General features: G+C 71.8%; 48 protein-coding genes (1 of these 48 cut by a window edge). 27 read left to right on the plus strand and 21 right to left on the minus strand.

Going from position 1 to position 57,671, the window contains the following annotated elements:
• Positions 1-103: 103 nt before the first annotated feature.
• Positions 104-1,417 carry an ABC transporter substrate-binding protein gene (locus tag I6A60_RS09055; protein WP_238435075.1) on the minus strand — a complete coding sequence of 438 codons (1,314 nt, stop codon included), beginning with the start codon at positions 1,415-1,417 and terminating at the stop codon, positions 104-106.
• A gap of 139 nt (positions 1,418-1,556) precedes the next feature.
• Between I6A60_RS09055 and I6A60_RS09060 the strand changes: the two genes are divergently transcribed.
• The gene (locus tag I6A60_RS09060) at positions 1,557-2,330 is read left to right on the plus strand and encodes a DeoR/GlpR family DNA-binding transcription regulator (protein WP_203014482.1); all 774 of its coding nucleotides are present in this window, start codon (positions 1,557-1,559) and stop codon (positions 2,328-2,330) included.
• Positions 2,331-2,342: 12 nt separating this feature from the next.
• On the opposite strand, the gene melA is transcribed toward I6A60_RS09060, so the two are convergent.
• Positions 2,343-3,704, minus strand: a complete 1,362-nt coding sequence (gene melA, locus I6A60_RS09065; RefSeq protein ID WP_203014480.1) for an alpha-galactosidase — start codon at positions 3,702-3,704, stop codon at positions 2,343-2,345.
• Positions 3,705-3,877: 173 nt separating this feature from the next.
• Here melA and I6A60_RS09070 point away from each other — a divergent pair, with 173 nt between their 5' ends.
• From I6A60_RS09070 to I6A60_RS09090, 5 genes are all read left to right on the plus strand, one after another.
• Positions 3,878-4,828, plus strand: a complete 951-nt coding sequence (locus tag I6A60_RS09070) for a PfkB family carbohydrate kinase (RefSeq protein WP_203014537.1) — start codon at positions 3,878-3,880, stop codon at positions 4,826-4,828.
• Positions 4,825-5,727, plus strand: coding sequence for an SIS domain-containing protein (locus I6A60_RS43415; RefSeq protein ID WP_203014478.1), 903 nt, complete (start codon positions 4,825-4,827; stop codon positions 5,725-5,727). Before I6A60_RS09070 ends, I6A60_RS43415 begins: the two co-directional genes overlap by 4 nt.
• Entirely contained in the window at positions 5,724-6,644 is a 921-nt protein-coding gene (locus tag I6A60_RS09080) for a PfkB family carbohydrate kinase (RefSeq protein ID WP_203014476.1), read from the plus strand. Before I6A60_RS43415 ends, I6A60_RS09080 begins: the two co-directional genes overlap by 4 nt.
• Complete coding sequence (locus I6A60_RS09085) at positions 6,641-7,498, plus strand: class II fructose-bisphosphate aldolase (protein ID WP_203014474.1); 858 nt, start codon at positions 6,641-6,643, stop codon at positions 7,496-7,498. The genes I6A60_RS09080 and I6A60_RS09085 overlap by 4 nt, the downstream gene beginning before the upstream one ends.
• Positions 7,499-7,684: 186 nt before the next feature.
• Positions 7,685-9,418, plus strand: coding sequence for a protein kinase (locus tag I6A60_RS09090; protein ID WP_307873598.1), 1,734 nt, complete (start codon positions 7,685-7,687; stop codon positions 9,416-9,418).
• Positions 9,419-9,462: 44 nt separating this feature from the next.
• Here I6A60_RS09090 and I6A60_RS09095 read toward each other — a convergent pair whose 3' ends face one another.
• Both I6A60_RS09095 and I6A60_RS09100 read right to left on the minus strand, forming a co-directional pair.
• Positions 9,463-10,284, minus strand: a complete 822-nt coding sequence (locus I6A60_RS09095; RefSeq protein ID WP_307873599.1) for a DUF2127 domain-containing protein — start codon at positions 10,282-10,284, stop codon at positions 9,463-9,465.
• 81 nt (positions 10,285-10,365) lie between these two features.
• Complete coding sequence (locus I6A60_RS09100) at positions 10,366-11,250, minus strand: SDR family NAD(P)-dependent oxidoreductase (protein WP_203014472.1); 885 nt, start codon at positions 11,248-11,250, stop codon at positions 10,366-10,368.
• A gap of 203 nt (positions 11,251-11,453) precedes the next feature.
• Here I6A60_RS09100 and I6A60_RS09105 point away from each other — a divergent pair, with 203 nt between their 5' ends.
• Positions 11,454-13,037, plus strand: coding sequence for a class I adenylate-forming enzyme family protein (locus tag I6A60_RS09105; RefSeq protein ID WP_203014469.1), 1,584 nt, complete (start codon positions 11,454-11,456; stop codon positions 13,035-13,037).
• Positions 13,038-13,113: 76 nt separating this feature from the next.
• Here the strand turns inward: I6A60_RS09105 and I6A60_RS09110 are convergent, their stop codons facing one another.
• Positions 13,114-14,139 (minus strand): hypothetical protein, encoded by a 1,026-nt coding sequence (locus I6A60_RS09110; protein WP_203014466.1) that lies wholly within the window; start codon positions 14,137-14,139, stop codon positions 13,114-13,116.
• 326 nt (positions 14,140-14,465) lie between these two features.
• On the opposite strand from I6A60_RS09110, the gene purL reads away from it, so the two are divergent.
• The 3 genes from purL (at position 14,466) to I6A60_RS09125 (ending at position 20,911) form a co-directional block, all read left to right on the plus strand.
• A complete protein-coding gene (gene purL, locus I6A60_RS09115; RefSeq protein WP_203014463.1) occupies positions 14,466-18,332 on the plus strand; it encodes a phosphoribosylformylglycinamidine synthase in 3,867 nt (1,288 codons plus the stop codon).
• A 478-nt stretch (positions 18,333-18,810) separates the two neighbouring features.
• Positions 18,811-19,914, plus strand: a complete 1,104-nt coding sequence (locus I6A60_RS09120; RefSeq protein ID WP_203014461.1) for a hypothetical protein — start codon at positions 18,811-18,813, stop codon at positions 19,912-19,914.
• Between the two features lie 121 nt (positions 19,915-20,035).
• Positions 20,036-20,911, plus strand: a complete 876-nt coding sequence (locus I6A60_RS09125) for a GNAT family N-acetyltransferase (RefSeq protein WP_203014459.1) — start codon at positions 20,036-20,038, stop codon at positions 20,909-20,911.
• 27 nt (positions 20,912-20,938) lie between these two features.
• On the opposite strand, the gene I6A60_RS09130 is transcribed toward I6A60_RS09125, so the two are convergent.
• The gene (locus tag I6A60_RS09130) at positions 20,939-22,045 is read right to left on the minus strand and encodes a cell wall metabolism sensor histidine kinase WalK (protein WP_203014457.1); all 1,107 of its coding nucleotides are present in this window, start codon (positions 22,043-22,045) and stop codon (positions 20,939-20,941) included.
• Positions 22,042-22,698, minus strand: a complete 657-nt coding sequence (locus tag I6A60_RS09135) for a response regulator transcription factor (RefSeq protein WP_203014455.1) — start codon at positions 22,696-22,698, stop codon at positions 22,042-22,044. Before I6A60_RS09135 ends, I6A60_RS09130 begins: the two co-directional genes overlap by 4 nt.
• A 118-nt stretch (positions 22,699-22,816) precedes the next feature.
• Between I6A60_RS09135 and I6A60_RS09140 the strand changes: the two genes are divergently transcribed.
• The 3 genes from I6A60_RS09140 to I6A60_RS09150 all read left to right on the plus strand — a co-directional run bounded on the left by I6A60_RS09140 (position 22,817) and on the right by I6A60_RS09150 (position 26,394).
• The gene (locus I6A60_RS09140; RefSeq protein ID WP_203014453.1) at positions 22,817-24,085 is read left to right on the plus strand and encodes a serine hydrolase; all 1,269 of its coding nucleotides are present in this window, start codon (positions 22,817-22,819) and stop codon (positions 24,083-24,085) included.
• 231 nt (positions 24,086-24,316) lie between these two features.
• Entirely contained in the window at positions 24,317-24,880 is a 564-nt protein-coding gene (locus tag I6A60_RS09145) for a gluconokinase (RefSeq protein WP_203014531.1), read from the plus strand.
• The gene (locus I6A60_RS09150; protein WP_203014451.1) at positions 24,877-26,394 is read left to right on the plus strand and encodes an SLC13 family permease; all 1,518 of its coding nucleotides are present in this window, start codon (positions 24,877-24,879) and stop codon (positions 26,392-26,394) included. Before I6A60_RS09145 ends, I6A60_RS09150 begins: the two co-directional genes overlap by 4 nt.
• A 62-nt stretch (positions 26,395-26,456) precedes the next feature.
• On the opposite strand, the gene I6A60_RS09155 is transcribed toward I6A60_RS09150, so the two are convergent.
• The gene (locus I6A60_RS09155; RefSeq protein WP_203014449.1) at positions 26,457-26,918 is read right to left on the minus strand and encodes an FHA domain-containing protein; all 462 of its coding nucleotides are present in this window, start codon (positions 26,916-26,918) and stop codon (positions 26,457-26,459) included.
• A 171-nt stretch (positions 26,919-27,089) separates the two neighbouring features.
• Between I6A60_RS09155 and I6A60_RS09160 the strand changes: the two genes are divergently transcribed.
• Positions 27,090-29,117 (plus strand): SpoIIE family protein phosphatase, encoded by a 2,028-nt coding sequence (locus I6A60_RS09160; protein WP_203014446.1) that lies wholly within the window; start codon positions 27,090-27,092, stop codon positions 29,115-29,117.
• Between the two features lie 11 nt (positions 29,118-29,128).
• Here the strand turns inward: I6A60_RS09160 and I6A60_RS09165 are convergent, their stop codons facing one another.
• Positions 29,129-29,989, minus strand: a complete 861-nt coding sequence (locus tag I6A60_RS09165; protein ID WP_203014443.1) for an enoyl-CoA hydratase/isomerase family protein — start codon at positions 29,987-29,989, stop codon at positions 29,129-29,131.
• A 146-nt stretch (positions 29,990-30,135) separates the two neighbouring features.
• On the minus strand, positions 30,136-30,966 hold the full coding sequence (locus I6A60_RS09170; RefSeq protein WP_203014441.1) for an NAD(P)-dependent oxidoreductase: 831 nt from the start codon (positions 30,964-30,966) through the stop codon (positions 30,136-30,138).
• Between the two features lie 362 nt (positions 30,967-31,328).
• On the opposite strand from I6A60_RS09170, the gene I6A60_RS09175 reads away from it, so the two are divergent.
• Positions 31,329-32,423 (plus strand): hypothetical protein, encoded by a 1,095-nt coding sequence (locus tag I6A60_RS09175; RefSeq protein WP_203014438.1) that lies wholly within the window; start codon positions 31,329-31,331, stop codon positions 32,421-32,423.
• A 19-nt stretch (positions 32,424-32,442) separates the two neighbouring features.
• On the opposite strand, the gene I6A60_RS09180 is transcribed toward I6A60_RS09175, so the two are convergent.
• Both I6A60_RS09180 and I6A60_RS09185 read right to left on the minus strand, forming a co-directional pair.
• A complete protein-coding gene (locus I6A60_RS09180) occupies positions 32,443-33,072 on the minus strand; it encodes a M50 family metallopeptidase (RefSeq protein WP_238435077.1) in 630 nt (209 codons plus the stop codon).
• 404 nt (positions 33,073-33,476) lie between these two features.
• Positions 33,477-33,917: a GNAT family N-acetyltransferase gene (locus I6A60_RS09185; protein WP_203014432.1), complete on the minus strand. Its 441-nt coding sequence runs from the start codon at positions 33,915-33,917 to the stop codon at positions 33,477-33,479.
• A 450-nt stretch (positions 33,918-34,367) separates the two neighbouring features.
• Between I6A60_RS09185 and I6A60_RS09190 the strand changes: the two genes are divergently transcribed.
• A complete protein-coding gene (locus I6A60_RS09190) occupies positions 34,368-35,939 on the plus strand; it encodes an acyl-CoA synthetase (RefSeq protein ID WP_203014430.1) in 1,572 nt (523 codons plus the stop codon).
• Between the two features lie 179 nt (positions 35,940-36,118).
• Here the strand turns inward: I6A60_RS09190 and I6A60_RS09195 are convergent, their stop codons facing one another.
• Positions 36,119-36,523, minus strand: a complete 405-nt coding sequence (locus I6A60_RS09195; protein WP_203014428.1) for a hypothetical protein — start codon at positions 36,521-36,523, stop codon at positions 36,119-36,121.
• A gap of 11 nt (positions 36,524-36,534) precedes the next feature.
• Complete coding sequence (locus tag I6A60_RS09200) at positions 36,535-36,816, minus strand: CopG family transcriptional regulator (RefSeq protein WP_203014427.1); 282 nt, start codon at positions 36,814-36,816, stop codon at positions 36,535-36,537.
• A 459-nt stretch (positions 36,817-37,275) separates the two neighbouring features.
• Between I6A60_RS09200 and I6A60_RS09205 the strand changes: the two genes are divergently transcribed.
• Genes I6A60_RS09205 through I6A60_RS09215 form a run of 3 tightly spaced genes read left to right on the plus strand, consistent with a single transcriptional unit; the run spans position 37,276 to position 40,624 of the window.
• Positions 37,276-38,787, plus strand: a complete 1,512-nt coding sequence (locus I6A60_RS09205) for a carboxyl transferase domain-containing protein (protein WP_307873601.1) — start codon at positions 37,276-37,278, stop codon at positions 38,785-38,787.
• On the plus strand, positions 38,784-39,812 hold the full coding sequence (locus tag I6A60_RS09210; RefSeq protein WP_203014423.1) for an LLM class F420-dependent oxidoreductase: 1,029 nt from the start codon (positions 38,784-38,786) through the stop codon (positions 39,810-39,812). The genes I6A60_RS09205 and I6A60_RS09210 overlap by 4 nt, the downstream gene beginning before the upstream one ends.
• On the plus strand, positions 39,809-40,624 hold the full coding sequence (locus tag I6A60_RS09215) for an enoyl-CoA hydratase/isomerase family protein (RefSeq protein ID WP_203014421.1): 816 nt from the start codon (positions 39,809-39,811) through the stop codon (positions 40,622-40,624). The genes I6A60_RS09210 and I6A60_RS09215 overlap by 4 nt, the downstream gene beginning before the upstream one ends.
• Here the strand turns inward: I6A60_RS09215 and I6A60_RS09220 are convergent.
• The 6 genes from I6A60_RS09220 to I6A60_RS09245 form a co-directional block, all read right to left on the minus strand.
• Positions 40,612-41,133, minus strand: a complete 522-nt coding sequence (locus tag I6A60_RS09220) for a MarR family winged helix-turn-helix transcriptional regulator (RefSeq protein ID WP_203014419.1) — start codon at positions 41,131-41,133, stop codon at positions 40,612-40,614. The genes I6A60_RS09215 and I6A60_RS09220 overlap by 13 nt on opposite strands.
• Before the next feature lie 140 nt (positions 41,134-41,273).
• A complete protein-coding gene (locus I6A60_RS09225) occupies positions 41,274-42,431 on the minus strand; it encodes a lipid-transfer protein (protein ID WP_203014417.1) in 1,158 nt (385 codons plus the stop codon).
• Positions 42,431-42,844 carry a Zn-ribbon domain-containing OB-fold protein gene (locus I6A60_RS09230; RefSeq protein ID WP_203014414.1) on the minus strand — a complete coding sequence of 138 codons (414 nt, stop codon included), beginning with the start codon at positions 42,842-42,844 and terminating at the stop codon, positions 42,431-42,433. The genes I6A60_RS09225 and I6A60_RS09230 overlap by 1 nt, the downstream gene beginning before the upstream one ends.
• A gap of 63 nt (positions 42,845-42,907) precedes the next feature.
• A complete protein-coding gene (locus tag I6A60_RS09235; RefSeq protein WP_203014412.1) occupies positions 42,908-43,420 on the minus strand; it encodes a nuclear transport factor 2 family protein in 513 nt (170 codons plus the stop codon).
• The gene (locus I6A60_RS09240; RefSeq protein ID WP_203014410.1) at positions 43,411-44,334 is read right to left on the minus strand and encodes a TIGR03619 family F420-dependent LLM class oxidoreductase; all 924 of its coding nucleotides are present in this window, start codon (positions 44,332-44,334) and stop codon (positions 43,411-43,413) included. Before I6A60_RS09240 ends, I6A60_RS09235 begins: the two co-directional genes overlap by 10 nt.
• 74 nt (positions 44,335-44,408) lie before the next feature.
• A complete protein-coding gene (locus I6A60_RS09245; protein WP_203014408.1) occupies positions 44,409-45,395 on the minus strand; it encodes an alpha/beta hydrolase in 987 nt (328 codons plus the stop codon).
• Positions 45,396-45,635: 240 nt separating this feature from the next.
• On the opposite strand from I6A60_RS09245, the gene I6A60_RS43420 reads away from it, so the two are divergent.
• The 8 genes from I6A60_RS43420 (at position 45,636) to I6A60_RS09285 (ending at position 57,164) form a co-directional block, all read left to right on the plus strand.
• Positions 45,636-48,104, plus strand: a complete 2,469-nt coding sequence (locus I6A60_RS43420) for a CaiB/BaiF CoA-transferase family protein (RefSeq protein ID WP_203014406.1) — start codon at positions 45,636-45,638, stop codon at positions 48,102-48,104.
• A gap of 83 nt (positions 48,105-48,187) precedes the next feature.
• Positions 48,188-49,261, plus strand: a complete 1,074-nt coding sequence (locus tag I6A60_RS09255; protein ID WP_203014404.1) for an amidohydrolase family protein — start codon at positions 48,188-48,190, stop codon at positions 49,259-49,261.
• A 57-nt stretch (positions 49,262-49,318) separates the two neighbouring features.
• Positions 49,319-49,636 (plus strand): hypothetical protein, encoded by a 318-nt coding sequence (locus I6A60_RS09260; RefSeq protein ID WP_203014402.1) that lies wholly within the window; start codon positions 49,319-49,321, stop codon positions 49,634-49,636.
• A gap of 779 nt (positions 49,637-50,415) precedes the next feature.
• Positions 50,416-52,464 carry an ABC transporter permease gene (locus I6A60_RS09265; RefSeq protein ID WP_203014400.1) on the plus strand — a complete coding sequence of 683 codons (2,049 nt, stop codon included), beginning with the start codon at positions 50,416-50,418 and terminating at the stop codon, positions 52,462-52,464.
• Positions 52,461-54,107 carry an ATP-binding cassette domain-containing protein gene (locus I6A60_RS09270; RefSeq protein ID WP_203014398.1) on the plus strand — a complete coding sequence of 549 codons (1,647 nt, stop codon included), beginning with the start codon at positions 52,461-52,463 and terminating at the stop codon, positions 54,105-54,107. The genes I6A60_RS09265 and I6A60_RS09270 overlap by 4 nt, the downstream gene beginning before the upstream one ends.
• A 322-nt stretch (positions 54,108-54,429) precedes the next feature.
• The gene (locus I6A60_RS09275) at positions 54,430-55,293 is read left to right on the plus strand and encodes a mycofactocin-coupled SDR family oxidoreductase (RefSeq protein ID WP_203014389.1); all 864 of its coding nucleotides are present in this window, start codon (positions 54,430-54,432) and stop codon (positions 55,291-55,293) included.
• Positions 55,294-55,512: 219 nt separating this feature from the next.
• Complete coding sequence (locus tag I6A60_RS09280; protein WP_203014388.1) at positions 55,513-56,346, plus strand: SDR family NAD(P)-dependent oxidoreductase; 834 nt, start codon at positions 55,513-55,515, stop codon at positions 56,344-56,346.
• Positions 56,347-56,348: 2 nt separating this feature from the next.
• Positions 56,349-57,164, plus strand: a complete 816-nt coding sequence (locus I6A60_RS09285; protein WP_203014386.1) for an enoyl-CoA hydratase-related protein — start codon at positions 56,349-56,351, stop codon at positions 57,162-57,164.
• Positions 57,165-57,210: 46 nt separating this feature from the next.
• On the opposite strand, the gene I6A60_RS09290 is transcribed toward I6A60_RS09285, so the two are convergent.
• A protein-coding gene (locus I6A60_RS09290) for an acyl-CoA dehydrogenase family protein (RefSeq protein WP_203055593.1) crosses the window boundary here: on the minus strand, positions 57,211-57,671 show its 3' end. It continues 646 nt past the right edge of the window; 461 of the gene's 1,107 nt are visible here — the last part of the coding sequence; its start codon lies off the right edge, out of view; the stop codon is at positions 57,211-57,213.

The following is a 57,671-nucleotide window of genomic DNA, read 5'->3' on the forward strand; positions in this document are numbered from 1 at the left end:
GGGGGGGCGGGGCCGGGGGCGGCCCGCGGGGCCGGGTGGGGGCGGGGGGCCCCGGGGGGGGGGGGCCCGGGGCCCCCGCGCCCCCGAAGCCAGCCGGCGGAGCTCACGAGTGACCGGCCAAGGCGGCCGCCACCTGCTTGTTCGCGGTGTCGAGCGCTGCCTGCGGCTGCGCCTGCCCGAGCAGCACGGACTGCACCATCTGCCCGATCGCGGTCGACACCTGCGCGTACGTGGGAATGTTCGGGCGCACGTGCTTGACGTTGTCGAGGTTCTCGACGAACACCTTGTCGCCCGGGTACTTCTGCAGATACGTCTGGTACTCGGGGAGCGTCGTCTCCGACTTGCGCAGCGGCAGGTCGCCCGTCGCGATGGCGAACTGGAGATGCACCTTCGGCGAGGTCAGCCAGGTGATGAAGTCGATCGCCGCCTGCTGGCGCGGCGCGGAGTGGTCGAACAGCATGTAGATGTCAGGCCCGGAGATCGTCTCGTGGTTGCCGTTGTAACCCGGCAGGAGCGTCACGCCGTAGCTGACGTCGGACGTGATGCTGGACAGGTCCCAGGGCCCGGTCCACAGCATCGCGATCTTTCCGCTGTTGAACAGGTTGAGGTAGTTCTGGTTGCCGGTGTCCAGGTACACGGACTTGTCGGTGACGGTCATGTCCCGCAGCTGTGTCAGCGCGGCGAGCCCGGCGGGGGAGTCGAACGCGGCCTTGCTGTTGTCGCTGGTGAGCAGGTCGCCACCGGCCTGCCAGAGCATCGCCAGGTACCGCCAGACGGTGTCCTCGCTGCCGTCGTTCACGTAGGACCAGCCGTAGGTGCCGCTGCCCGCGTCGGTGAGCTTCTTCGCCGCCGCGCGGAAGTCCTGCCAGGTCCAGGAGTCGGTGGGCGGCGCGACGCCGGCCTGGTCGAACAGCTTCTTGTTGTAGACGAGGCTGAGGTTGTCGACCAGGGCGGGGATGCCCACGATCTTCCCGTTGACCGTCGTGGCGTCCCGCTCGGACGGGTAGAAGTCGTTCCAGTCGACGCCGGGGGCCGTCACCTTGGAGGTCAGGTCGACCAGCTTCGGCTGCTTGGCCAGCTGGGCGGCCGAGGAGCCGTACTGGTACGCGATGTCGGGATAGTTGCCCGCGGTGAAGCCGGCGACGGTCTTCTGGAGCGCGTTGTCGTTCCCGCCGTTGAACGAGAGCTTCACCTTGCTCGTCGGGTGGTCGGTGTTCCACTGGGCGGCCAGCGTGTTCAGCTCCGTCGCCTCGGCGTCGGTGTAGCCGTGCGTCAGCGTGATGGTGGTGCCGCTGTCGCTCCCGCCCCCGCCGCAGGCGCCGACCACCGCGGCCACGAGCAGGGAACTCGCAGCCAGTGCGCCTATTCGCCGCCCTCGCGCGCTGATCCAGGTATTGGCTGCGGTGCGGGAAGCCATCATCCGGCGCTCCTCGGTCGACATGCTGGATGAAAAACGCGCAAGATCGATCAAACTTGGTGCGCAGTGTTGCACTTCGGCGCTAAACGGGTCAAGACGTGTGAGCAAACGTGCACCGAGCTGCGCGTATCGTGCATGCATGCGCCGCGAAGACCGACTCGGGATCATCCTCCAGCGGCTCAACGAGGCCGGCTCGGTGGGCGTCGACGAGCTCGCGGAGCGCCTCAACCTGTCGCGCGCCTCGATCCGCCGTGACCTGCACCTGCTGGAGCAGCAGCAGCTCCTGACCAGGACCCACGGAGGAGCCGTCGCCTCCGGCGTGCTGTACGAGCTGCCGATGCGCTACCGGGGCGGGCAGCGTCACGAGGCGAAGCGCGCAATCGCGCAGCGCGTCGCGAGCCTGCTCGGCGACGACGTCACCTCGTTGGGCATCAACGGCGGCTCGACCACGACCGAGGTCGCCCGGATGGTCGCGTCACGGGCTGGCCTGCGGGTGGTGACGAGCGCGCTCAACATCGCCTCGGAGCTCGCCGTCCGCTCGAACATCGAGCTCGTGGTGTGCGGCGGCAGCGTGCGCGGTGAGTCCTACGAGCTCGTCGGCCCGCTGGCCGACCTGACGCTGTCCAACATCAACGTCGACGTCGCCGTGGTGGGTGTCGACGGTGTCGACGCGCACGCCGGGTTCACCACCCACCACGAGGTCGAGGCCTACACGAACCGGGCCCTGCTGCGCTCGGCCGAGCGCGTCATCGTGGTGGCCGACTCCAGCAAGATCGGCAAGCGCGGCTTCGCGAAGATCAGCGAGGTCTCCGCCGCCGCGGACCTGGTCACCGACTCGGGCATCAGCGCCGAGGACCTCGCCGCCCTCGAACGCCTCGGGCCAACCGTCCACGTCGTCGAGGTCGCCCCTTAACCGCGGGGCCGGTCAGGAGGACGGGTCGCCGAGGCGTTCGCGCAGGGGGGCTGGCAGGCGGTCGCCATGCGCGGCCACCATCTCGTCGGCCAGCCGCCAGATCTCGGCGACGGTCAGGCTCGCCGCGGTGTTGGGGTCGGCCATCAGCGCGTGGCGGATGTGGTCGGGCCGTCCGAGCATCGCGGCCCGCACGGTCAGGTCGACCACCGACAGGAACGTCCGGTTGAGCGCGGCGCACTGCGCGGGCAGGTCCCCGACCGGGATCGGAACCGCGCCGGCCGCGTCGATGCGGCAGGGAACCTCGACCGCCGCCCCGCGCGGCAGGTTGTCGATGAGCAGCCCTGCCGGCGCCGGGAGTACCGGATCCCCGGCGTTCCCAGGAGCCTCGTTGCGGACCGTCGCCTGGATCGTGCGGGCGGTTCCGGTGACCATGCTGTGGATCACCTGCGGGGCGTACTCGGCTGCCTCCTCCTCCGGCTCGACGTACTGGCCGGCCGCCACCGCGGGCATCAGCGCCTCGACGTCGGCCAGGTTGCGGGCGCTGATCCCGACGTAGTCGTCGATCGGGATGCGCAGCCGCTCGATCTCGCCGGGCTCGTGCAGGTACCAGGGGACGTACTCGGCCGAGTGCTCGCTGGTCTCGGTCGGGTAGAACCCCAGGCGGCGGTACATGTCGACCCGGACCCGGCGGGCCAGCTCGGGGTCCGCCGCGATGCGGCGGTCGAGCTCCGGGTAGAGGTCCACCCCGTCCCGCTCCCAGCGCAGCACCCAGGCCTGGTGGTTGACCCCGGCACTGTGGAACGACACGTCGTCGAACGGCACGTCGATCAGCTCGCAGAGGTCGTGCACCGTCCAGTAGACGGAGTGGCACAGCCCGAGGACCTTCAGCTCCGGATGGCGGGTCGCGGCGAACTGGATGTTCATCGCCATCGGGTTGGTGTAGTTCAGCAGCCAGGCGTCCGGTGCCTCGGCGAGGATGTCCGTCGCCAGCTCGTCGAGGAACCCGAAGGTCCGTAGCCCGCGGAAGATCCCGCCGGCGCCGAGCGTGTCGGCGATCGTCTGGCGCAGCCCGAACCGGGCTGGGACCTCGAAGTCGGTCAGGGTCGCCGCGTGGCCGCCGATGTTGACCGCGTTGATGACGAAGTCGGCGCCGCTCACCGCAGCCGCGCGGTCCTCGGTAGCCCGGATCGTGGCGGTGCGCCCGTGCCGCTCGACCGCGACGCGCGCCAGGCCCTCCGCGAGCTCCAGCCGTCGCGGGTCGACGTCGTGCAGGACGAGCGTCAGTGGCCCGAGATCGTCGTAGGTCAACAGGTCGCGCAGCAGCTGCCGGGTGAACTCGGCCGATCCGGCGCCGACGAAGCAGACGGTGGTCACGCGGCGAGCATTGCATGCCCGAACGTCAAAAGGACAGGATCAATCATCTTTTCTGAGCGTTTGTGGACACAGTGGACCGCTTGGGACAGACTGGCGCCATGTCCGACGACGGCCCTGGCGCACAACGCGTGGGGGCCCGACGTGTAGGGGCACAGCGTGTGGGGGCACAGCGCGTGCTCGTCGTCGGAGACCTGAACCCCGACCTGATCCTGCAGGGCGACGTCGTCCCCCGGTTCGGCCAGGCCGAGCAGCTGCTCGACACCGCGGCGCTGGTCGTCGGTGGCTCCGCCGGGATCACCGCCCACGGCCTGGCCCGGCTCGGGCGCCCGGTGGCGCTCGCCGCGGCGATCGGCGCGGACGGCTTCGGCGCGACGATGACGAGCACGCTGGCGAAGGCCGGGGTGGACACGAGCGCGCTGGTCATCCGGCCCGACCAGCCGACCGGCCTGACCGTCGTCCTGTCGACCGGCCCCGACCGCGCCATCCTCACGCTGCCCGGCACGATCCCGACGCTGACGGCCGCCGAGGTCCTGGCCGTCGCGCGCCGGCTGGTGCCGGCCGGCCTGGGTCACGTCCACGTCTGCTCGCTGTTCCTGCAGCCGGGGCTTGCCGACGGGCTCGCCGACCTGCTCGCCGAGCTGCGGTCGGCCGGCGTGACCACCTCGCTGGACACCAACGACGACCCGACGGGGGCCTGGGCCGGGGTCGGGCGGCTGCTCGGTCACCTCGACCTGCTGCTGCCGAACCGGCGGGAGGCGCTCGCCCTCGCGCGCGCCGCCGGGGCGGCCGGGCCGGACCTCGACCTCACCACCGCCTGCCGCCTGCTCGCCGGCCACGGCCCGCTCGTCGTCGTGAAGGACGGCGACCAGGGCGCCCGTGCGATCGGCGCCGCCGGCGAGCTCGCCAGCGCGCCGGCCGTACCGACGGTGCCGGTGGACGCCACCGGCGCCGGCGACACCTTCAACGCCGCGTTCCTCGACGCCTGGATGCGGTCGTTGCCGATCCCCGAATGCCTGCGACGCGGGGTCGTCGCCGGCTCCCGCTCGGTCCGCGCCGTGGGCGGCACAGCGGCCCAACCCACCCTCGACCAGCTGGTCGACGACCGAAGGGCACTACGACCGTGACCACCTCACACGCCGGCCGCGAGATCGCCCGACAGCCCCTCGCGTGGGCGCAGGCCCGCGAGCGGCTCCCCGAGGTCGCCGGACTGCTGCCCCAGCCCGGCGAGCGCGTCGCCGTCCTCGGGTGCGGCACCTCGTGGTTCATGGCCGCCGCCTACGCCGCGCTGCGCGAGGCGGCCGGCGCCGGCGAGACCGACGCGTTCGCCGCCGGGCAGTGGCCCGCCGGCCGTGCCTACGACCGGGTCGTCGCCATCACCCGGTCCGGCACGACCACCGAGGTCGTGCGCGCGATCGGGGCGGCGGAGGCATCCGTCACCGTCCTCACCGCCGTCGCGGACTCGCCAGCCGCGGCCGGGGCCGGCGCCGCGATCGTGCTCGACTTCGCCGACGAGGTGTCCGTCGTGCAGACCCTGTTCGCCACCACGACGCTGACGCTGCTGCGCGCGTCGCTCGGCCAGCCCGCCGAGCCCGCTGCCACGCAGGCACAGCGCATCCTCGACGGTGAGAACAGCCTGCCCCCGGCGGTCGACGCGGCCCCGCAGTTCACCTTCGTCGGCGCCGGGTGGTGCGCCGCGATCGCGAACGAGGCGGCGCTGAAGCTGCGCGAGACCACCCGGCTCTGGACGGAGAGCTACCCCCAGCTGGAGTACCGGCACGGGCCGATCTCGATCGCCGAGCCCGGACGGGTGGTCTGGATCTTCGGCGAGCCGGTGCCGGGCCTGGTCCGCGAGATCGAGGCCACCGGCGCGACGGTCGTCAACGACGACCTCGACCCCCTCGCCGACCTCGTCCGGGTCCAGCTGCTCGGTGTGCGCCTGGCGCAGGGGCAGGGGTTCGACCCGGACCAGCCGCGTCACCTGACCCGTTCGGTCATCCTCGCCCCGGCCGGCGCCGCGCCGTGATCCTCTGCGTCTCGGCCAGCCCGGCGCTCGACGTCACCTACCGGGTCGAGCGCCTGACCGTGGGCGCCACCAACCGGATTCGGGAGACGGCGCGCAGACCGGGCGGCAAGGCCACCAACGTCGCGCGGCTGTTGGTCCTGCTCGGTCAGGACGCCCGGCTGCTCACCACGGCCGGTGGCGAGACCGGGGCCGAGCTGGCCGCCGGCCTGAGCAGGCTCGGGGTCGCCCACGACCTGGTGCCCACCACCAGCGTGACCCGGCGGACCTTCGCCCTCGTCGACGAGACCACCGACACGGTCACGCTGCTCAACGAGCCGGCCCTGGTGGACGACTGGCCGCGGTTCGTCGCCCGGGCGGCCGAGCTGATCCCGAGCGCCGAGGTCGTCGTGCTCAGCGGATCGCTGCCCGCCGACGCGCCGGTCGACGGCCTCGCTCAGCTGGTCAGCCTCGCCAGGGCCCACGGCCGGCCGGTCGTGCTCGACGCCAGCGGTCCCGCGCTGCTCGCCGCGCTCGCGGCGGGGCCGACCGTCGTCAAGCCGAACGCCGACGAGCTGCGCGACTGCGCCGACGAGGCCGATCCGGTCTTCGCGGCCCGCTCGGTGGCAAACCGCTTCGGCGTCCTGGTCGTCGCCTCGCTCGGCGCCGACGGCCTGGTCGCGGTCGCGGGCGACACGGAATGGCGGGCCAGGCCGCGGCGACGGCTGACCGGCAATCCCACCGGCGCCGGTGACGCGGTCGTTGCCGCGCTCGCCCGCGGCCTGCGCGCCGGCACGGAGCTCGGGCCGCTGCTGGCCGACTGCGTCGCGCTCGCCGCGGCCGCCGTGCTCTCACCGACCGCCGGCGAGTTCGAGGCGGCCGACTACCAGCGGGAGTCCGTCGACGTGATCTCCGAGACCCTTGGCCGGGCCGGCCGATGACCATCGCCAGCACGGGCGACCTGGTCGCCGCCGCCGCCGCGCGCGGCAGTGGTGTGGCCGCCTTCAACGTCATCACGCTGGAGCACGCGGAGGCCATCGCTCGCGCCGCCGAGATCCACGAGACCCCGGTGATCCTCCAGATCAGCCAGAACGCGGTCGCCTTCCACGGCGGGCAGGTCGTCCCGATCGCCGCCGCCGCCGGCGCGGTCGCCGGGCTCGCGGCCGTTCCGATCGCCCTGCACCTGGACCACGTCACCGAGGACCGGCTCGTCGACGCGGCAGCCTGGGCCGGGTTCAGCTCCCTGATGTACGACGGCGGCCCGCTGCCCTATGGGGAAAACGTCGAACGCACCCGCCGGGCCAGGCAGGTCGCGCAGGCTGCCGGGCTCTGGGTCGAGGCGGAGCTCGGCTACGTCGGCGGCAAGCCGGACGCCCCGCGCAGTGCCCACGAGCCGGGCGTGCGGACCGACCCGGACGAGGCACTCGAGTTCGTCGAGGAGACGGGCGTCGACGCGCTGGCCGTCGCGGTCGGCAGCTCGCACGCCATGACGTCGCGGTCCGCGGTCCTGGACCTGCCACTGATCGAGAAGCTGCGGGCCCGGCTGCCCGTTCCGCTGGTGCTGCACGGCTCGTCCGGTGTGCCGGGCGAGACGCTGCGCGCCGCGGTGTCAGCCGGGATCAGCAAGGTCAACATCGGCACCGCGCTGAACGTCGCCATGACGGGCGCCATCCGGCGGGCGCTCGCAGACAACCCCGCGGGCGTCGATCCGCGGCCCTACCTGGCGACCGCCCGCGACGAGATCACGACGACCGTGCTGGAGCTGCTGTCCGTCGTCTCGGGAGCCGCTCGCTGATGGCCGGGCGGTCGACGGCGGCCGGCTCGGCCGACGGCCGGTAGCCGGGACCGCCGCGCCCCACCCCAAGGGCTGTCCGATCGACGTCAGCGGGTTCGGCGCGGGACCGGCTGCGGTAGCGTGCGGGCGCGAAGGGGTACGTCCTCCTTCGGGCGGATTGCCCAGTGCTGGTCGGAATGGTGGTCGGTGGCGACTTCCGTGGGACATCTGCGTTCCCTCGGCCCGGGGGACCCCGCGACGGTCGGCCCGTACGTCCTTCGGGCGCTGATCGGCGAGGGCGGGATGGGCCGGGTCTTCCTGGCGCGCTCGCCGGCGGGCCGGTCGGTCGCGGTCAAGGTGGTGCACCCGGAGCTGGCCGACGACCCGCTGTTCCGCCGGCGGTTCAGCCGGGAGGTGACGGTGGCCCGCCGGGTCGCCGGCGCCTACACCGCGCCCGTCGTGGACGCCGACCCGGACGGCGTACTGCCCTGGCTCGCCACCCTGTACGTCCCTGGCCCCTCGCTGCGCGAGACGGTCGAACAGGCCGGCCCGCTGTCTCCCGACGCCTGCCTGACGTTGGGCGCGGGGATGCTGGAGGCGATGGGCGCGGTGCATCGGGCCGGCATCGCGCACCGGGATCTCAAGCCCAGCAACGTGCTGCTCGCCGTCGACGGCCCCAGGCTGATCGACTTCGGGATCGCCCGGGCGGCCGGCCAGACGGCGCTGACCCGGTCCGGCCAGGTGTTCGGCACGGCCGCGTACATGGCGCCCGAGCAGGCCGCGGGCGAGGAGGTCGGGCCACCGGCCGACGTCTTCTCGTTCGCCGCGGTTCTGATCTTCGCGGCGACCGGACGGGACCCGTTCGGCCCCGGCGACCCGGCCGCCGTGCTGTTCCGGGTAGTGCACGACGAGCCCGACCTCGACGGCGTGCCCGGCCGGCTGGTCGACCTGATCCGGCCCTGCCTCGCGAAGGACCCGGCCGCCCGCCCCGCCGTGGGCCGGCTGCTGGCCGGGTTCGCCGCCCACCGTGGCCAGGCGCCCATGGCCTGGCCGCCGGGTGTCGTCCGGCTCGTCCGGGAGCGGGAGGCCGAGGTCGCGTCCTGGCCCCTCCCGCCCGCGGGCGCCGGCCCGTCCGCCGCCGGCCAGCCGGCCGGCGCGCCCGGCCAGGGCGTGCTCGTCGCGACCCGGGTCGAGCCCGAGCGCCCGGCACTGCCCGCTCCCGTGCTCCCTGCTCCCGTGCTGCCCGCCGCCGTGCTGCCCGCTCCCGTGGTCGGCTCGGCCGTGGCGGTCCCGAGCTTCCCGCGGGCCCCGGCGCCGGGGCCTCGTCCGCCCGGCCTGGCGCGGACGCGGATCGGCCCGCCCGACGACGACGAGTCGTTCGTGTTCGTCGGCCGGCGCTGGTCCCACCTCGTCACCGGGATTCCGGTGCTCCTGCTCGCGCTCGTCGCGCTGCTCGGGACGTTCGCCTGCCTCGCCGGCAGCGTGAACCCGGTCCAGACACCCTCGGCCCGGACGGGCAGCTTCTGCGTCGGGGTCGCACTCGCGTTCGTCGTCGCCGCCTGCCTACGGCGCGGGCTGTGGCGGCTGCGGCTCGGGATCGCCCCGCCGCGGCTCGCGGTCACGCCCGGCGGGCTGCGCGCCGACGCGGGTGGGCGCAGCTACGACATCCCGTGGGCGCAGCTGCGTGGCGCCCAGATCGTCCGGCTGGGTGAGCGAGACGTCGTCGCGGCCTGGCCGACCGCGCAGTGGACGGTGCGCACGCCGCACGTCGACCGGCAGACCTGGTGGCTGCCCAACGACCGGTACCGCTGCATCTGGCGGAACCCGGCGATCCGCTGCGACGTCCTGTTCGACACCCGGATGCTCTACCCGACGAGCCCGCACCAGGTCGCCACGGCGATCGGCCTGCAGGCGCACCGTTACGCCGGCCGCCGGCGCTGACCGTCGCGGTGGCTGAGCCCCTGAGACCGTGAGGCAGCCGGGAGTTACGAGGCGGGGCCTGACTTGGCCGCGGGCGCCAGGTCCTGGTCCTCGTCGGCGGCCGGGTCAGCCGGCGGGACGGCCGCCGCCTCGTCGACCTCCAGCAGCGACGCGCTGTGTCGTTCGGCCTCGAAGGCGGCGTGGCCGCCGCGGACCCCGAACAGCCGCTTGGACACCACCAGGTAGACCACAGCGCCGATGTTGATGGCCAGCGCCGCGATCCGCAGCCAGGTGATGTGCTCGGTGAGCTCGTAGACCTCGAGCGGCAGGAAGATCGAGGTCGCGACGACGGCGAAGTACTCGCCCCACCGCTTGAGCAGCCACAGCCCGACGCCCTCGGCGACCTGGATCGCCGCGTACCCGAACATCAGCACCGCGACGAGCAGCAGCGTCTTCGGCTGCGTGTAGATGAGGTGGCGCAGATGCGTCACGGTCGGGCTGCTGTCGAGGTCCAGGTGCAGCACGTCGGCCAGCGGCTTCGCGGCCGGGAGCGCCCGGTCGAAGAGGTCCTCGGCCTGCGCCTGGGAGTGGCGGAACTGGAGGATCGCGTACCCGATCAGGACCAGCAGCACCGCGCGGACCAGCCGTTCGAGCGCGAGCAGCCGCAGCACCATCGCGTCCCGCAGGGCCCGGCCGCGCAGCAGTACCGGCGCCTCGTCCGCCGGCCCGGCACCCAGCGGGTCCCCGATGGTGAAGTCGCCGCAGCGCAGGCAGCGCCAGGCGACGCCGGCCGCCGTCTCGACCCGCAGCCGCGCGGCGAGCTCGGTCTCATCGGGCCGGTAGGTCACATGGCCCTTACGCGCGCACGTCCGCAGGTTCCATTCCACGGCTCCCGATGCTAGGGAGACGCGGTAACCAGCGCTATCGGCCAGCGTGTCGGCTTGGAGTCAAGCGCATCGCCGCGGGACTCAGCCCGGCAGACCGACCAGCTTGGCCGAGAGGTCCCACAGCTCGCGGGCCAGGTCGGGGTCGCGGGCCTGCGCCGGGGTGAAGAACCGGTCCCGTGGCCGGAAACGGTGGAGATAGGCACCGTTCACGGTTTCCGGGTCCGGACGCGTCGCGACGGCGACCAGCGGCTCGGCGCCGTTCGCCACCGTGGTGGCCTTGCCGACCAGACCGAGCGGCCGGCGGTAGCAGTTGCGCATGATCCAGGCGTCCCGCCCGAACTCGCTGTTGATCAGCCCCGGATGGACCGCCGTGGCCGTCGGGCCGCCAGGTGGCACCCGGCGGGCGAGTTCGCGGGCGAACAGGATGTTCATCAGCTTGCTGTCGGCATAGGCCCGAAACTGGCCGAAAATGCGGGGGAATCGGTACAGGTTGGTCAGGTCGACCCGGCCTGCGATGTTCGCGACGCTGCTCGTGATGACGATCCGCGATCCCGGGGTCTCGGTCAGCCGGGGCATCAGCAGACCGGTCAGCAGGAACGGCGCCAGGTGATTCACCTGAACCGTCGTCCCATGACCGTCGTCCGTCCTGGTGTTTCCGGGAAACAGGCCGCCCGCGTTGTTGATCAGCACGTCGATCCGTGGACAGAGCTCCGTCACCTCGGCCGCCGCGCGGCGCACGTCCGAGAACCGGGCGAAGTCCGCGACGACACCGGTCGCGCCGATCTGCTCCGCCACCGCCGCGGTCTTCACCGGCGACCGGCCCAGGACGATGACCCGCGCGCCGAGCGCGGCGAGCTGGCTGGCCGCCGCCGTCCCGATCCCGGCGCTCGCGCCGGTGATGACGACCGTCTTACCGGCCATCGGCTGACCGGTCGTCGTCGGATCGGCATTCGGCGTGTCCGCCATCGTTCTCCCTGTCCGGTCACCCGCGGCCCGGGCTCGGCGTGCAGCATCCCACGGTTGCGGGTGGCGATTCCGGGCGATCCAGGCAGTGTCGACCGCCGGCCCGCGGGGCCGGCTTCTGCGACGATGCGACGGGTTCGCCGGACTGCGTCGTCGGACGGCGGGTGGGCGCGGGACTCGGGTGGGCGTGGGATGGAGTGTGGGGCATGGTGTCGTCGGATTCTGAGTCACCGGCCGGCGCGGAGCCGCTGACCATCGGTGCGTTGCTGCGCCGGGCCGTCCGAGAGAACGGGACCGGCGAGTACGTCGTCACCCCGACCGACCGGCTCACCTACGCCGAGGCGGACGAACGCTCGGCGCGGGCGGCCCGCTGGCTGCTGGCGGCCGGGGTCGGCAAGGGCAGCCGGGTCGGGCTGTTCTTCACCAACGACACCGACTGGGTCACCTGGTGGCTGGCCACCTCCCGGATCGGCGCGCTGGCCGTGCCGCTCAGCACGCTGTACACGCCGGCGGAGATCGCGAAGGTGCTGCGGCTGGCCGACGTCGGCCTGCTGGTCGCTCCGCCCCGCGTGCTGAGGATCGACGTCGAAGAGCGTCTCGAGGCGGCGCTGCCGGGCCTCGCGGACCAGGCCGCCGGGCGGCTGCGCCTGCCGACCGCTCCCTACCTGCGTTCCCTCGTGCTGACCGGCGACACCGACCGCGGCTGGGCGACCCGCTGGGATCCGGCGGGCGACAGTGTGGCCGATGACGTGGTGCCGGCGGACGTGCTCGCCGCCGTCGAGAACGAGGTCACCCCGGCCGACCTCGCGATCATGATTCACACCTCCGGCACCACCGCCGACCCGAAGGGCGTGCTGCACACGCACGGCACGATCGTCCGGCAGACGGCCACCTGGCCGACGGCGGTCCGAAGCCTCACCGGGGTGCAGGCGGCGCCGCGCGTCCTGTGCGCGATGCCGTTCTTCTGGATCGGCGGCGTGCTCGCCGCGATGGGCGCGCTGCACGCCCCCGCGACGCTGCTCGTGCTGCCCCGGCTGGAGGCCGGTGCCGCGCTCGACCTGGCCGAACGCGAACGCGCGAACGGCATCGTCGGCTGGCCCGCGTTCACGCAACAGCTGCGGGAGCACAGCACGTTCCCCGACCGCGACCTGAGCAGCGGGCCAATGATCGCGGGCGGACCGCTCGACCTGGCGATGAGCAACGTCCCCGACGGGTTCCCCACCCACCGGTCGCTGTCGGAGAGCGGTGGCAGCTTCGCGGCCACCGACATCGCGATCGTCGACGAGGCCGGCGGTCCCGTCGCGGCCGGGGCCGTCGGTGAGCTGCTCATCCGCGGCGTCGGCGTGATGGCCGGCTACAACAAGCGCGAACGCGCCGACGTGTTCGACGCCGACGGCTGGTACCACACCGGCGACCAGGTCTACCGGCGGGAGGACGACCCCCGGCTGTTCTACGTGGGGCGGGCCACCGACCTGATCAAGGCGGCCGGGGCCAACGTCTCCCCGCTCGAGGTCGCCGCCGTCGTCGAGGAGTTCCCGGACGTCGCCCAGTGCGTCGTCCTCGGCGTCACGCACCCCGTCCGTGGCGAGGAGGTCTGCGCGATCGTCGTCCCCGCGGCCGAGTCGGTGGACGTCGCCTCGCTCACGGCCCGGTCCCGTGCCCAGCTGTCCAGCTACAAGGTGCCCACCCGCTGGATTGTCGCCACCAGCGCCCAGATCCCGACGCTGCCGTCGGGCAAGCTCGACCGCCGCCGCCTGAGCGCCCAGATCGCCGACGGCACGCTGAAGTAGCCGCCCCGCCGCCAATCGGCCCGGCGTCGTGGGTCCCTGCTCAGCGTTTTTCCGGTGCTCGGTCCTCTTCCAGTGCTCAGTGCAGATGCCCGGGGTCGAGCCCGTCGTGGTCGGTTCCGGGCGCCGGCCAGTCGTCGACCCGGCCGTGAAGGTGCGGGTCGTCGTCCAGGACGGGGTCCGGATGGTCGTGCTGCCCGTAGCCGTACGGCTCGTCGAGCCAGTGATAGCCGGCCTCGTCGAACTCCAATGTGTATTCCGTGCCGAGATGCGTGTATTCCGTGCCCAGCTGGTCGAGCGTCCAGGTCTCGTGGGGCAGGTCGACCGGATGCACCGGCAGGTCGCTCGGCTCGGCTGGAGGAGCCGGGGTGCTCGGGGCCGGGACATCACCGGGATTCGCGCCGGGGTGGGCCGTGTGCTGATCGTCCTGGCGCTGGTCGTCGTGGTCGTGATGGTCCCAGTACTGCTCCGCCGCCTGCCCGAACTGGACCGCGGACAGGGCACCCTCCGCCACCGTGAGCATTCGTCCCCAGTCCGGCCCGCGCCCGTCGGGCGACGGCACCGCGGCGTCTGGGACAAGAATCCACACGTCGGCGGAGAAAGCCCGGTCCGGAATGTCGATGCGCGTCTGCGTCGCCTCGGTCCCGACCGTCGGGGTGTATCCGTCCGCGATCACGTCGCTGTAAAGCTCGGCCGTGACCGCGAAAGCCAGGTCCCGTTCGGGATGGCGGTCCAGGGCGGCCCTGACCTCGACCGCGCCGACAATCCGGGCCGCGGCGACGACCGCGTTGGCCACATATCCGGTCGCGCCGCGTCGGACGACGCCCTGCGCCAGCGCCGCCCGCAGCCGGATCCGATGGGTGCTCGCCTGGTTCGCGACGGTGAGGCCGTCGACGAACCCGTTGACCAGCCCGGGAACAGCGCGTGCCTCGTCGATGCCGGCCGGCAGCACGAGGAGGAATCCGTCGCCCTGTTCCTGTACCGCGCAGGCCCGGTGGTTGATACGGGCTCGGTGGAGCGCACGGGTGCGTATTTTCGCGAGACTGGTCTGGATGTCGACCTGCCGACGGTTCGACTGCTCGCTGTAGCGTTCGACGTCGACCATGAGGCAAAGTCGCCTGAATGCGGGCGGTGGAACGCTCATTGAACCTCCACGGTCCGCGCCGCCCGGCCCGATCTGGCCAGCCCCCAAAACGGCGCACCGGTCGCGAAACCGGTTGTTAGTGACTCTACCGCCGCGCGAGCGCCGTACGTGTTCGAGGTGTGGCTCCCCGTCGGCATCGTCGATCATGAAAAAGGGGGTTCGGCCCTGCCGCGCGGATAGCATCAATGGTCGCGGGCCCCGACGAGCCGGCCAAGAGCGGGCCCTGACCGGCGGCCAAGAGCGGGCCATGACAAGCGGCCAAGAGCGGGCCATGACGAACGGCGGACATGAAGACCTACGGAGACATCGCCGCGCTGACCGGCCCGGCTCGCCGGCGGTTGCTTGCCCGGCTTCGGGCGGTCGAGCCGGCCGTGACGGGTGTGATCGCCGAGTACGTCCACTTCGTCGACCTGGCCGGCGGCCTCGCGCCCGCTGACGAGGCGCGGCTGCGCGGGCTGCTCACCTATGGCGAGCCGTTCGACGGCGACCGGGCCGCGGCGGCCACGACGCTGGTCGTGTTTCCCCGGTTCGGGACGATCTCACCCTGGTCCTCGAAGGCGTCCGACATCGCCGCGTCCGCCGGCCTGGCCGCGGTCCGCCGGATCGAGCGCGGGACCGTCTACTACCTGTCCAGTGAGGGCCCCGTCGACGAGGGAGCCCTGGCGCCGCTGCTGCACGACCGGATGACCGAGGTCGTCGCGGCGGCAGTCGTGGCCGCCGACGCGCTGTTCACCGCCGAGCGCCCGCGTCCCCAGCTCGACGTCGACCTTCTCGGCCGGGGCCCGGCCGCGCTGGACGAGGCCAACAGGACGCTGGGGCTCGCTCTCGGCGCGGGTGACATCGCCTACCTCGTGGACCAGTACGGGGCTCTGGGCCGCAACCCGACCGACGTCGAGCTGATGATGTTCGCCCAGGTCAACAGCGAGCACTGCCGGCACAAGGTCTTCAACGCCGCCTGGTCGATCGACGGCGAGGCCCAGCCGAAGAGCCTCTTCTCCATGATCAAGAACACGTTCGAGCAGTCGGGCGAGCAGGTGCTGTCCGCCTACTCCGACAACTCCGCCGTGCTGCGCGGTGAGAACGCGCCGTGGTTCTACGCCGACCCGGCGACCCATGCCTACGGCCGCCACGAGGGCCCCGCGCACATCCTCGTGAAGGTCGAGACGCATAACCACCCGACCGCGATCGCCCCCGGCCCCGGGTCCGCGACCGGCGTCGGCGGCGAGATCCGCGACGAGGGCGCCACCGGCCGCGGCGCCACCCCGAAGATGGGCCTGTCCGGCTACACCGTCTCCCACCTGCGCATCCCCGGTGACGACTCGCCCTGGGAGGGCCAGGAGGAACGCCCGGACCGGATCTCCGCCCCGCTGGACATCATGGTCGAGGCCCCGCTCGGCGCCTCCGGCTACAACAACGAGTTCGGCCGGCCCAACCTCGTCGGCTACTTCCGGACCTACGAGAGCGACGGCGGCCCGGGCGGCCGCTGGGGCTACCACAAGCCGATCATGATCGCCGGCGGGGTGGGCAACGTCCGGGACGCCCTGGTCCATAAGAACCGGTTGGCGCCAGGCGACCTGGTCGTCGTCCTCGGTGGCCCGGCGATGCTCATCGGCCTCGGTGGCGGCGCGGCGTCCAGCGTGCAGTCCGGCGCCGGCGACGCCGACCTCGACTTCGCGTCCGTCCAGCGCGGCAACGCCGAGATGCAGCGCCGGGCGCAGGAGGTCATCAACGCCTGCTGGGCGCTCGACGAGGCCAACCCGATCGTCTCCATCCACGACGTCGGCGCCGGCGGCTGGTCGAACGCGCTGCCCGAGCTGGTGCACGACTCCGGCCGGGGCGCCGTCTTCGAGCTGCGCGACCTGCCGAACGCGGACGCCGGCATGTCGCCGCTCGCGATCTGGTGCAACGAGGCGCAGGAGCGTTACGTCCTCGGCATCGCCGCCGCCGACCTCGCGGCCTTCGCGAAGCTCTGCGAGCGGGAGCGCTGCCCGTTCGCCGTCGTCGGCACGGTGACCGACGAGCCGCGCCTCGTCGTGCGAGACCGGCTGTTCGACGGCTCCGGGGAGCGGTCTCCCGTCGACGTCCCGATGTCGCTGCTGTTCGGCGAGGCCTCCCGGCAGAGCCGCGCGGCGGCGACGGCCACCGTCGCGGTGGGCGCCTTCGACGAGACCGGGATCGAGCTGGTCGAGGCCGTCGAGCGGGTGCTGCGGGTGCCGGCCGTCGGGAGCAAGAAGTTCCTCATCACCATCGGCGACCGAACCGTCGGCGGGCACACCGTCCGCGACCAGCTCGTCGGCCCGTGGCAAGTCCCGGTCTCCGACGTCGCCGTCACCGCCGCCGCGTACGGCAGCCGGACCGGCGAGGCGCTCGCGATGGGGGAGCGCACACCGCTCGCGACGGTCAGCGCGCCCGCCGCGGCCCGGATGGCCGTGGGCGAGGCGATCACCAACCTGGCCGCCGCCGCGGTCGGCGACCTGTCCCAGGTCGCGCTGTCGGCCAACTGGATGGCCGCGGTGCAGGTCGACACGCAGCAGGCAGCGCTGTTCGAGGCGGTCCACACGCTGGGTGAGCGGTTCTGCCCGGCGCTCGGCATCCCGATCCCGGTCGGCAAGGACTCGACGAGCATGCGCACCGTCTGGTCGGACAGCATCGGCGACCACGCGGTCACCTCACCGGTCTCGTTGATCATCACGGCGGCCGCGCCCGTCGCCGACGTCTCCCGGGTGCTCACCCCGCAGCTCACCCGGGACGAGACGAGCCGACTGGTGTTCGTCGACCTGTCCGGCGGCCGGAGCCGGCTCGGCGGGTCGGCGCTCGCCCAGGCCTACAGCCGCGACGGCGCCGCCGAGGTCCCCGACGCCGACGCGGCGACGCTGAAGGCGTTCTTCGCGGCGACCCGGGCACTGGTCGCGGACCGCGAGGTGCTCGCCTACCACGACCGCTCCGACGGCGGACTGCTTGCGACGCTGGTCGAGATGGCCTTCGCCGGCCGGGTCGGCCTCGACGTCGACCTCGCCGCCCTGCCCGGCACGCTGGTGGGCCGGCTGTTCGCCGAGGAGCTCGGCGCGGTCCTCCAGGTCGCGGGCCCGGCCGTCGAGCGGGTCGCCGCGACGCTGGCCGCCGCTGTCGGCCCCGGGAACGTGCACGTGCTCGGCCGGCCGACCTACCACCAGCGGGTCGTCCTGCGCGACGGCGGCGCGGTCGTCTACGAGCGCGGCCGGGCCGAGCTGGAGCGGACCTGGGCGACAACCAGCTACCTCGTCCAGCGGCTGCGCGACAACCCCGAGACCGCCGACCAGGAGTTCGACGCGATCCTCGACGACACCGACCCGGGCATCTCCGAACGGGTCACCTTCGCCCTGGACCGGCGGGCCTACCCGGCCCGGCCGAAGGCCGCGGTGCTGCGCGACGAGGGCGTCAACGGCCAGGTCGAGATGGCCGCCGCGTTCGACGCGGCCGGGTTCGACGCCGTCGACGTCCACATGACCGACCTGTTGGCAGGCACGGTCACCCTCGACGACTTCAACGTGCTCGCGGCCTGTGGCGGCTTCTCCTACGGCGACGTGCTCGGCGCCGGCCTCGGGTGGGCGAAGTCGATCCTCGCCCACCCCGAGCTGGCCGCCGCGTTCCGCGCCTACTTCCACCGGCCGGACACCCTGACGCTCGGGGTCTGCAACGGCTGCCAGATGGTCGCCGGCCTCGGCACGCTCATCCCCGGGGCGACCGGCTGGCCGGCGCTGCTGGAGAACACGTCCGAACGCTTCGAGGCCCGGGTCTCCAGCCTCCTCATCGAGGACTCGCCGTCGGTGCTGTTCGCCGGGATGGCCGGCTCCGTGCTGGCGGTGCCGGTCGCGCACGGCGAGGGCCGGATGGAGTTCGGCGCGGCCGGCCCCGGCGCCGCGTCGGCCCGCTACGCCGACAACCACGGCAAGCCGACCCAGGACTATCCGGCGAACCCCAACGGCAGCCCCGGCGCCGTCGCCGCCGTGACCTCGGACGACGGCCGCGTCACGTTGATCATGCCGCATCCCGAGCGGGCGTTCCTGACCCAGCAACGCTCCTGGCTGCCCCTCGGCGCCGGTCCGTCCGGTGGCGAGGACCTGTACGGCCCCTGGCTGCGCCTCTTCCAGAACGCCCGCACCTGGCTCGGCTGACCCCGGACCAACCGGCTGGTCCGGCGCTGGTCCGGCGCTGGTCCGGCCGGCCCGGTCCGGCGCCCGTCCGGCTGGTCCGGCGCTGGTCCGGCGCTGGTCCGGCCGGCCCGGTCCGGCCTGAGCCGAGGTCCCGTACCGGGCAGGCGGCCTGGCAGTCCGGTCGGCCCGACCTGAGGGGCGCAGGCGCGGCCCGGCGGCCCGACCGGCGCGAACCGCCAGTTCGCGCTTCTTGATTGCCGTTTCAGCCCTCGGGTGGTCGCGATTCAGGGCCCGTGGCAACCACGGGAGGGCGTAAACGCCGATCAAGGTGGCGCTCGGCGGCCGGTGGTCGGGTGGAATGGGCCGGTCGGGCCGTGGACGAGGTGGGCGGCGTCGGCTATATACCTGGTTGAAGCCCCATACCTGGTTGGAGTTCCGCTCCACGTCTGGGAGGTCGGCCGATGGATTCCCGGTTCGCGTCCGTTGCCGGAGGCCGGTCGTGACGGCGATCGCGGTGGAGCCCGTCGCTCCCGTCGCGCCGCCGAAGTCGAGGCAGCCGCGCTGGATTCGGTCGGCGAGCTATGACCTCGGTGTGGCGGCGCTGTGGGTGCCGTTCGCGGCGGTGGCCTGGGCGTTGGCCGACAACGGGCCCGCGGTGCGCTGGCTGGTCGCGGCGACGCTGATGTTCTCCGTCATGCACCAGCCGCTGACGCTGCTGCTCGTCTACGGCGACCGCAAGCAGTTCGCCACCCGACGGGCGATCTTCACGGTGAGCCCGTTCGTGCTCGCCGGCCTGGTCGCGTTCGGGATGCTCGTCAGCTTCGCGCTGCTCGCGGTCGTCGCGGCCGTCTGGAACGCCGTGCACACCCTGCAGCAGCGGTACGGCCTGACCAGGATCTACGGCCGCAAGGCACAGGACAGCCACGGGAACACCGAGCGGCTCCTCCTGTACAGCTGGCTCGTCACCGCGGTCCTCGCCGCCGCGTCCGCCAGGAGCACCGCGGACAAGGTCGCGGTCGCCGGGCTGGGTGGCGTGAACCGACAGGCGCTCGACCTGCTCACCGACGCGGCGCCGATCGCCCGGATCCTGCTGCCGATCGCGGCGGCCGTCGCCGTCGCGGCGCTGGTCCGGTGGGCACTGGCCGAGCACCGCAACCCGAACGCCAACCCGGCGAAGTGGTTCTACGTCGGCTCGACCCTGGTCATGATCCTGCTGGTGGCCGTCAACCCGCTGGTCGGCTTCATCGCCTACGTCGGCTCCCACGCGGCCGAGTACTTCCTGGTCGTCCACCACCACCTCGAAGGCCGCTACCGGCCGAAGGCGAAGGCGGGCGAGCCGGTCGACGTCCGAACCGGGCCGGTCGCCGCCGTCGTGCGTTCCCCGGCCGGCCGGACCGGCTTCATCGCCGCCTACCTCGCCGGGATCGGCGCCGTTCTGGTGGGCCTGACGGCCGCGGGCTACCCCTACTTCACGCTCTTCGTGCTGATCGCCGGCGGCCTGCACCTGTTCTACGACGGCCTGATCTGGAAGCTGCGCCGCCCGGACGTCGGCCGCGGCTTCGGCATTCCCGGCCCGCAGGCGCCGAGCGCAGCCTCGGGCTGAACGATCCGTGCGGGTCACCCGATAGCGGGCTGGCTGCGGAGAGTGTCACGCCGCCGGAGGGACCGCTTGGTCGTGGGGAAAATGAGGTGCGTAGAGGTGGCCTCGGCGGGGATCATAGGGCGTGGCCTGGTTCATGACGGAGAGCGTTGAGGAGTATCTCGCGGCGGCGGGCGATTTTCTCATGTCCCGGCTGGTGGAGAACACTGTTTTGTTGACCGTCGCCGAGACGCTGCGCGTGCGTGGCATGTCGGCATTCGGGGAGGCTGCTCCGCTTTTCGGTTGGTGGCGATCGCCCGGCGGCGCCGTTGAGAGCGCATTCCTGCATACTCCGCCGAGTCCCGTTCTTCTGACAAAAGCTCCATCGGAGGCCATGGAGCCGCTGGTCGAGTGCTGGCCGGATGGAAGGCCGATGTCCGGAGTGGATGCTGGTGAGGAAGTCGCCAGCGCCTTCGCCTCCGCCTGGCAAGAACGGACCGCCGCGATGCTCTACCTTCACCGTCGAGAGCGCTTGTATCGGCTTGGCAGTCTCGTTCTGCCCCGCTCCGGACCTCCGGGTCGCTCCCGCGTCGCCTCGGCGACCGACAGAGATCTGCTGGTGGATTGGGTCACGGCTTTCCAGAAAGAGACCAGCGGGGTCGTCGGCAATGCCGCGGAACGGGTGGACGATCGTCTCAGCTATGGCGGCTTCACTCTGTGGGAGGTTGACGGGGCGCCGGTCTCCGCTGCGGGGATTACCCGCCCGATGGGCGGGATGGTCCGTATCGCGCCCGTTTATACTCCTTCGGGTCTCCGACGAGTGGGCTATGCCGGGGGTGCGACGGCAGCGGTGAGCCAGGCTGCGCTGGACGCGGGAGCGCAGGAGGTTCTGCTGTTCGCCGACCTGGCCAATCCGACCAGCAACGGCCTGTACCAACGGCTCGGATTCGAGCCTGTTGGGAACCGTGTCACGCTGCTGCTCGCGCCACCGCCCCCACCCGGAAATGACAGGAATGCATGATCGGGCAACGGCCCGCTGACGTGGCGCTCAGCCGCGGTGCAGGTGCACGGTGATGTCCAGGCCGCCGGTCAGCCGGGCGGCGCTGGAGATCTCACCGTCGTGCGCGAGGACGATCGCCTGGACGATGGACAGGCCGAGCCCGGCCCCGCGGGTGCCGTCGGAGGCGCCTCGGACGAACGGCTCGAACAGCCGCCACTCCTCGTCCGGCGCGACCGGCGGGCCGGTGTTGACCACCTGCAGGAACACGCGCCCGCCCGCGGTGCCGGAACTCACCGTGACGTGTCCGCCGGCGTGGTTGTAGCGCAGCGCGTTGTCCAGCAGGTTGCCGGCCATCCGTTCCAGCAGCACGGGCTCGCCGCTCGTCGGCGCGGGCCGCAGGTCGGCCCGCAGGTCAACGGCCCCGTCGGCTGCCCGGTCGGCGGCGTCGGTGACCGCCGCGGCCGCGACCTCGGCCAGGTCCACGGGCATCCGGCGCAGCGGGCCGGCCTGGCTTCGGGCCAGGATCAGGAGCCCGTCGAGGGTGCGTTGGCTGGTGTCGATGGCGACGGCGATGTCGCCGGCCATCGCGACGAGTTCGGCCCGGTCGGGTTCGCCGTCGAGGGTGACGTCGACTGCCGTGCGCATGGTGGTGAGCGGGGTACGCAGTTCGTGCGCGGCGTTGGCCACGAACAGGCGTTGGCTGTCGAGAATCCGGTCGCGTTCGGCGATGCCTTGCTGGATGCGGTCCAGCATGCCGTTGATGGTGGCGGCCAGCGTGGCTAGTTCGTCGGCGGGCTGGCGGACGGGTACCCGCTCGGAAAGGTTCTCCGCGGACAGCCGGTTCGCGGTCTCGGACATCGTGCGGATGGGGCGCAGTATCCGGCCGGCCACCAGCCAGCCAGTCAGCCCGACGAACGTCGTTACCACCAGTAGTGAGATCAAGGCCCCGGTCAGCAGCTCCGAGACTGCCTCGTCGCGCAGCCGATCGGCGAGGGTGTCTCCGGGGACGGCCGGCTCGTGCCGGACTACGCCCGTAGTGTGCAGGCCGCGCCACAGCAGCAGGTACGTCAGTGCCACGAGCAGGAATCCGGCGCCCAGGACCAGGCCGGTGTACGCCAGGGTGAGGCGGCTGCGGGCGGTCAGCCGCCGGATCATGGGGTGATCCGATACCCGGTGCCTGTCACGGTTTCGACCAGCTGTGGATCACCGAGCTTGCGGCGCAGGGTGCTGACCGTGATCCGCACCGCGTTGGTGAACGGGTCGGCGTGCTCATCCCACACCTTGTCCAGCAGCGTCTCGGCACTTACCACGGCACCGTCGGCGGCGAGCAGCAATTCCAGCACCCCGAACTCCTTCGGAGTCAGCGACATCAGACGGCCATCCCGTTCGGCGGTGCGCCGGGACGGATCGAGCTCGACGTCCCGCGCGCGCAGTACCGGCAGGTGGGCCGGCGTGCTGCGCCGGGCGAGTGCACGTACCCGGGCGACCAGCTCGGCGAACGCGAACGGCTTGCCCAGGTAGTCGTCGGCGCCCAGGGCCAGCCCGTCCACCCGGTCGGACACGGCACCGGACGCCGTGAGCATCAGCACCCGGACGGTGCCGCGCCCTGCCAACAGCCGGCACACGGTGTCGCCGTGCACCACCGGAAGATCCCGGTCAAGGACGACCACGTCGTACGGAACGACGTCGCATTTGTCCAGCGCCTGCTGACCGTCGTGTGCCACGTCCACGGCGCAGCCATGTTTGCGCAGCCCGGCCGCGATGTAGGTGGCCAGCGGCTGTTCGTCCTCGACCAGCAGCACCCGCATCGGCCCAGTATCCGCAGCGCCGCATATGGCTGGCCTATGCCGCGGCCGTCGGTTGCCGATAAGCGATCACCGGTAGATCTGCAACGGTCCGCTTGAAGGCTGAGAAAGGACCGTGACCATGGACTCGGCAGGTGGCATCGACCGACGGCGGCTGGTCAGATGGGGCGGCGGGCTGGTGGCCGCCGGTGCGGTGGCGGCCGGCGTACCGCTGGGGAGAGCCGAGTTCGGCCAGGACGCCTCGGCCTCGACCGGCGCCGACGCGCCCTCCACACCCGCTCCGTCCGGGCATGGCCAGATCCCGCCGGACACCCTGCCCGGCGGCGCCTATGACCGGTACGTGGCGGGCCTGGCCGCCAAAGGCCGGTTCTCCGGCGTGGTGCTGCTGTCGTACCAGGGCCGGACGGTGCTTTCCCGCAGTTACGGCCTGGCCGACAGGGAGAGGCGGATCCCCAACGGCGAGGGCATCGCGTTCAGCCTCAGTTCGGCGGGCAAGCCGTTCCACGCGGTGGCCATCCTGCAACTGGTGCAGCAGGGCAAGCTGAAGCTGTCCGACACGGTGGGCACCCACCTGACGGGCTTCGCCAAAGACATCGCCGAGCAGGTGACCATTCACCATCTGCTCTCTGCCACCTCAGGGCTGGCCACCCCGTATGAGAACGTGCAACACCTCTTCCAGAGCCGGGAGGAGGTGCAGGCGTACTACGAACAATGGGCCCGGCAGTCGAAACTAGTGGCCGCGCCCGGCACTCCTACCGACCACGCCGGTGCCGAGGTGACCATCCCCGCGCTGATCGTGGAGGCCGTGACCGGGAAGACGTACTGGGACTACGCCCAGGAACACATCTTCGGCCGCTGCGGCATGACCAGCACGGCGTTCTACGACAGGCCGCGGTGGCTCACCGACGCGCACATCGCGCACCCGTACATGACGCTGGCCGACGGCAGCCAGGTGGACGCCGTCCGCAACCTGGACAAGGGCAGCCCGGAACCGGACGTGTTGGGCAAGAACCCGGGTCGCGGCTTCATCGACGCTCCCGGCGACGGCGGCTTCGCCACCGCGCCGGATCTGGTCCGGTTCGCCCGCGCGCTGAGCGACGGGACAGTACTGGACCGGCCTTACGCCGATGTGCTCACCGGGGCCAAGATCCCGCACGGTGCGGGGTCATTCGGGGCGTACACGCTCCCGGTCCACATCGTCGGCAACCAATGGGTGCTTGGGCGGGCCGGTGCCAACCCCGGTGTCGGCGCCAGTTGGAACATCTACCCGTACACCGGCTGGGTCGGCGTCATCCTCAGCAACTGCGACGGCGAGCCGCTTCAGGCGATGAGCCAGCGGGAGGTGCAGGCCGTCACCGGGAGTTCGCCCAGCGGATCGGGTGGCGGCTGACCCTCGGAACGTGCCGGCCGTCGCTTCGGACGGTTCATCCCGCATGTGTGACTTGGGCGAAACAGGGCATCTGACCGGTGGTTTCGCGGTCACGGGGCTGAGCCTGGGGAGGCACACGGTGCGCAAGAGTCCGACCTGGAGTTCGGAGTCGTCGTGAGCGACCAACTGACCGGAACTTCCAGGGAGACCGGACGTTCCGGGGAGACCGCCCGCCCGCCTGTCCTGGTGCTGATGGGTGTGTCGGGCTGCGGCAAGTCCACTGTCGCCGCGATGCTCTCCGGACGGCTGGGCTGGCCGTTCGCCGAGGGTGACGATCTGCACCCGCGGGAGAACGTCGAGAAGATGGCCGCGGGCCACCCCCTGACCGATCTTGACCGCTGGCCCTGGCTGCTGCGGGTCCGCGGCTGGATTCACGACCGGATCGAGGCCGGCGAGCCCGGTGTGATCACCTGTTCGGCATTGCGCCGGTCCTACCGCGACGTACTGCGCGGCCAGGCTGTCGACGGCTCCGGGCTGGCCGCGGACGCGGACGTCGCCGCGGGTGCCGGCAGCGGCGCGGAACTGTTCGTCTACCTGCGGGGCTCCCGCGCGGTCATCGGGCAGCGGCTGGCCGCCCGCCACGGTCATTTCATGCCGCCGGGCCTGCTCGACTCGCAGTTCGCCACGCTGGAGGAGCCGGGGCCGGACGAGAACCAGCTGACCGTCGACATCGGCCCGGAGCCGGCGGACATCGTCCAGACGGTCGTCGACAAGCTCGGCCTCGCCGGCCCGCACCAGGCGGACGGCGCCCGATGAACGCCACGCTCGTCGCCGCCGGAGCGGCCGCGCACTCGTCCTGGACCGGGCACGACACCCGGCTGATCACGGTCGCGGCGCTCGGCATCGCGCTGATCGTCGCCCTGATCGTCTGGGCGAAGCTGCACCCGTTTCTCGCGCTGATCCTCGGCAGCGCCTTCGTCGGGCTGGCCAGTGGGGTGGGGCTGGCCGGCGTCATCAAGAACTTCGAGACCGGTGTCGGTAGCACCCTGCAGGAGGTCGGGCTGCTGATCGCGCTCGGCGCGATGCTCGGCAAGCTGCTCGCCGACTCCGGCGGCGCCAACCGCGTCATCGACACCCTGCTCGCCCGCGCGTCCGGCGCCGCGATCCCCTGGGCGATGGCGCTGGTGGCCGTGATCATCGGCCTGCCGATGTTCTTCGAGATCGGCCTGGTACTGCTGCTGCCGGTGATCGTGCTGGTGAGCCAGCGGTCAGGGCTGAAGCTCATGCGGGTCGCGATCCCGGCGCTGGCGGGCCTCTCCGCGCTGCACGGGCTGGTGCCGCCGCATCCGGGCCCGCTGCTGGCGATCTCGGCGGTGCACGCGGACCTCGGCACCACGCTCGCGCTCGGTGTGCTGGTCGCCATCCCGACGGTCGTCCTGTGCGGCCCGCTGTTCTCGCTGCTGGCCGCCCGCTGGGTGCCGGTCGACGCGCCCGCCGTGGCCGGCGGCGTCGACACCAGGTCGCAGGCCACGGCCGGTGACCGCGGGTCGGCCGCGGACCAGACCTCCACGACAGCAGGGCCGGACGAAACGGCTTCGGATACCGCAGGCCAGCGCCCGACCCCGGCGACCGATGGCGAGCAGAGCCCGAGCCGGGAGCCGTCGTTCGGGGTCACTCTCGCGACGATCCTGTTCCCGGTCGCCCTGATGCTGGGCAAGGCGCTCGCGGACATCATCGACGCCGACAGCAAGAACCCGTCCCAGGCGCGGGTCGTGTTCGACTTCATCGGCGAGCCGTTGGCCGCGATGACGCTGGCGGTGCTGCTCGCGCTCGTCACCTTCGGCTACGCCGTCGGCTTCACCGGGAAGACGCTGTCGGCCAAGGTCGGCGCCAGCGTCGGACCGGTCGCCGCGGTGATCCTGATCGTCGGGGCCGGCGGGGGGTTCAAGCAGTCACTGATCGGCGCCGGTGTCGGTGACGCGGTCGCCCAGTGGGCCAACAACGCGCATATCTCGGTCCTCGTGCTGGGCTATCTGATCGCCGTCGCACTGCGGCTGGCGACCGGCTCGGCCACCGTCGCCACCGTCACCGCTGCCGGTATCGTCGCCCCGCTCGCCACCGGTCTGCCGGCGACACACGCCGCGTTGCTGGCGCTGGCGATCGGTACCGGCTCGCTGTTCCTCTCCCATGTGAACGACGCCGGCTTCTGGCTGGTCAAGGAGCTGTTCGGCCTCACCGTCCAGCAGACCCTGAAGACCTGGTCGGTCATGGAGACCCTGGTCTCCGTGGTCGGCTTCGGCTTCGTCTCGCTGCTCTGGGCGGTCACCTGACCTCGTCCAGCCCGCGGAGTCGTCGCCCGGCTCGGCTCCCGCGGGCCGTACCAGCTCGCCACCTACGTCGTGGCTCTCGCTGGCCAGGACGCCTGGCTGGGGACCCGGAAGGCGACGTCGTGCAGCAGGCGGGTCTGACCGAGGTCGATCGCCGGTGACGAAAAAGTGATCTCGGTCGGGACCGTCAGGAGCTCGGGGACCACGGGAAGCGGGTAGTCCGGGAACGACGGCGGCGGGCCCGGGATCAGCGTGATCCGCGGACCGTTCACCGCGCCGAGGTTGAGCCGGACCTCCCGGCACACGTCGACCCGCCGGACCCGCTCGCCGTCCAGCCAGGTCCCGTTCGCGCTGATGTCCAGGACCGACCAGCCGTGTTCGGTCTGCCTGACCATCAGGTGCCGCCGGGACACCCGGGCGTCCGCGAGCCGCAGATCTGCCGCGGACCCGCGGCCGATGACGAACGGCCGGTCCACGGGCACCGTGGCGACCTCTGCCCCGTGGCAGACCATCAGCTCCTCGGACACCCGTACCGACCTCCGTCCCGCCTCCGCACCAATTGTCCCAGCACCCCTGTCGAGAGTCGCCCCGCGGGGCCCTAGCGGAGCAGACCTTAGAAAGTCGCTTACTGTCGCCAACCCGACTCGCCCGGCCGGCAACGTCGCGTGTGGGCTGGCGGGCTGGGTACACGAACCGTGATGAACGAGCGGCCGCAGGTGTGGGGAAGCCAGACCGACGGGGTCGGGCCGGGCGTCGGCGATCTCTATCGGGCGCTGACCGCCCTCGGGGTCGGGATCTTCGACTGGGATGTCGCCAGCGACCGGATGTTCTACGACCAGGCGGCGGCCCGGTTGCTTGGGTTCGGCGATCGGCCTGGATCCGTGTCGCCGCAGGACGCTATGGCGGCAGTCCATCCGGACGACCGGCCGGCGCTGATCCGGGCCCGCGACGCCGCCCTGCGGACGGAGAACCCGTTCCTGGAGGAGTACCGGGTCGTCAGTCGCGATGGCTCGGTGAACTGGGTGCAGACCCGGGCTCGACTGCTGCGCGCCGGGCCCGACGGCAGAGCACGGGTGATCGGGCTCTGTACGGACCGGACGCCGGATCGGACGGTGCGTGACCGGATCGCCCGGGCACTCGACCACATGGGCGACATCGTCCTGGTGCTGGACGAGACGGACACGATCGTTCACGCCAACATCCAGGCGATTCGACAGTTCGAACTGCCACGCGACGAAATGGTCGGCAAGGCGGCGGCTGATCTGCTGCTGCCCCCGGTGCGTGACCATGTCGCGGCGATCCGCCGTCGGCGCACCGAACCGACCACCCAGGAACCCCGGCCCGAGCCGGTTCTCGAGATCGAGGCGACCGACCCGGACGGCGCCTGGTGGGCGGTCCGGACGTTCCCCATCCCCGATGGCCTCGTCGTCGCGATGCGCAACGTCGACGCCCGCCACCGCGCGGACGCGGAACGCAAGGCGCTGATCGGCTCGCTGTCCTCCGCGCTGCGGCGCTCACGGCAGCTGCTCGACGCCACGGTCGAGCTCGGCCAGGTCATGACCGTCGACGAGCTGTGCGATGTCGCGGCCCACGCCGCGCAGGCCGACCTGGGCGTGCTGTTCGTCGGGCTGGTGCTGCTGGAGGAGGACGGGCCGCCGCGGGTGCACTGCCGGCCGAACTCCAGATTCCTCACCGAGGCCTGGCGCCGGATGCCGGCGTTCGGCCCGGCCTCCACCGACCAGGTGCTGCGGACCGGCCGGCCGCGGTTCGACAACGACCGCAAGAGCTACCTGCGCGACTACCCCGACCGCGGGCCCAACCTCGACGCGATGAGCATCGACGCCCTGGCCAGCCTGCCGCTGATCGTGTCCGGCCGCCCGATCGGCCTCATGGTGCTCGGCTGGCCCGAGCCACAGCCGTTCGAGGAGGACGAGCGACGGTTCCTGCTCACGCTCGTCGGCCCGTTCGCCCAGGCGTTGGAACGCGCCCGCCTCTACGAGCGGCAGATGTCGACGGTGGAGACGCTGCAGCGGGCCGTGCTGCCGCAGACGCTGCCCGATCTAGGTGGGGTCCGGCTCGCGGCCAGGTACCTCCCCGCCGGCCGTGACCTCGGGATCGGCGGCGACTGGTACGACGCGACCATGCTGTCCGACGGCACGCTCAGCCTCGTCGTCGGTGATGTCGGCGGTCACGGGCTACGAGCCGTGTCGACGATGGCCGAGCTGCGGCACGCGGCCCGGGCCTACGCGCTGCAGCTGCGGACGCCGGCCGACATCACCACCCAGCTGTCGGCCAATCTGGGCAGCCGGTCCGACGAGATGCTCGCCACCGCCGTCGTCGCCGACCTCTGCCCCGGCAGCGGCCTCCTGAACTGGTCTTGCGCCGGCCATCCGCCACCACTGCTCGTGCGGGCCGCGGCTGGCGTCGGCGCGAGCTTTCTCGAGCAGGTCAACGGCCCGATCCTCGGCGTCGACGCGGGGGCCAGCTACGGCCAGAACAGCCTCCAGCTGGAACCGGGCGACCAGCTGCTGCTGTTCACCGACGGCCTGGTCGAACGCCGGGGCCGGTCGCTGACGACCCAGCTCGCGGCGCTGGCCGAGGCCGCCGTGTCCGTGCCGGCCGTGTACCGGAATGACCCCGACGGCCTCTGCGACCACATCCTGCACGCGGTGGCACCGGCCGACCGCGAGGACGACCTGTGCCTGCTGGCGGTCGCGATGACGTGACCGCCGGCCGCTCAGGGCTCCGGCTGGACGGCGGGCGTGCGCCCGTAGCCGAACTTGCCGGCCCGCCGGAGGAACTCGGGGGAGTTCATCAGGCCGGTGACCAGGAGCCGGTCGATGTTCCGGGCGGCGGTGCGGTCGGAGATGTCCGCGTACATGTCGACGGCCAGCTTCGCGACGCCGAGCACCTCCGGCGGGATCTTCGTCAGGTCCCGGCAGAACGCGTAGACCTCGTCCATGAACGTCTCGGCTGGGAAGACGTCGTGCACCAGGCCGATCTGCCTGGCCTGCTCGGCGCCCACCCGGCGGCCGGCCATCGCCATCCACTTGCCCCAGGCCGGGCCGACCAGCCTGGTCAGGCGGCTGGTGCCGCCGCTGCCCGCGAGCATCCCCATGTGCACCTCGGGTACCCCGAACTCGGCCTCCGGCGTGCAGAACCGGAAGTCGCAGCTCACCGCCATCTCGACCCCGGCCCCCAGGGAGATCCCGTTCACGGCCACGATGATCGGCTTCTCGATCGACTCGAACTCGTCGTAGAGCAGATGGTGGCTGCGGTAGTTGCGCCGGAAGTTCCAGCCCGGGTGCAGATGCTCGGTCTCGGGGTTCGCCGGCCGGTTGCCCACCCCGGCCGACAGGTCCACCCCGGCGGTGAAGTAGGGGCCGACACCCGTGATCACCAGGCAGCGCAGGTCGTCGCGGTCGCCGAGCATGGTCGCGGCCTGCCAGAGCAGCTCGGTGATCTGCGGGCTGATCAGATTGCGCTTGCGCTGCCGGTCGATGGTCAGGGTGAGGATGCCGTCCTGCTCGGTCAGCCGGGCGTGCTCCTCCGCGTCTGCCGTGGGCGACTCGGCGGTCTGGCGGTCCTGGGCGCTCACGGTTCTCCCTGGTGGTCCGGGCTGGCGCATCGAGGCGGGACCGCCGTCCCCGGGGACGTCCCGAGTGGCGTGCCCCGACTGCGCGCGTCGTATCAAGTATTCGTTATACGTCCCCTATTGTGCCGGCTCGGCCCACCCGCCGCCCGCTACCCGGCGACCGGCGGGCTGGCCAGCGTCGTCAGTGTCTCCTGCGCGAGCGCGCTCAGCGTCGCCGGCGCCTCGGTGCCGGCGCCCGCCGCGACCTCCAACGTGATCCGGACGTCCTTGCGCAGCAGCGGTTCGGCGCCGCGCAGCCCGGCGAGGTCGAAGCCGGACGCGGCCAGGATGCCCGCGGCCCGGGAGCCACCGGTGCCGCCCGCCAGCACCTGCGCGGCCAGGGCCCGGTCGATGCCGAGCCGGTCGGCGAACGCGAACGTGTCCAGCGCGAGCCCCACCTGGGCGGTGAACACGAAGTTGTTCAGCAGCTTGGCCACCTGGCCGCTGCCAAGCGGGCCCAGGTGCAGCAGCGGGTCCGCGAACGTCTCCAGCACCGGGCGGGCACGGGCGACGTCCTCGTCCGTGCCGCCGACCATCACCGACAGCCGACCCACGGACGCCGCGGGGGCGCCGCCGCTGACCGGGGCGTCGATCACCGCGACCCCGCGATCGGCGGCCGCGTCCGCGATCAGCCGGCAGGTGTCCGGGTGGATCGTCGAGTGCAGCACCAGCAGGCCGCCCGCGTCCATCCCGGCCAGCACCCCGTCCGGGCGCAGCAGCACGTCCGTCACGTCCACGTCGGCGACCACGCAGATCCCGACGATGTCGCTGGCGGCGCCGAGCTCGGCAGGCGTCGCCGCGACCGTCGCGGCCGTGTCCGCGAACGGCTCGACCGCCACCGCGCGGCGCGCCCAGATCGTCAGCGGGAAGCCGGCGTCCACGATGCGTCGTGCCATCGGCTGGCCCTGGCTGCCCAGCCCGATGAATCCGACCTTCGTCATCGGCCCTGTCCTCTCACGTCACACGTCTGTTCGCGGTAGGTCGGCACGTCCGCGCGGCTGGCGCGGGCGTCCCACGGCGGAGCCGCTCCGCCCTGCCTACCGCGCGGTCACCGCTTCGCGCATCCGAACTGGGGGACCTGCGCCCCGGGCGCCGGGTGGTCGGGGGGTTCCGTACGTTGCGGCGGCCTCGGCGGTGTGCGGGAGATCATGCCCGGCGGCCGGGCCTCCTCGGCCCGATACCGGGGCGAGACGGGTGGCTCGCCTCCGTGTGCCCTCTTGGGCCGTTTTGTCGGCGTACCGGCATTCCCAGGACCGCGCGCCCGGTCGATGATGAGAGGGGATCCCCTATCGACAGGTGTGCCGTGTCCGAGTCCAGCTGGCCGTTGCCCGAACCAACGTCGCGGCCCGAACCACCGCCGCGGCCCGCGCCGCCGCCCGCGAGTCCGCCGCCCGCCGAGGCGGTGCCCCAGGCGTCCGCGGCCGCGTCCGGGTTCGAGGACGACGAGGACGACGACGGCGACGTCACCCAGGTCCTGCCGCCCCAGCTGAAGCCACCGCCGACGCTTGCCTCCCCGGCGCAGACGGCCCCGCAGCAGGCGTCGGCCACTCAGGCGTCGGTTCCGCAGGCGTCGGCCCCGGCCGGGTCGGGGGCGTCCCCGGCGCAGTTCGCACCCCCGACCGGCCCCGCACCCGCGACTCAGGGGACTCCCGCTCAGCCAACGCCGTACCCGGGCCCGCAGACGGCGCCGCCGCCCCAGCCGCTGCCGCAGGGCACCCTCTGGTCGCAGGGCTATCCGCCCGCCCAGCCAACGCCGTGGCCGCAGAGCACGCCGTGGCCCGCGAGCCAGCCACCGGCCGCCCCCGGTGCCTGGCCGTCACAGCGGCCGCCGGCCACGGCGGACCGTGGCCCGCGGATCCGGGCGCTGCCGGTGTTCGACCAGATCGTCGTCGGGGTCGCCGGTGTCCTGGTCCTGGTGGCGGTCGTGCTGACCGCGATCGCGCCGGTCTACCCGCCCCGGGGCCGGGCGCAGAAGCTCCTCGACGCCCGGATCCAGCCGCCGGCGGCCCTCACGTCGACGCAGCCGACCCCGAGCGGGTCGCCGGCGGTAGATCCCGACCAGCTGCCCGCCGAGCTGCGCGGCACCTGGACCGGCGACGTGGCCCAGAAGGACCCGGCGCACGAGTTCGACACCACCTACCCGGTGACCCTGGTGCTGCGCGGCGGATCGATCGGCCAGGTGGTCGGCACGTCCAACTATCCGACCATTCCCTGCTCCGGCGACCTGCTGCTGAACCAGGGCGGAAACGCCGTCCAGGTGACCGAGCACATCGTGGGCGGCACGAACTGCTCCGACACCACGGTTTCGCTCACGCTCAACGCGAACGGCGAGCTGGTCTACCACTTCGACGATGTCGGAGACGGCACCGGCGACGGGGTGCTCACCAAGCAGCGGTGACCGTTCGGGGCGGAAACACTCAGCCGGGGGCGACCAGCAGTCTGGCGCCCTTCAGCAGGCAGAACACGCTGACGGCCCCGAAGACGAACACCCACAAGAACCCCGGGACGTGGGTGATCTCGGCAAGGATGTCCGCGTCGGAATCGCTCGGCCCACTCCGGCGCACCCGCCGCAGGACGACGACGGACCTGACCCCGGACAGCAAAAGAAACCAGGTGAGGAAGAAGGCGCACCAGCGCCCGAACCAGCCGGGCGCGTACCGCTCCAGGCCGACGAGCACGGCGGCGCTCGACAGCAGGACGACGATGCCGAACCTGTTGACGTCGACGAGGAGCAGCGCGACCAGCGCGAGCACGGCGAGAATGAACACCGAGGTCTCGTTCCCCGCGGCCAGCAGGCTCGCCGACGTGAGACCGGCCAGCGGTGGGCTGACGTAGCCGGCGAAAAAGATCATGAACACGCCGAACCGACCCATCGATCCGAGTTCGAATCTGGTGAGTCCCCCATCGCGGCGGTCGATGTGTACTTTCTTCACCCGCCCGCCGTGCGCCCACGTGAGAAGAGCGTGTCCCCCCTCGTGCAGCGCCGTATCCAGGTGACGGCCCCACCAGCCGGCCGTCACCGCCCACAACGCCAAGAGCCCGGTCATCACAGCCACAGCGCCACCCCCCGACAGCGCGTCCTGTTTCCTTTCGTTTCATGATGCGGCCGCCGGGCGGATTCCCGAAGCGGTTTTTCGTCACGGCGGTGGGCCTGTGGTCTCGCGTCGCCTTGATCGCGGTTTTGGCCCTGGGATGGTCGCGACGGGCGCGTTTCCGCGACCATCCCAGGGCCCAAACGGCGATCATGATCGGTCCGGTGGCCCGTGATCCAGGGACTGGACGCCGCGCGTCGACCACCCGTCACTGGGAGTCCTGGAACAGGCTTCAGTCCTACTCGCGGTCGACCACTGACGAGATCCACCACCATGGCGTAGGACTCGCACAGACTCCAGGCCCGAATTAGCCAGCAGGGTCACTGCGGCGGCAAAGTCGAAAGGGCCAGCCGGGATCGTCAGAGCTCCTGGGTCATCCAGATGGATTGTTCGAGCTGGAAGCCGTGGCGGGCGTAGAACCGGCGCGCGGCGTCGTTGGGTGCCTCGGTCTCGAGGAAGACGCGCAGCACACCGGCGGCGCGGCAGGCGGCCAACAGCGCGGGCAGCGCGGCGGAGCCGAGGCCGAGCCCGCGGTCCCGGACGTAGATCTCGTCGAGCACGGCCTCACGGCCGCCTGACTCGAGGCTGTATCCCCAGCACAGGACGGCGTAGCCCGCCGGTTCGTCGTCGGGACCGTTGATGAACCAGACCTGGCCGTACTCGTCGTCGGCCAGCAACGGGGCGAGCGCGCGGCCGACGCGGGCATCGTCGTGGTCGTGGCCGTCGATCGCGTTGAACTCCCGCACGAGCGTGAGGACGGTCTCGGAGTCGGTGGGCCGGGCGCGGCGGATCGCGGTCACCCGCGCATTCTGCCGCCCCCGCGCCGCGCCCTGACCTGCCCTCGGTCTTTCGGAACGGCCGACCGTGCGGCCAGCAAGCATGGTGCCCGAGGTGGGCGATGGTGCCGCACGGTGTGGACGCGAGTTGTTGGCGGCAGGGCCGTTACTGGAATGGTGTTCCCGGCTGCAGCGGGCGCGGCCATGGGCGCGTCCACGGTCAGGCGGACGGTCGGAGCGGGCGGCAGGGGCTGCTCATCGAGCCGAGACAGTGCGCCCGGGCATGCGGGTACGCGGCCATCGGTCGCCACCGGCCGCCAACGCGGCTATCGTCAGACATGTGACGAGGGTCTCCTCCCTGGAACCATCGTCGACGCCTGCTAGAACAGGGTTCTGCTTCTGGTAGCCGTCGCCGTGCCGGTCGCGCCACCGCGGGCCGCCGGAGCCTGGCCACCGGAGTGAGGGAGGGCCGTCATGTATCCCGGCCAGTTCGCCGTGACCCATCCGGAGAAGACGGCGGTTCTCATGGGCGGCCCGGACTGGCCGGCGGCCACCGATGCCGTGGTGACGCGCCTGAGCTATGCCGAGCTCAACGCGAGTTCGGTCCGGCTGGCCCGGCTGCTGGCCGAGAACGGGCTGAGGCCGGGCGACACGCTGGCGATTCTCGCCGAGAATCATCCGCGCTATTTCGAGGTCTTCTGGGCCGCGATTCGATCCGGCCTTTACCTCACGGCGGTCAACTGGCATCTCGCGCCAAGCGAGGTCGCATACCAGGTGGCGGATTCTGGCGCCCGCGCGCTGGTCGCCACCCGCCGGTTCAGCGAGCTGGCCGCTCAGGCCGCCGTGAAGGTGCCCGACTGCCGGGTCCGGCTGATGATGGACGGCGTCGTGGACGGGTTCGAGCCGTACGAGGACGCCGTCGCCGTGGTCTCCGCCGAGCCGCTGGCCACCGAGCCGGTTGGCGAGGTGATGCTCTACTCGTCCGGCACGACCGGCCGTCCGAAGGGCATCCAGCGGCCGCTGTCCGGCCTGCAGGTGACCGACCCGGAACGCACCCGGCTCTCGCTGTTCGGCCAGCTCCTGCTCCGCTGGACCGAGGATCTGGTCTACCTCTGCCCGGCGCCGCTCTACCATGCGGCCGGGCTGCAGTGGTCCGGAGCGGTCCATGAGATCGGCGGGACGCTGGTCATCCTGGACAAGTTCGACCCCGAGCGGCTGCTCGCCGTCATCGAACGGGAGCGGGTCACCCACGTCCAGCTCGTGCCGACCATGATGGTTCGCCTGCTCAAACTGCCCGACGAGGTTCGACGTTGTTATGACCTGTCCAGCCTGGTCAGCGTGCTGCACGCCGCCGCCCCCTGCGCGCCGGACGTCAAGCGGGCGATGATCGACTGGCTTGGCCCGATCATCGACGAGTACTACGCGGCCACCGAGGGCAGCGGGCTGACGTTCATCAGCTCGCCGGACTGGCTCGCGCACCCCGGCTCCGTCGGCCCGGCGCTGGCGAGCGTCCCGCACATCTGCGACGAGGCCGGCGGTGAACTTCCCCCGGGCGTGCCCGGTCTGCTCTTCTTCGAGCAGGAGAAGGCCCCGTTCGAGTACCACGGCGACCCAGAGAAGACGAAGGCCAGCCGCCACCCCGAACACCCGAACTGGACGACGACCGGCGACGTCGGCTACCTGGACGAGGCCGGCTTCCTCTACCTGACCGACCGGAAGAGCTTCATGATCATATCCGGCGGCGTCAACATCTACCCGGCCGAGGTCGAGGCCGCGCTGATCATGCACCCGAAGGTCGCCGACGTCGCCGTCTTCGGGCTGCCCGACCCGGAGATGGGGGAGTACGTCCACGCGGTCGTCGCCCCCGCCGCCGGGATCGAGCCGGACGACGAGCTCGCCGAGGAACTGCGCGCGTACGCCCGTGCGTCAGTCGCCCACTACAAGGTCCCGCGCACCTTCGCGTTCCGCCCCGAGCTCCCGCGCATGCCCACCGGAAAGCTCAACAAGCTAAAGCTCCGCGAGGAGTACCTGACGTCCGCCCGCTGACCTGCCCTCGATGTCCGCCGCTCAGGCCTGCGCGCGCCTCCCACTGGTCTGGCCTAGTGCGGCATCTGAAAGATCGCTGTTTTGGCCCCCTCCCGTGGCTGCAACTGCAGCCGGTTTTGTGACCACGTGAGGGCCAAGACAGCGATCAAGCCTGCGGGCGAACCTCGCCGGGCCCGGCACTAGACCTTCCTGACGGCGATGTGCGGAGGCAGAAGTCGTTCGAGATCGTCCGTGTCCGAGGTGAAGACGGTGACCTGACCGACCTGACGCCGAGCCACGACGGCGACCACGGCGTCGACGGCGTATCTGTGGCCGTGAAGTCCTGCGGCGGCCAGAAGGCGCCTGGCTTCGCGAGCCTGATCCTTATCGAGAGCCGGCACCTCGACGCGGGACAGGGCCCAGTCCCAGCGCTGCTCAACCGAGTGGGTATCGAACGCCTCAATGAGGGTCATCGGAGAGGCGACCACCTCGACGTCGTTGTCGCGCGCGAAATCCAGGCGCATCGCCATGGATCGGTCTCCGCGTACGGCCAGCGAGAGCGCTTCCGAGTCGAGCACGATCACTTCTCGCGGCAGGGCGCGCATGCCTGACCTGCTCACGGCGCCGACCTGGGCCTGTCGCCCGTACCTTCGGCGCGGCGGCGTGCGTGCTCCGCGCGGAGTTCGTCCATCTCGAGGCGGGCGGCGGCGCGTTCCTCATCAGTGATGGGGCCGTACTCGCCCTCCAACCAGTCCACGAGTTCGCCCAGCCGGTCACGCGCGAGCTGGCGGCGCAGGACTTCGGTGATGTACGCGGAGAGGTTCTCCTCGCCAGCCTGGGCGCGGACCTCCTCCAGCAGGTCATCGGGAACGCTGATCATGATCGTCTGGGCTCCCATGCTGGTGACCCTAACGGTGGCGCCTGACGACGATGGGTGGCGCTCTCGGTGGCGGGCCGGGCTCGGGACTGTCGGGGCCAGGGTCATGGTCATCTCCCGTGCTCGGTGGCTCGTCCGACCCAATATGTCGACTTAGACGCTGTCTGACCAGGCAGTGTCTAGGTAGACAGTAGGCGGTCGGGCGGAAAAGGTCAATTCGGACAGGCTGATGGGCGGTCGGCGATCCGTCGACCACACCGGCGGTCGGGGTCGCCGACAGTGGGCGGAGCCGAACTCCTTGCCGCGTCACGCCGCTTGTCGTTCCGGCCGAGTCGCTGGAACGAAATTCTAGAGACGACAGTGTGCTTGCGAACCCAAGCGGTGCGGCATGGACAGGACCAAGCCTTGCGGGAGAGAAACAAGGTTCCATATTGTGTTCCGGTGGCGGACCGGGCCCCGGATGGGGATGGCTTAGCTGGCGTGGACGACCTGGCGGGGTGGGGGCCGGCGCTCGCCGAGATCGGCCGGCGTAAGGAAGTAGCCGCTGGCATGGGCGGTGAGGCCCGGCTGGCGCGGCAGGCGGCGCGTGGGCGGCTGAACGCGCGCGAACGCCTCGCCGCCCTGTTCGACAAGGACACGTTCTACGAGATCGGCGCCCTCGTCGGCGGCACCGACACCCCGCCGGTCCCCGCCGACGCGTTCGTCGCCGGCGCGGGGACGATCGACGGAAGGCCCGCCCTCGCCGGAGCCGAGGACGTCACGGTGCTCGGTGGCTCGATCGGGACCGGCGCCTCGGACAAGCGGTACCGCCTCTGCCAGCTGGCCCGCCAGGAGCAGGTGCCGCTGGTGATGATGCTCGAGGGCGCCGGCCACCGGGTCACCGAGCAGGCGACCGGCCGCCGGCCCGGCGACCTCGGCGGCCTGGTCGAGCTGTCCGGGCTGGTCCCGATGGTCTGCCTGGTGCTCGGTGCGTCCGCCGGCCATGGCGCGCTGACCGCGCCGCTGTGCGACTTCGTCGCGATGACCGAGACCGCGTCGATCTTCTCCGCCGGTCCGTCGCTGGTCCGCTCGGCCACCGGCGAGGAGATCACCAAGGAGGCGCTCGGCGGCCCGGCGGTCGCCGCCGCGACCTCCGGGGTCGTGCACAACGTCGTCGCCGACGATGTCGAGGCGATCGCGCTCGCTCGCCGGTACCTCTCCTACTTCCCGGCGAACGCGGGTGAGCCGGCGCCGCGTCGCCTCGACGGCACCGACACCGGGCCCCGACGCGTCGACGAGCTGCTCACGCTGATCCCGCCCGACCCACGCCGGCCGTACCCGATCCGCCCGGTGCTCGACGCCATCGTCGACGACGGCGAGCTGCTCGAGATCCAGCCGGACTTCGGCCAGTCGCTCGTCGCCGTCCTCGCCCGGTTGGGCGGGCGGCCCGTCGCGATCGTCGCCAACGACCCGAGTGTGCTCGCCGGCGCGATCAACAGCGACGCCGCAGACAAGGCCGCCCATTTCCTGCAGGTCGTCGGCGCGTTCGGGCTGCCGTGCGTGTTCCTGGCCGACAACCCGGGCGTGCTCGCCGGCAGCGCCGCCGAGCGGGCGGGAATCCTGCGCCACGCGGCCCGGATGTACGCCGTGCAGCACCGGCTGGCCGTTCCCAAGGTGCACGTGACGCTGCGCAAGGCGTTCGGGTTCGGCTCGTCGGTGATGGCGATGAACCCGTTCGACGGGCAGACGCTGACGCTCGCCTTCCCGTCGATCACCCTGGGCGCGCTGCCCGCTGGCTCGACCGCGAGCAAGATCGAGGACGGTGCGGAACGGGCTCGGGTGGCGGCCCAGCAGGCGAAGGCGTCCGTCACCGGCGGCGCCCGGCTCGCCTACGACGACGTGATCGACCCGCGCGACCTGCGAAACGCCCTGCTCGCCGGCCTGATGCTCGGCGCGGGCCGGGCGGACCGCGCGGCAAGCCGTGCACCGCAGCCTGGAGGGATTCTGCCGTGACCAAGCTGGGACTACGCCTGCGCCTTTACCGGGCGGCGAAGCTGACCGTGCCCGTCGACCAGGTCAGGCACGCCGAAAGCCTGGGCTACGACTCGGTCTGGACCGCCGAGGCGTACGGCAGCGACGCACTCACTCCGCTCGCCTACCTCGCGGCGCACACCGAGCGGATCAGGCTCGGCACCGCCGTCGTCCAGCTCGCCGCCCGGCCGCCCGCCACGCTGGCCATGCAGGCCATGACGATCGACGCGATGGCCGGCGGGAACCGGCTGATCCTCGGGATCGGCCTGTCCGGACCGCAGATCGTCGAGGGTTGGTACGGCCAGCCCTGGGGCCGGCCGAACGCCCGGCTGCGCGACTACCTCCAGATCGTGCGCAAGGTGCTCGCCCGTGAGGAGCCGGTCTCGCACGACGGCTCCGAGATCCGCCTGCCCTACGCCGGCCTCGGCGCGCTCGGCCAGGGCAAGCCGCTGAAGTCGATCATGCATCCGGTCGCTCCCGTCCCGCTGTGGCTGGGCGCGGGCGGCCCGCGCAACGTCGCCCTGACCGCCGAGCTGTGCGACGGGTGGCTTCCGATGGGCCTCGGCCCGGAAGGCGTGCCGTCCGCGATCCGGGACCGGGTGGCGGCCGGTGGGTTCGACGTCTTCACGGGGGTGTCGGTCTCGGTTACCGACGACGTGCGGGGCGCGCTCGACGCGATGCGCCCGCTCACCGCGATGTACGTGGGTGGGATGGGCAGCGAGACGCACAACTACCACCACGACGCGATGGCCCGGCGCGGCTTCCCGACGCAGGCCGGGCGGATCGTCGAGCTGTGGCGGGCCGGCCACAAGGCGGAGGCGATCGCCGCCGTTCCGGACGACTACCTGGAGCAGACGGCGCTGCTCGGCTCCGCGGCCCGCATCCGCGCCCGCTGGAACGCCGGCTACGTCCCGCCCGGCGTCACCGGCGTGATCGTTGACGCGCCCCAGCCGGAGGCCCTGGAACTGATGGCCGACCTCGCCGGCACCCGGGCGATGGCCCCGTGAGCGCGTACCAGTTCCTTGCGGTGGACGTTCCCGCCGAGGGGGTCCGGCGGATCACGCTGAACCGGCCGGAGAAGCGCAACGCGATCTCGACCCCGCTGCGCACCGAGCTGCTCGACGCGCTGCGGTCCCACGACAACGACCCGGACGTCCGGGTGAGCGTGATCCGCGGCGCCGGGGCCTGCTTCTCCGCCGGCTACGACCTGGGGTCACCGCTGATGGCCGACCCACCGTTCTACTCGGCGCCCGGCGACGGCCAGTGGGCCCGGCAGGCCGGCGACACCTGGTTCAGCCTCTGGGACCTGGCCAAGCCGGTGATCGCGCAGATCCACGGCTACGCCATCGCCGGAGCGACCGAGCTGGCGTCCGCCTGCGATCTCGTCTACATAGCCGAGGACGCGCTGGTCAGCTACCCCGTCGTCCGGGTGGCCAGCCCGCCGGACTGGCAGTACCACACGGTTCTGCTCGGCCTGCGGCACGCGATGGAGCTGATGCTGACCGGCGACGCCATCGACGGCGTCGAAGCCGCCCGGATCGGCTTCGCCAACCGGGCCTACCCGGCGGACCGGCTGGAGGCCGAGGTGCTGGCGGTCGCGGTTCGCATCGCCGGGGTGCCCAGCGAGCTGACCCAGATCAACAAGCGTTCGGTCCATCGCGCCTTCGACATCTGGGGCGCCCGCGCCGCCATCCGCGCCGGGACCGAGCTGCAGGCTCTCGCCGCGCACACCGAGGCGGCCGCCCGGTTCCGCGCGAACGCACTGGCCGCCGTCAAGGCCGCCTCGGCGAAGCCGGCCACCGGCGGTCAGGAGGTCTGAGGCTGGGCGGATACCGGGCGGGGCCAGAGGCGGCCCTGCCTGCGCTCGATGGTGACGTTGTACTGGACGAGCAGATGAGCGAGGGTCGCGACGTCGGCGGGGTCCCAGTCCGCCAGCACCCGACCGACACCGTTCACCGCCCAGTCGCGGTCGGCGTGCAGCCTGGCCAGGCCGGCTTCGGTGATCCGCAGCTTGCGGGCCAGGCCGCCGTCCGGGTCGGGGATCCGCCCCACCAGGCCGGCTCGCAGCATCGCGGCGGTCTGCCGGTTGATCGTCGAGGCGTCCAGTCCGAACGCCTCGGACAGCTGGCCGATGGACATCGGCCCCTCAGCCTCGATCCGCGACAACAGCAGGTAGGCGCTGCGTTCGAGCCGCTGGTTGGCCGCGGACCGGTTGGTGACCATGACGGTGTACCGGCTGATCAGTGTCAGCTCGCGCTCGATGGCGGCGATGTCGGCGCTGGCGCCCTCAGTGACGCCGGGGTTTCCGCCGGCGGGCTCGCGCTCCATGCGACACTCCCTCCTGAACACACCGTGAACGCGATTTAGCGTACCCGACATGTGTGCTATGCACACAGTATGCACAGTGCATATCGGATTGGGGTGTGAGCAGGCCCGAAGGTGTGAGCAGCGCGAGAGCGGCTCTCAGGTCAGGTGCCGTCGCCGAGGATGACGGCGCTGCGGCCGGCCGCGACGAGGGTTCTGTGGACGTCCTTCTTCACCTGGTTGACCGCCGTGCCGCGAAGCTGGCGGACCGCCTCCAGGATGTTGTTCACCCCGTGGATGTAGGCCTCTCCCAGCAGCCCGCCATGCGTGTTCACCGGGATCGTGCCGTCGAGGTCGATGTGCCCGTCGGCGATGAAGTCCCTGGCCTCGCCCGGCGCGCAGAAGCCGTAGGCCTCCAGCATGTAGAACACGACCGGGCTGAAGTTCTCGTACAGCATCGCGACGTCGAGGTCGCCCGGGGTCAGGCCGGTCGACTCGTAGAGCAGCCGGCCGCTCGCCTCCGCCTCGGGAAAGGCTGCGATGTTCGGGTGGTAGTAGTTGAACAACACGTCGCCGTCCCGGACGTTGCCCTGCGCGGCCGCCTCGACGGTGACCAGCGGCTGGCGGAGGCCACGCGCGCGTTCCTCGGTGGTGACGACGAGTGCCACCCCGCCGTCGCTTTCCTGGCAGCAGTCGAGCAGCCGCAGGATTGGCTCAACGATCCAGCGTGAACGCTGATGGTCCTCGATCGTGATCGGCCTGCCGTAGAACCAGGCGTTCGGATTCGTCGCCGCGTTGCGCCGGGCGACGACCGAGTACAGCCCGAAGTCGGCGTTCGTCAGCCCGTAGACGTGCATGTACCGCTGGAACCACAACGAGTACATCTTCGTCGGCGCGTCCAGGCCATAGGGCAGGTAGAAGTTGAACCCAGCCGACCGGGCCTGCTGCGCCGGCTGGCCGAACCGGTGCCCGGAGCGCTCGTTGAACGCCCGGTAGACCACCACCGCGTTCGCCATGCCGGACTGGACGGCCGCCGCGGCGTGCTGGACGGTCGCGGACGCGCCGCCGCCGCCGAACGGCGTCCGGGACGCCCACCGGATCTCGTCGAACCCCACGGTCCTGGCCAGCGCCAGCTCGTCGTTGGTGTCCTGGGTGAAGGTGACCGTGCCGTCGATGTCCTTGGGGGACAGGCCAGCGTCGGCGATGGCCGCGCGGACCGCCTCGGCGGCCAGCCGCAGCTCACTGCGGCCGGAGTCCTTGGAGAACTCGGTCTGCCCGATCCCGGCGATGGCCGCCCGCCGCGGCCACGAGCCAGTCGCCATCACGCGCCCACCCGCGGGCCCCGGCTCGCGGGCCGGAACTGGGGCAGCGTGCAGCCGTCGACCTTGGTGAAAAGGACCTCGACCGGCAGCCCGCCCGTCACCTCGGCCGCGTCGATCTCCTGGAGGTTCGACACGAACCGGATGCCCTCCTCAAGGTCGACGAGAACGACGAGCCGCTCCGGGTCGTCGGGCTGGGACGGGTGCTTCGAGACGATCCAGCTGTGGATCGTGCCGCGGCCGGACAGCTCGCGTTCCACCCAGTCGACCGAGCCGCAGACCGGACACATCGGTACCGGCGGATGCGCCAGGCGGCCGCAGCTCGCGCAGGCGTGCGCGACCAGCCTCCCGGCCTGGACGGCGTCCCAGAAGCACGCGTCGTCGCGGTCGGGGACCGGACGGATGACGCGGGGCATCAGACCTCCCAGGTTGTATGAGGGCCAAGTTGTAGGAGGGCCAGGTTCACGAGGGCAGCAGGCTCAGGGACGGTGCAGCAGGCTGGCGGCGACCGGCGCGACCTCCTGCCACAGGACGTTGACCGTCCGGCGGGCGAACCGCCACAGACCGTCGGCGCCGCGGGCGTAGGCGTCCCCGTAGCGGATCACCATCCGCAGGTCGGTCGGCACGCCGGCCTCGTCCGCGTGCAGGTGATGGGCCTCGCAGTAGGCCTCGCCCACGGCTCGGTCGCCGTCGACCTGGCAGCGGTGGTTGCCCAAGAAGTGGAACGTCTCCGGGAACTTCGCGCCGAGCGCACGCGGGATCGCGGCCAGCGCCGCGGCGCCCGCCACGGGTCGCATCGGTTCGGCCAGGTGGGCGTAGCTGACCTGGAGCACGCCGTCCTCGGTGAACAGGGAGACGAACAGCTCCTCGTCGCGCGCGTCGACCGCGGCGGCGTAGCTCTCGGCCAGGTCGCGCAACGCGAGCCGGTCGGCCGGGTCGCCGACGGACCGCCCGGTGGCCAGGATGCCCGGCGGGCGGGCGGTCAGCTCCACAGCTTCTCCCAGCGCTGGCCGAGGTCCGCGACCCACGCGACCGCCTCGCCGCCGTCCGAGAGGAAGGCCGAGATCGCCACGGAGACCTCGGTTGCCCCGGTCTCGGCGAGCGCGGGCGCTCCGGCCAGGGTGCGGTCGAGGTCGAGGGCTCCGTCCTCACCCCGGACCAGCGGCAGGGTGTGGCGCACGCGCGGGGTGGCGTCGCCACGGCCGGCGGCGGCCCAGGCCGAGCGGATCGTCGCGGCGCCGGTGGCGACGCCCTCGGGCGTCTCGCCCATGATCGGGATCCAGCCGTCGCCGAGCTCGGTGATCCGGCGCAGGTTGCGCTTCGTCAGCGGGCCGCTGAACAGGATGCCCGGGCCGTTCGGCTGGGCCGGCTTGGGGTCGCACCAGATCTTCTCGAAGCGCACGGTCGGCAGGTCGACGGTGGCCGCGCCGGGTGCCCACAGCGCGCGGCAGGCGGTGATCGTGTCGTCCAGGAGCTGAGCGCGGCTGTCGAAGTCGAGGTCGAGGGTCTCGTACTCCTCGGGCTGCCAGCCGGTGCCGACCCCGAGCTCGAGCCGGCCGCGGGAGAGCGCGTCGAGGGTCGCGGCCTGTTTGGCCAGCAGGGTGGGGCGGCGCAGTCCTGCGATGAGGATGCCGGTGGACAGCCGGACCCGAGAGGTCGCTCCGGCGATGGCCGACAGCAGCGTGAGCGGTTCGAGCCAGGGTGAGCCGTTCGGGAAGCGGAAGCGGCCCCAGGGGTAGCGGTCCTGCCGTTCACCCATGATCACGTGGTCGCTCTGGACGAGGGTGTCGATGCCGGCGTCGTCCGCGGCGCGGGCCAGATCGAGGATCCTGTGCTGCTCAGCGGCCTTGTACAGCGACTCGCCGACGGGTAAGCCGAGCGCGAGCCGAGGCCGTGACGTCGCCATCCCTCAGGCCTCCCCAGACTGCTTCAACATCACCATCTGTATATTGTCTACCTTAGGCGGCCCGCCGGGGGCGGCTACCGGTCCGCTACCGGCAGCCGGGTGACCGGCGCGCGCAGCTGGGCAGCCCAGCCGACGACCCGGTCCCACAGGGCGGCGCGGCTCGGGGCCACGTTGGCGTTGTGGTAGGCGCCGGGCTGGACGTACAGCGTCACGTCGGGGCAGGACGTCAGATGGCTCGGGGCCTCGTGCGGTGGACCGGCGATGTCGTGCTCGGCCAGGCCGATCATCGTCGGCACGTCGATCGCCGCGAGCGCGTCGGCGTGGCCGCCGGGGATCATCGCAGCCAGCCCGCACGGTGTGATCAGGTCCGCGGCGCAGCCGCGCAGCGTCGCCGCGGCCTCCGCGGGCAGGTCCGGGCCGACGAGCAGCTCCAGCACCCCGGTCCCGCTGGGCACCAGCGGCCGGCCGAACCGGGCTCGCGCGAGCTCGACGATGGACGCGCGCATCTTCGCCGGGTCGCCGGCGACCGCCTGCTCCTGCGGGCCCAGCACCTGGGGCATCCCGGAACCGGCATGGCCGAGCAGGACCAGCCCGTCATACGGCCGGTGGCGGGCCTGCTGGAGCGCGACCAGCATCCCGCCCATCGAATGGCCGACCCCCAGCACGATCGGGTCTCGCGGCGCGAGCTGCTCCAGCACCCAGCGGGCCGCGGCCGCGTCCACGTCGGCCACCACGTCCGGGACCAGGGCCCACGGATCGGCGGGGCGGTCGCTGCCGCCGGTCGCGAGATGGTCGACGAGCAGCACGGTGATCCCGGCAGCGGCCAGGTGCGCGGCCATGCTGTACGGCGTGCGGTGCGCTGCGGCCGGGCCGAGGCCGTCGAGGTCGAAGTAGCCCGACGACATCGCGCCGCCGGCGAAACAGCACGCGATCACCAGCCGGTCCAGGGAGTGCGAAGGGTCACGCACGAGCGTGACCGCGACCTCGTCGGCCCCCCGCGGCGCACTGTCCCCGGCCGGCACCCGGAAGCTCTTGCGTTCGAGCGACAACGACTCTCCCAACCTCAGACGATCTCGGACATCCTGACCTCGCCCGCGAGATCGGGCCAGGCGTCACGTCTGGTCGACGCCGCCAGGGTCCGAGCTGCTTCGGCCCGTTGTTAGTGTCCGTACCACATAGTGAATGCTATCGTGCTGGTCATCACGTCGTAATCGGCGTGAATCGTGCCGGGTGGCGGGCCGCCGAGCGGGGTCCGAGCCGGGCCGACGAACCCGGCGGCATCAGAACTTCGGGAGGGACTCGTGGCCGACTCGACGCGTTCGGGGCCGTTCGTGGGCCTCAGCGTTCTCGACCTGTCCTGGGGGGCAGCCGGACCGATGACGGCGATGCTGCTCGCCGACTCGGGTGCCGACGTGCTGCGGGTCGAGTCGCCGCACGGCGACCCGGTCCGCGACGACGTCGCCTACCGGGTGTGGAACCGCGGCAAGCGCAGCGCCGTCCTCGACCTGCGCGACCCGGAGCAGCACGCGGCCTTCCTGGCGCTCGCCGACCGCGCCGACGTGCTGGTCGAGTCGTTCGAGCCCGGCGTCACCGGCCGCCTGGGCATCGACCCGGCGACGCTGCGGGCGCGCAACCCGAGGCTGGTCTACTGCTCCATCACCGGCTACGGCCCGGACGGGCCGGACGCGCACCGTCCGGCGCTTGACTCGCTGGTCGCCGCCCGAACGGGGCTGCAGTGGGAGGCGCGCGGGGTCGTCGGCACGCCGCTGAACAAGATTCGCGGCGTCGCACCGCCGAACGAGGACGTCGAGATCCCCGACCTGCCGGCGAACCGGTTCGACCAGGAGGGCCCCGTCTTCCTGCGGTCGACCTGGCCGAGCCTGGGCGCGGCGTACAACGCGATCGCCGGGGTGAGCGCGGCGCTGCGGGCCCGGGAGCTGACCGGCCGCGGCGATCTCGTCGAGACGTCGCTGGTGCAGGGCGCGATGGCGGCGAACGCCCCGAACTGGCAGTGGATCGAGAACCTGAACGCGCCGGGCGTCTGGATGTGGGTCACCGACCGGCGTTCACCCGAGGGGCTGTTCGAATGCTCTGACGGCCGCTGGGTGCACTTCTGGACGATCAGGCCGACCTTGGTGCTCGACGCGGCCGAGGGCGACGAGCTCGTGCTCGACGGCCCGAGGGACGACATGAGGTCCGGCGTCCGGATCGGCATGGACGCGGACGAGGTGCCGATCCTCTACATGTACTACGGCCTGCTCCAGACGGCCTTCAAGAAGTTCCCGGCCGAGCAGTGGGTCGCGTTCGGAGCGGCCCGCAACATCGGCATCGCGCTCGTTCGCTCGCCCGAGGAGGCGTTCGCCGACGCGGCGCTGCTGCGGCAGGGCTGTGTCGTCGAGGTGGACGACCCGGAGCTCGGCCCGATCCGGCACGCCGGCGTCCTGCTGGAGTTCTCCGCGACGCCGGGCGCGGTCCAGGGCCCGGCGGCCACCCGCGGCCAGCACACGGCCGACGTCCTCGCCGCGGCACCGGCCGCCGCTGCCGTCGAGGTCCCGGCTGCTCCTGCCAGGGAGGACGGACCGGTGCTGCGCCGCGGGCCGCTCGACGGGGTGCGGGTTCTCGACCTGGGCCTCGGCGTCGCCGGCCCGTGGGGCGGCAAGGTCCTCGCCGACCTCGGGGCCGAGGTCATCAAGGTGCACGCGCTCCACGACGGCTACTGGACCCGCACCCACATGGGCCTGGCGACCAACTGGGGCAAGCGCTCGATCGCGCTCAACCTGAAGGACCCGGCCGGCCGCGCGGTGCTGGAGAAGCTGATCGCGTCCGCCGACGTGCTCGCCCACAACATGCGCCCCGGGGCGGCCGAGCGGCTCGGTATCGGCTTCGCCGAGCTCGGCGCGCGGTACCCGAAGCTGATCTACTGCCACACCCGTGGCTTCGAGGACGGCCCGCGCTCCCGCCAGCCCGGCACCGACCAGACCGCCAACGCCCTGGCCGGCACCGAGTACGAGGACGGGGCCTGCCGGCTGGGCGGCGCGCCGATGTGGAGCCGGGTCAACATGGGCGACACAGGCAACGGCTACCTGTGGGCGACCGCCGTCATCCAGGCCCTCTACCACCGGGAGCGCACCGGCCTCGGCCAGCAGGTCTCGACGGCGATCATCAACGCGACCCTGCTCGCGACCTCCTACGCCTACAGCCGCGCAGACGGCGCCACCGTGGACCGGCCTCGGATCGACGTCCGGCAGCAGGGTCTCTCCGCGTTGCACGGCCTCTACCGGCTGGCCGGCGGTGACTGGCTGTCGATCGCGGTGCTCGCCGAGGCGTCCTGGCCGGACCTGTGCGACGCACTGGGTGCCCTGGAGCTGCTCGACGACCCACGGTTCGCCGGTCCGGCGGACCGGGCCGCCCACGACGCCGACCTGCGGGCCGCCCTCCAGCCACTGTTCGCCCGCCGGACAGCTCAGGAGATCCTCCCGGACTTCGAGAAGCGGGACCTGCCCTGCGAGCTGTCCGTCGACACGTTCGGTGCGGCGCTGTTCACCGATCCGGCGCTGCGCAGCCTCGGCGACGTCGTCACGGCGCGGGTCGACGGCGTCGGGAAGCTCGAGCAGACCGGCGTGCTGGTCCGGCTCGCCGAGAACCCGGGCGCGGTCGCCGGGCCGCCCTGCCTGGCCGGCGAGCACAGCCGGGACATCCTCGCCGAGCTCGGTTACGCGACGGGCGAGATCGACGCGCTCGTCGCGGCCAAGTCCGTCCTGGCCAGCTGACTCATCAGTCCGCCAGCCCCATCCGTCCTCCAGCGCTCTGCTCGCTTCAACCCCTGCTCGCACTGCCCTAGGGAGGTGGTCCCGTGGCCGGGACCGAACGGCTCATCTCGGTTGACTCGCACTACCAGTGCACCGTCGACGCGCTCAAGGAGCGGGCGCCGGCGAAGTTCCACGACGCCATCGACTACGCCAACCGCCTGGTCGACGTGTCGAAGCGCGCGGCGCTGCAGCGGCGCGGCACCCCGCCGCTTGGCCTCGGCTCGTACCTGCACGAGGCGGCGCTCAACCCTGGCTACTCCGACCCGCAGGCCCGGCTGAAGGCGATGGACGACGACGGCGTCGACGTCGAGATCCTCTTCTCGGACCTGTCGTCGTTCCGGATCTTCTACAAGATGCTGGACGGCTGGAAGGAGACGGCGCGGGCCTTCGCCGACTTCAGCTCGGAGTTCGCCGCCGCCGACCCGAACCGGCTGCTCGTCGCCTACCAGATCCCGCTGCAGGACATGGATCACGGCGTCGCGGAGCTGGAGCGGCTGGTCAGTGACCATGGCGCCCGCACGCTCCACCTGCCGACCAGCCCGGGCGAGTGCGGTCTGCCGGAGTACTTCGACCCGCGTTACGACCCGCTGTGGGCCCGGCTGCAGGAGATGCGGATGCCGGTCTGCGTGCACCTGGGCGTCTCGGACGCCACCTGGGACATCGCGGCCCGCGACCCAACCCCGCAGATGGGTGTCTTCACCTCGCAGCAGCCGCTGCGCCTCGCCGAGCAGCTCGGCATGCTGCTGCTGTCCGGCCTGTTCGAGCGGTTCCCCGACCTTCAGTTCGTGCTCGTCGAGCCGGGCCTGGGCTGGGTGCCGTGGTACCTGAACACCCTCGACGGCATGTCGTCGCACGGCTACGAGTTCCCGGCGCTGAAGGACAAGCCGAGCGCCTACTTCCACCGCAACATCTCGCTGACGTTCATGGACGAGCGGCGCGGCGTCGAGATGCGCCACGAGATCGGCGTCGACCGCATCATGTGGTCGACGGACTTCCCGCATCCCGCGTGTACCTGGCCGAACTCCCGCAAGGTCGTCGCGGACCTGATGGCGGGCGTGCCGGACGACGAGGCCGAGAAGATGGTCTACGGCAACGCGAGGCGGATCTTCAACATCTGACCACCGGCACAGCCGCGCGAGTTCTCGCGCTTCGCACTCACTCGAAGGAGATACCGGATGCCCGTGACGCTCAAGGCCGGCACCCGGCTGGCCAGCCAGGTCTGCGAGACACAGGTGATCGTCGTCCGACCGGGTGACGGTGCCGTCGAGCTGGGCTGCGGGGGAGCCCCGATGATCGGCCACCACGAGACGCCGGCCGCGGGCCTCGCGGCCGACTCCGCGCTGCAGGCGGGCAGCCCGCTGGGCAAGCGGTTCGTCCTCGACGGCGACACCTCGTTGGAACTGCTGGTCACCCGCGCAGGCAAGGGAAGCCTGACCGCGGGCGGCATCGCTCTGGTCGAGAAGGAAACGGCGCGTCTGCCGTCGAGCGACTGAATTCCGCGAGCCTGGCGGTCGGGCATTCCCCGGCCGCCTTTCGGCTTTTCTGGCTTGCGCCGTTCCGAAGCCGGGTGGATACGGCCGGTGGCGGTGCCCGGGAAGTTCTTGACACTGAGGGACGGCCGGATTCCCGCGGCGGGCCACGTTCGCCGCGGCTCCGCGGCGTCATCGGTCAGGCTCCGGCGACCTAGCCCGGGCCCGCTGCGCCCGCCGGAGACCGGCCGCGACGCCGACTACTTTCCGTAATCATCTGCGGGTTCGGATCAGGCCCGCGGACGCCTGCGGTGGGCTGGTGCGGCCCCGCCGCGACCACCCCTACGGCGGACGGACGGCGGGCGGTGTCCGGGCCAGACGTGCCGGGGATAAGGCGGCGGCCCGGTCGGAGTGGGCCGCGCGATGGTCACTCACCGGCGAAATTACTGCTGACAGTGATGGCGACCGTCCATGGTCGTGAATGTTGTTGCGCACCGTCACGTCGTTGTGGCCAAATTGTGGGGGTCCGGCAAGCGCCTCAACGCCTAGGCTCATAGCTGGTGAACGGGCGATCCAGACCCCTCAAGGGCCCTATGGCCCCTCCTCTGACAAAGCTTGACATTGACGTCGAAAACTGTAACGTGGCCCACACGCTGTAGCTACCGTGACGGCGGTCCGCCCCGGCCGCCCCAGCAGACCCTTGCTGAAGGAGGCAGTTGGTGATAGTCCGGGCGGTCGAAGATCCCAACCGCGCTGTCGCGCCTTAATGATGAGCCGCCGGATGCCGGTGCGGAGGAAGTAGCATGCTGCAGTACATAGTGGCCGGTTTAGCCCTCGGGTCCATCTATGCGATCGCGTCGTCGGCCCTGGTCGTCACGTTCGTCTCGGCGGGGGTTTTCAACTTCGCCTTCGGGTCGATTGCCTTCTTCGTCGCCCGTTTCTACTACTGGCTGAACTCCGAGCACCACATGGGCACCTGGACAGCCGGCGTGCTGTCCATCCTCGTCCTCGCGCCGGCGCTCGGGGCTTTCCTCTACGGCGCGCTGTTCCGGCATCTGCGGGGCAAGACGACGCTGGTCAAGCTGGTCGCGACGATCGGCCTCTCCGTCGCCCTGCCGCCGATCGCGAACCTCATCTTCGGCAGCCAGGCCATCACCGCCGCTCCCGGCCTCGCGGCGCTGACTGACAAGCCTTACCACGTCCTCGGGACCGCGGTCACCACCGACCAGGTGATCACCTACGGGTTCCTGATCTTCGTGGTGCTCGCCGGAACCGTGGTCCTGCGGTTCACCGACGTCGGCCTGCGGGTCCGCGCGATGGTCGACTCGGAGGCCATGGCCTCCCTGTCCGGCACCAACCCGGGCCGGGTCTCGCTCGGGGTGTGGACCGTCAGCACCGCGCTGGCCGGCCTCGCGGGCATCCTCGTCGCCCCGACCAACGGGCTCTCGCCGGGTGGCATGACGGCCCTGCTGTCCGCCGCCATCGCCGCGATGGTCGCCGCCCGGCTGCGTTCGCTGCCCGGAGCGGTTCTCGCGTCGCTGGTCATGGGCGTCGTCACCGACGTCATCCAGAAGTACCTGCCGACGAACAGCACGCTGTCCGCCGCGATCGTGCCGAGCATCCCGTTCGCGTTCCTGACCGTGTTCCTCCTGTTCTACGTGCTGCGCAAGGGCACGATCGACGAGGAGGCCGCCGGTGGTGGCCCGCTCGACGCGGCCATCAAGCCTGCGCACGAGGACGTCGGCGACATCATCACGGGCAACGAACGTGCCTGGGAGCGGTACTTCGGGGTGATCCCGTTCATCGTCGTGGCCGCCCTACCGTTGATCTTCAGCAATTCGCCCTACTGGCTCGGCCTGACCGCGAGCGGCCTGACCTTCGCGATCACCTTCCTGACGTTCACGGTCTCCACCGGTGAAGGCGGGATGCTCTGGCTCTCGCAGATCATCTTCGCCGGCGCGGGTGCGCTGGGAGCCGGTCAGTTCGTCGACATGTGGCACGTGCCGGTACTGCTCGCGATCTTCATGGCGGCGATCGTCGCGGCCGTCGTCGGCGCGATCATCGGCCTGCTCACGATCCGCCTGGGCGACCTCTACGTCGGTCTCACCACGCTGACGTTCGGCCTGCTGATCGAGACACTGGTGTTCACTCGCGACCGGTTCGCCCACGGCGGCCTCGGCGTCACGCTCAACAGGCCGAGCTGGGCCGTCGACGACCTGCCGTTCGCCTACCTGTCCCTCGGCGTCTTCGTCATCCTGGCGCTGCTGATCCTCAACCTGCGTCGCTCGACCAGCGGCCTCGCGCTGCGGGGCGTGCGGGACAGCACTCCTGCGGCACGGACGCTCGGCCTGAGCGTCGTGCAGGTGAAGGTCGTCATCGGCGCGATCGGCGCGTTCGTCGCGGCGATCGGTGGCGGCATGCTGGGGCTGTACAACATGTCGGCGCAGCCGGCGTCCTACGCGACGTTCGGCGGCCTCGTCTGGCTCGCCGTCGTGGTGACGATGGGGGTCCGCTCCATCACGGCCGCCGCCGTCGCCGGTGTCCTGCTGACCCTGTCCGGTGGGGCCGTCACCAACTGGCTGCCGGCCCGCTTCGGCGAGATCCCGGCGATCCTGTTCGGACTCGGCGCGATCGGTGTCGCCAGCAACCCAGAGGGCGTCGTCCTGCAACAGGGTCGGATGATCCGTCGCCAGGTCGCGAAGCTGGTCAACCGGTTCGCACCCCTCCCTCCGGTGCCGGCGGTGGCCGGGGCCGGTAGGTCCGGCATTCCCCCCACCGGTGGCCCGGGCGGCCAGCCAGTCGCCCACGCCGGCTCCAACGCAACCAGCGCGACCGCGAAGGTGGAGTCATGACGGGAGGTCTCGTGGAGACGACGGGCACCTTAAACGGTGCCGTCCGGGGCCGGCCGCGGCTGGAATGCGTCGATGTGACGGTGCGCTTCGGCGGTCTCGTCGCGGTCGACAAGGCGAACCTGGCGGTCCCGGCGGGCACCATCGTCGGTCTGGTCGGGCCGAACGGCGCCGGTAAGAGCACCCTGTTCGGTGTGCTGTCCGGGCTGATCCGCCCCGCGAACGGCAAGGTGCTGCTCGAAGGCCAGGACATCACCGGCACGAGCGCCCAGTCCAGGGCCGCGAGCGGCATCGCCCGTACCTTCCAGCACACCGAGCTGTTCGACAGCCTGAGCGTCCGCGACCACCTCGTGCTCGCCTACCGGGCCAAACACGAGAAGTCGCGGGTCTGGACGGACCTGTTCACCATCGGCAGCCTCCGCCCCGCCAGCAAGACGGAGCGCGAGACGGTCGACGAGCTCATCGAGCAGCTCGGCCTCGTCCCGGTCCGCAACCGCCCCGCGCTCGGCCTGCCGCTCGGCACCGCCCGTATGCTGGAGCTGGGCCGGGCGCTCGCGACGAGCCCGCGCGTGCTGCTGCTGGACGAGCCGTCCTCGGGGCTGGACCCGAACGAGACCTCGCAGATGGAGGAGGTCCTGCGCCGGGTCGTCGACGAGCGCGGCATCTCGGCGCTGCTGGTCGAGCACGACGTCGAGCTGGTCATGCGGCTGTCCAGTGCCGTCTACGTGCTCGAGTTCGGCAAGATGATCGCCAGTGGCCCGCCCGAGCAGGTCCGCAACGACCCAGCGGTCCGCGCGGCCTACCTCGGCGAGGAGGTCGACTCCGAGGCGACGGCGTCCGCGAACGCGGAGGCCGACGAGTTCGGCGGTCTGCCGAACCCCAAGATCTCGGCCCAGCCCCGGCACCAGGTCGACACCACCGGCGGGCCGCTGCTGACGGTCGAGAACCTGTCGCTGCACTACGGCGACGCCCTCGCCCTCAACGGGATCTCCTTCACGCTGGCGGCCGGCAAGGCGCTGGCGGTGCTCGGGGCCAACGGCGCGGGCAAGAGCAGCCTCGCCCGCGCGGTCTCCGGCCTGGTGCCGACCAGCGGCGGCAAGATCCTCATCGGCGGCGAGGACGTCAGCGGCTGGCCGGCGCACCGGGTGCGCAGGTCGGCGCTCGTCCACCTGCCTGAGGGCCGTGGTGTCTTCCGTGGCCTGACGGTGATCGACAACCTGAAGATGGCCGCGGCCGTCGTGCCCGGCCGCAAGGCCCGCAAGCAGGCCGTCGAGCTGGCGCTGGAGATCTTCCCGGTCTTCGCGAACCGGCGCAGGCAGTCCGCCGGCCTGCTCTCCGGCGGTGAGCAGCAGATGCTGTCGCTGGCGCGGGCCCTGGCCACCGCGCCGAAGCTCGTCATCGCCGACGAGATGTCGCTGGGCCTGGCCCCGAAGATGGTCGACCTCGTCTTCGACGGCCTCGACCGGGCGCGGCAGGCCGGCGTCACCGTGATCATGATCGAGCAGTACGTGCACCGCGCGCTGGCCTTCGCGGACGAGGCCCTGGTCATGCACCGGGGCGAGATCGCCTGGGCGGGCCCGACGAGCGCGGCGCACGGAGAGGTTCTGCGGCACTACCTCGGTGACGCGACCACGGCCGAGGCCTAGTTCTCGCCGTGCTTTCCGGCCCGTCGGCTTGTTCGCCGGCGGGCCGGATCTCGTCTGTCCTGATCCGGCACCCCGTTGGCGGCATCGTGCCCGCTGGTCGGGCAGCTCAGCGCTGGCTCCTGCCGTCCAGCAGAGGCATGCTGTTCCGTGGGGGAACTGTCCGCTTCGGGCAGCCGTGGCTTCGGCCAGGCAAAGAGTTTCCAGTCAGGCCAGCGTTTCAAGTAGGCAGAGTGTTTCCAAGTAGGCGCGGTGCCCCGTAGCTGGGCAGAGCGCCTTTTCCGGTCGACGGCACCGGGGCCACGACCAGTACCAGGAGGACAGGATGGGCAAGCTCGACGGCAAGGTCGCCTTCATCACCGGAGCGGGCCGGGGGCAGGGTCGCAGCCACGCCATCAAGCTCGCCAGCGAGGGTGCCGACATCATCGCGGTGGACATCTGTGAGGACATCCCGAGCGTCAACTACGAGATGGCGAGCGCGGACGACCTGGCGCAGACCGTCAAGGAGGTCGAGGCGCTCGGCCGCGGCATCGTCGCCGTCAAGGCGGACGTACGGATCAAGGAGCAGCTGAAGACCGCGCTGGACCAGGGCCTCGCCCGGTTCGGCCGGGTCGACATCGTCCTGGCGAACGCCGGCATCCTGCCGATGAAGGACAACACCCTCATCGAGGGCTTCATCGACGGCATGGACGTCGACTTCGTCGGCGCGCACAACACCGTCGCCGTCGTCGCGCCGCACCTGCAGGCCGGCGCCTCGATCATCATCACCGGCTCCACCGCGGGCCTGATGAAGAACACCACCGAGGCCATGGGCAAGACCGGTGGCGTCGCCTACTCGTTCGCGAAGCGGCTCGTCTTCCAGTACATCGAGACGCTGGCGCTGCAGCTCGCGCCGCACTCGATCCGGTTGAACGCGATCCACCCGACCAACGTCAACACCCGGCTGCTGCAGAACGACGACATCTACAGCGCCTTCCGGCCGGACCTCGTCGCCGAGGGCAAGACGCCGACCCGTGAGGACGCGGAGGTCGCGTTCCCGTTCATGCAGCCGATGCCGATCTCGTTCATCGAGCCGGGCGACGTGTCCGCGCTGGTCCTGTTCCTGGCCAGCGAGGACTCCCGATACATCACCGGCCTGAACATCCGGCTCGACGCCGGTTCGATGCTCAAGGGCGAGCGCGCCATCTGAGCCGGGCGCGCACGCGCCAGGTTCGTCATCCGGCCGGTCACCAGCGCTGCTGGTGACCGGCCGCTGGCGTTTGCCGGGTGGCGTCGCGCCGCCGGTCGCGGTGGGCTCGGGTGCGCGATCCGGGCCGGCGTGGCGTTCGACCCCCGGGATGAGACTCGGAGGATTACTGGATATATTATGCGATCTGTCCTCCTTCCCGTCTCCGCAGGGAGCATGCCCATGGGCGTCGCCATTGATCTGAAGGGGCGGCGGGTCCTCATCGTCGGCGCGTCGTCCGGCGTCGGCCGGTCGACCGCGCTCGCCATCGCCGCCCACGGCGGCCAGATCGCCGTCGTCGGCCGGCGCGCCGCCCAGCTGGACGAGGTCGTCGCGGCCGCGGGCGGCGGCGTGGCGATCCAGGCGGACCTGACGGATGCCGACGCCTGCGCCCGGGTGGTCGAGACCGCCACGACCGCTCTCGGCGGCCTCGACGCGGTGCTGCTGCCGGTCGGCGTCTCCCCGTTGCAGGTGATGACCGGCCTGACCGCCGAGACGTGGTTCCAGGCGTTCGCCACGAACGTCGTCGGGCCAGCCCTGGTCACCGCCGCCGCGGTGAAGGCACGCGTCGAGCCGGGCCTGTTCCTGTTCGTCTCCTCGGCGAACGTCGCCCAGCCACTGCACGGCCTCGGTGCGTACGGGGCCACCAAGGCCGCGCTGGAGCACACGATCCGCACCTGGCGGATGGAACATCCCGAGCACCGGTTCCTCAAGCTGACCATCGGCGCGACGATGCCGACCGAGATCCACCGTGACTTCAGCGACGACATCCTCGGCGAGCTGCTGCCCCGATGGGCCGGCACCGGCATCGTCACGGCCGACTTCATGGAGGTCGACGACGTGGGCGCCGCCGTCGCCGAGCTGGTCGCGGTCGCCCTCGACCACCCGAAGATCGCCGTCGACGACGTCGTCTTCAACCCCGCCGCCGCGCCGCTCGACGCGGCTGCGCTCAACCGGCTGGCCGAGCTGGCCGCCGCCGGCGAGCACCTCGACGCCGACGGCCAGCCGAGGGTCTGACCATGACGTCCGAGAACGGGGAAGCGCCGAAGCCGGAGCAGCCGGGCCGGCCCCTGGTCGCGACCGAGTCGCGCGACGGGTACGCCGTTCTGACGCTCGATGACCCCGCGCACCGCAACGCGCTGTCCCTGGAGCTGTCCAACGCGCTCGCCGCCGCGGTCGCGGCCGCGCTGGCCGACGGCGCCAGGGCGATCGTGCTGACCGCGTGCCCACCGGTGTTCTCCTCGGGCGGCAACCTGGACGACCTGATCACCCCGAAGGCGCCGCTGCGCGAGGTCTACGCCGGCATGCTGGCGGTGGCGGGAGCCCCGGTGCCGACGATCGCCGCCGTCGACGGCCCGGCGATCGGAGCGGGCGTCAACCTGCCGTTGGCCTGCGACATCGTGCTGGCCTCGCCGCGGGCCGCCTTCGACCCACGCTTCCTCGACGTCGGCATCCACCCCGGTGGCGGCCACCTGTGGCGGCTGGCGCACCGCGTCGGGCCGCAGGGCGCCGCCGCGCTCGTGCTCTGCGGTGACCGGCTGACCGGCGCGGAGGCCGCCGCCACCGGACTCGCCTGGCGTTGTGTGCCGAGCGACGAGCTGCTCGCGCGGGCCTGTGCCCTGGCCGCCCGTGCCGCGGGCCGGCCGGCCGAACTCGTCGCGCGCACGAAGGAGACGCTGCGGGCGAGCCTCGCCGTCACCTCCGCCCAAGCGGCCGTCGAGCTTGAGCTCGAAGCGCAGGAGTGGTCGGTCGGCCGACCCGGCTTCGCCGACCATGTACGGGCCCTGCGCGACCAGCTGCGGGCGGCCCGCGAGGCCAAGGCCGCCAGGGGCTGAGACCGGCGTTGGCGGGGCGCCGGCCAACCGGTGCCCCGCGAGCCGTCTAGAGCTGGCTGGCCAGCAGTTCCCGGTGGTGGACCGGGTCGCCGAACAGGACGCGGGAGCTCTTCGCGCGCTTGAGGTACAGGTGCGCCGGGTGCTCCCAGGTGAAGCCGATCCCGCCGTGGACCTGGATGTTCTCGGCGGCGGCGTGCACGTACGCGTCCGAGCAGAAGGCCTTCGCCAGACTGGTGACCAGCGCGAACTCGGGGTCGTCCGGCCGCTGGGCCGCCGCCGTCGCCGCGTAGGAGGCCGAGCGCGCCGACTCGACCTCGACCAGCACGTCTGCGAGCTTGTGCTTGACGGCCTGGAACGAGCCGATCGGCCGGCCGAACTGGACCCGCGTCTTGGCATAGTCGACCGCCATGTCGAGCACCCTGGCGGCACCGCCGACCTGCTCCGCGGCCAGCGCCACGATCGCCAGCCGGATCGCGCGCTCGATCGCGGGCCAGGCCTCGCCCTCGG

This window comes from Frankia sp. AgB1.9, from assembly GCF_016786355.1.
In the GTDB taxonomy this organism is placed as follows: Bacteria; Actinomycetota; Actinomycetes; order Frankiales; family Frankiaceae; genus Pseudofrankia.

Bases quoted from the DNA above. Each gene is read 5' to 3' on its own strand.
- I6A60_RS09100 (WP_203014472.1), bottom strand. From the start codon at position 11,250: ATGGCGGACACGCCGAATGCCGATCCGACGACGACCGGTCAGCCGATG.
- I6A60_RS09220 (WP_203014419.1), bottom strand. From the start codon at position 41,133: ATGGAGCGCGAGCCCGCCGGCGGAAACCCCGGCGTCACTGAGGGCGCC.
- I6A60_RS09135 (WP_203014455.1), bottom strand. From the start codon at position 22,698: ATGCGGGTGCTGCTGGTCGAGGACGAACAGCCGCTGGCCACCTACATC.
- I6A60_RS09130 (WP_203014457.1), bottom strand. From the start codon at position 22,045: ATGATCCGGCGGCTGACCGCCCGCAGCCGCCTCACCCTGGCGTACACC.
- I6A60_RS09170 (WP_203014441.1), bottom strand. From the start codon at position 30,966: ATGACGAAGGTCGGATTCATCGGGCTGGGCAGCCAGGGCCAGCCGATG.
- I6A60_RS09105 (WP_203014469.1), top strand. From the start codon at position 11,454: ATGGTGTCGTCGGATTCTGAGTCACCGGCCGGCGCGGAGCCGCTGACC.
- I6A60_RS09145 (WP_203014531.1), top strand. From the start codon at position 24,317: ATGGGTGTGTCGGGCTGCGGCAAGTCCACTGTCGCCGCGATGCTCTCC.
- I6A60_RS09195 (WP_203014428.1), bottom strand. From the start codon at position 36,523: ATGCGCGCCCTGCCGCGAGAAGTGATCGTGCTCGACTCGGAAGCGCTC.
- I6A60_RS09240 (WP_203014410.1), bottom strand. From the start codon at position 44,334: ATGGCGACGTCACGGCCTCGGCTCGCGCTCGGCTTACCCGTCGGCGAG.
- I6A60_RS09085 (WP_203014474.1), top strand. From the start codon at position 6,641: ATGACCATCGCCAGCACGGGCGACCTGGTCGCCGCCGCCGCCGCGCGC.
- I6A60_RS09225 (WP_203014417.1), bottom strand. From the start codon at position 42,431: ATGGCGACTGGCTCGTGGCCGCGGCGGGCGGCCATCGCCGGGATCGGG.
- I6A60_RS09160 (WP_203014446.1), top strand. From the start codon at position 27,090: ATGAACGAGCGGCCGCAGGTGTGGGGAAGCCAGACCGACGGGGTCGGG.
- I6A60_RS09200 (WP_203014427.1), bottom strand. From the start codon at position 36,816: ATGGGAGCCCAGACGATCATGATCAGCGTTCCCGATGACCTGCTGGAG.
- I6A60_RS09140 (WP_203014453.1), top strand. From the start codon at position 22,817: ATGGACTCGGCAGGTGGCATCGACCGACGGCGGCTGGTCAGATGGGGC.
- I6A60_RS09275 (WP_203014389.1), top strand. From the start codon at position 54,430: ATGGGCAAGCTCGACGGCAAGGTCGCCTTCATCACCGGAGCGGGCCGG.
- I6A60_RS09055 (WP_238435075.1), bottom strand. From the start codon at position 1,417: ATGGCTTCCCGCACCGCAGCCAATACCTGGATCAGCGCGCGAGGGCGG.
- I6A60_RS09265 (WP_203014400.1), top strand. From the start codon at position 50,416: ATGCTGCAGTACATAGTGGCCGGTTTAGCCCTCGGGTCCATCTATGCG.
- I6A60_RS09110 (WP_203014466.1), bottom strand. From the start codon at position 14,139: ATGGTCGACGTCGAACGCTACAGCGAGCAGTCGAACCGTCGGCAGGTC.
- I6A60_RS09060 (WP_203014482.1), top strand. From the start codon at position 1,557: ATGCGCCGCGAAGACCGACTCGGGATCATCCTCCAGCGGCTCAACGAG.
- I6A60_RS09285 (WP_203014386.1), top strand. From the start codon at position 56,349: ATGACGTCCGAGAACGGGGAAGCGCCGAAGCCGGAGCAGCCGGGCCGG.
- I6A60_RS09180 (WP_238435077.1), bottom strand. From the start codon at position 33,072: ATGACCGGGCTCTTGGCGTTGTGGGCGGTGACGGCCGGCTGGTGGGGC.
- purL (WP_203014463.1), top strand. From the start codon at position 14,466: ATGAAGACCTACGGAGACATCGCCGCGCTGACCGGCCCGGCTCGCCGG.
- I6A60_RS09190 (WP_203014430.1), top strand. From the start codon at position 34,368: ATGTATCCCGGCCAGTTCGCCGTGACCCATCCGGAGAAGACGGCGGTT.
- I6A60_RS09280 (WP_203014388.1), top strand. From the start codon at position 55,513: ATGGGCGTCGCCATTGATCTGAAGGGGCGGCGGGTCCTCATCGTCGGC.
- I6A60_RS09270 (WP_203014398.1), top strand. From the start codon at position 52,461: ATGACGGGAGGTCTCGTGGAGACGACGGGCACCTTAAACGGTGCCGTC.
- I6A60_RS09260 (WP_203014402.1), top strand. From the start codon at position 49,319: ATGCCCGTGACGCTCAAGGCCGGCACCCGGCTGGCCAGCCAGGTCTGC.
- I6A60_RS09230 (WP_203014414.1), bottom strand. From the start codon at position 42,844: ATGCCCCGCGTCATCCGTCCGGTCCCCGACCGCGACGACGCGTGCTTC.
- I6A60_RS09150 (WP_203014451.1), top strand. From the start codon at position 24,877: ATGAACGCCACGCTCGTCGCCGCCGGAGCGGCCGCGCACTCGTCCTGG.